The following is a 55,974-nucleotide window of genomic DNA, read 5'->3' as shown; positions in this document are numbered from 1 at the left end:
GGAAGGTCGCAAAGTCGCGGCTGATCCCGCCCTGCTTTTCCCAGGCGTAGCCCGGACCACCCTCGATCACCAGGGTGGCGCGCTCGCTATCGAGGATCCGGTAGCCGAGCAGGATGTTGCCTTCGATCCGTCGGTCGAGCCCGGCGATGTCGTCGCGGCTCCACGATCCGAATCCGCCGACGTGCCAGCGCTCGTTGAGCCGGCGGTTCTGCTGGGCGAAGAACTTGTAGCGGTCGGTGCTCGTGGCGCCTCCGTCCTCGGCATAGAAGTAGTCGGCGCCCAGATAGGTCTCGTTCTTGTCGTCGAGATGCGACGCCAGCACCTGCACCGAGTAGGCCACCGACTCCGAATTGCCATCCGAGTAGGAAAGCCCGGCAGCCCCCGTCATTTCCCAGCCGTGATCCTCCTCAGCGGCCGCGATCGTCGTCGAAATGGCCGCCAGCGCCGCGAATCTCCATCGATTTGCCATGCCCCGGGGCCTGAAGGATGAGGCTCCGGACCGCAAGCCTTTCCCGTCTGGCCCCGCCTTCGGCCCTTGCATCGGCGCCGCCTTCCCCTAGCTTCCGCCTGCTATGAAACTCCACTCCATTCCCGGCGTCCTGGCCCTGAGCCTTGCCGCATCCATCCCGGCATTGGCCCAAAACGAGGACTCCGGGAAGCCGGCAGCGACCGCGACCACGCCGCCCGTCGAGATTCCGACCCAGGGTGGCGCCCCTGCCGCCGAACCGGCTGCCGAGGAAGGCGCAGCCGAAGCTCCGGCAGCACCGCTCGATCCGGCGACCGTGAAGACCGACTCGTCGTACGGCCTTGGCTTCCGCACCGGAGGTGAGTTCGGCCAGCGCTACGGCAACTTCGGCGTGGGGCCCGACGATCTCGACATGGAAAGTTTCATCAAGGGCTTCCTCGCCGGCTTCAAGGGTGACGATCCGGAACTCTCCGAGGAGAAGGTCGGCGCCGCGATGCAGGCGCTCGGCGACATGCTGCAGAAGCGCGAGGAGGAACTCGCGACCAAGAACCTCGAGGAAGGCAAGGCGTTCCTCGAAGCGAACGGCAAGAAGGCAGGCGTCACCACGCTCGACAGCGGTCTGCAGTACCAAGTCATCAACAAGGGTGGCGACAAGGGCTATGTCGCGCCGAAGGAAGGCGAGCCCGACAAGCAGTTCATGGTGAACTACAAGGGCACTCTGATGGACGGCACGGAGTTCGACGCATCGCCCGAAGGCGAGACGGTTCCGATGAGCCTCGAAGTGATCGACGGCTTCAAGGAAGCGCTGCAGAAGATGCCGGTCGGCGCCAAGTGGAAGCTCTTCATCCCGAGCGAACTCGCCTATGCCGACCAGCGCCGCAGCGCCGAGATCGGCCCCAACACCGTGCTCATTTTCGAACTCGAGCTCGTCTCGATCGAGGACGCTCCCGCCCACCCGGGCGGACTGCCTTTCCCGATGCCGGAAATGCCGGAGGGCGAATGACCGATCGCGTCTGAGTGACTTTCACAAAGCCCGGAGCTGCATCGCACTCCGGGCTTTTTCGTCGGTTGCCGCAGCGAGGGTCCTCGTCTATGGGATGATCCCATGAGCCGACTGACCTATTACGGACACGCCTGTTTTTCGATCGAACTCGCCGACGGCACCAAGCTTCTCTTCGACCCCTTCATCACGCCGAATGAGCTGGCGAAGGAGATCGATGTCGATGCGATCGAAGCCGACTACGTGCTGCTCACCCACGGTCATGCCGATCACGTGGCGGATGCGGAAAGCATCCTCAAGCGCACCGGCGCCACGCTGATCTCGAACTTCGAGATCGTTTCGTGGTTCGGCGGCAAGGGCATCGAGAACGCCCACCCGATGAACCATGGCGGCGGCTTCGACTTTCCCTTCGGTCGCGTGACCTACGTCAACGCCGTCCACTCCTCGTCGCTCCCCGATGGCAGCTACGGCGGCAACCCGGGCGGCTTCGTGGTCGAGACGAATGACGGCTCGTTCTATGTGTCGGGCGACACCGCGCTGCACTTCGACCAGAAGATTCTCGGCGAGCGTTTCCAACTCGACTTCGGCGTGCTCTGCATTGGCGACAATTTCACGATGGGCCCAGCCGACGCTGCACTCGCCGCCGAGTGGGCAGGGCTGAAGAAAGCAGTCGGCGTTCACTACGACACCTTCCCGCCGATCAAGATCGATCACGAAGCGGCCAAGGGCGAATTCGCGCAGCGCGGCGTCGAGCTCCTGCTTCCGGGGATCGGAGAAACGGTTGATGTTTGAAGGCTCCGCAACCGCCTGAAGGCGGAACTACCAACCCCAGAAGAGCGCCTGTGGGGTTTGTAGTTCCCCGTTTACGGGGCTGCGGAGCAAGGGCGAGTCAATCGTGACGGCACGCACGGCCAAGAGACCGCCACTCCTACTTCATCAGGATCGCGATCCGCTCAGCGCTTCCTTTCCAACGATCGATCAGAGCCGGACGCTGCTCGACCTGCAACGTGTCGTTGGCCTCCAGCTCAATGTTCTTGTGCGCGAGCTGCTTGAAATCGAGGCAGTACTGTTTGCCACCGCGCATCAGCATGACGTTGCGTCCGGCAAAGGGATCGAGCCCTCCGGCGGCATTCAGTGCCTGCAGCACCGTCAGGCCCTGGCGGAACGCCACCTCTCCATCCGACTTCACGCACCCGCCGACGCTGACGACCGCTCCCACCGCCTCCTTGTCCTTCAGCGCGACCACCTCGATCGCCGGCTGCGTGTAGATTCCGGCCGCCCGGTATGCCGCCTCGGCGCGGCGCGCGAATCCCGCAGGACTCAGCCCGACCGCCGCAACCGGATCATCCAGCAAAGGCAGCCGCACACGGCCGCTGTCGTCGACCGTGTAGTCCCCGGTCACCTGGGACTGCTCCGATGGCGCCACGCCCCGCAAGGTCAACTGGATCGCGTCACCCTTCGCCAACTCCGCCGCGGATACCGGCAGAAGGCCCATCAGACTCAACCAAAAGAAGGCTCTCATCACTCCTCCCTCGTACCGATCCCTTTACTTTGTGTCAAAAAGTAATTTGACCGAACCGCAATCTACCTATTGCCCTGCGGCGATTTCCACGCGAGACTGCCGCTGTGACAGAGGCTTCACCCCCTCGCCCCTCCCGGCTTGCACGCCGGGTGCTGGTCGCCTTGCTGGCCGGACTCACCATGTCCTGCGCGCCGTCGTACACCCTCGTGACAACGGCTCCGGACGAGGACCTCAAGAACGAGACCTTCCAGTATCGCAAGTGGGTCCGTGAGGGCGTCGATCCCGACACCGTGGTGGTCGCGCTGCACGGATTCAGCGGCGCCTCGATCGACTACGAGAATCTGGCGACGCATCTCCTCAAGGAGCAGCCAAGTAGCGCGGTGTATGCCTACGAGGTCCGTGGCCAGGGACGCGACCCGAAGAAGGAACGCCGCGGCGATATTGACGACCCCGAGAACTGGTCGGTCGATCTCCTGACTTTCACCTCGCTGGTTGAGAAGAAGCATCCGAACGCGAAGATCGTCTGGTTCGGTGAGAGCATGGGCGGATTGATCCTTTCCCACACCTACCGCGAACAGATCGAGCAGGGGCTGAAGCCGCCGTGCGATGCGATCGGTATCAGCTCGCCGGTGGTCGCGATCCGCGACGACTTTCCGGCATGGAAGAAGGAACTCGTCCGCGGCCTTTCGAAAGTCGCCCCGAAGAAGCGGATATCGCTTGAGACCCTCGCCGGCGGTCAGGAAGTGCAGATGACCGAAGACAGCTTCCACTCCGAGCAGTCCGAGACGAACTCGTGGCATGTCGAGAGACACACGTTGCGGCTGCTGGTGACACTGGGCGACATGATCGAGGAAATGCCGGAGTGCGCCGAATCCTTCGCCGTGCCGACGCTCGTCCTGCACGGCGGCAAGGACTTCTTCACCGAAGCGGACGACGTGAAGACCTTCGTCGGTCACATCCCGGAAACCACCTACTCCACCCGCAAGTTCTACCCGGAAGGCCACCACCTCCTGATGTATGACACGGGCAAGGAAAAGGTGATTTCGGACATCGCGGGCTGGCTCGGCGAACTTCGGAAGTAGTCCGCTTGCCAGACCATCCGAGGCATTCCATGCTCGGCACCCCGATGAAACCCGCCATCTACCTTCTCCCGCTTCTGTTCGCCGCTTGCGCGCCGAAGGCGATCGTGCTCCGCGAAGCGACCGCGACCGGTCCGGCGGAAAAAGCGGAGCGCTCGGTGGCCGGGAATTCGGTAAACGCCGGAAGCGTGCCTGACGAACGCTTGCCGAGCGATGGCGACGGAGGGCTCGGGCTGCTGGATCCTTCCGGACTCACGAAGATGCCCGAGGACCGGGAAATGAAGCCGACCGTCGACACCGGCGAGGAGCGCCCGGTGATTGCGAATCCGCCGACGCCTAGCGGCGAATGATGATCGAGACCCGCGAGCCGCGGACCGATCCGAAGTAGCTCCCGAAGCCGCCGGACGGCGCGGACACCGAGGGGCGGCAAACACTCCAGCCGGGGGTGTAGTAGTAGCCGGTTCCCGGATAGCCGTACCAGCCGCGATTCCAGCGCGAGCGACTCCAGGAACTGCGCCTGCGCGGGTTCGAGGCGCGTTCACGACGCTCGATCTCGCGCTTTTTCCACTCGGGAACGAACGGCTCGTCCGCAGCTTCGGCAGCCGGTCCCTCGACCAGAACCACCTCGCCATCCGCGTCGTACCACACGGTTCCCTCGATCTCGTCCGCAGCCGCCAAGGGCATCACCAGAGCCAGAAAGAGCGCAGCTTTCATCTGGGCACCCTCGCACCGATCCGCGGCGGCTTCAAGCCACCGTCGCGAGCACTCTTGAATCTTGCCCCGCACCGCCGGAAGCTCCGCGCATGCCGCGCCCGCCGAAGAAGTTCCATCCCTTTCCCTTCGAATACCATCAGGAGCTGGAACTGACCATCGATGCCCTGAGCAACCTTGGCGATGGCATCGCCCGGGTCAGCGTGCCTTCGCCTGAAGACGACGGAGCGGCCGAATCACGCGAAGGATGGGTTGTGTTCGTCCCCTTCACGCTCCCTGGGGAAAAGGTCAGGGCGCGGATTTTCCGCAACGACAAGAACCACTCACGGGCTGACCTGCTCGAAGTCCTCGATCCTTCGACCGACCGGGCCGAGCCCGGTTGCGAGTTGTTCGGGCTGTGTGGCGGTTGCCAGTACCAGCATCTCCGCTACGAGGCCCAGCTCGCGTGGAAAACCCGACAGGTCGAGGAGCTGATGCGGCACATGGCCGACGTAGAGCACCCGGTGCTGCCCTGCCACCCATCGCCGAGGCAGTGGGGCTACCGGTCGAAGATCACGCCCCACTTCGCCAAGCCGCAGAACGGCACGATCCAGGACATCGGCTTCCTTCCCAACGGCCGCCGCTCGGGACTGGTGGACGTGCCGAAGTGCCCGATCGCGATGGATGAGATCAATGCCGCACTTCCGGGCGTCCGTGAAGAAGCCCGGCAGAACGCCAAAAACTACCGCCGCGGCGCGACGCTGCTGCTCCGTGCCAGCGAAGGCCGGGTCGAGACGAACCCGAACGCCGTCGTGACCGAGCATGTCGGCGAACTGTCCCTCGACTTCCTCGCAGGCGACTTTTTCCAGAACAATCCCTTCATCCTCCCCGACTTCACCGGCCATGTCGCCCGCGAAGCCGCGGCAGGCGGAGCGCGATACCTGGTCGATGCCTACTGTGGCTCGGGGTTATTCGCGCTGACCCTTGCCGGACACTTCGAACAGGTGGCAGGCGTCGAAGTCAGCGAGACCTCCGCCGACTGGGCCCGCCGCAATGCGAAGAGCAACAGCATCGAAAACACCACCTTCCTCGCCGCCAGCGCCGAAGCGATCTTCGAGGACATCGCCTTCGACCCCAACCAAACCGCGATCGTCATCGACCCGCCGCGCAAGGGCTGCTCCGAGGAATTCCTCGACCAACTCGTCGCCTTCTCGCCGTCGCGAGTGGTTTACGTTTCCTGCAACCCGGCGACCCAAGTCCGCGACCTCGAAAAGCTGCTCGCCGCCGGCTTCAAGCTCGAGACCGTCCAGCCCTTCGACCTCTTCCCCCACACCCGCCATCTCGAGTGCGTGATGACGCTCTCGAAGTAGCAAGGTAGGGACAAGCGCCCTCGCTTGTCCGCCGATCAAGCCGGGCCGTGTCCGCCGCGTGGCTGAAATCGCTGCCTTGCCCGCACTCCACGGCTGACCGAGGGCGGTCAGCCCTACCTTTTGCGGTCAGCCCCCCGTCACTACTGCCCCTTCCAGACCTTCTTCACGAAGCGCTCCATCTGGTCCATGTTGGCTTCGATCTCCTCGACGAGCTGAAGCTGCGTCCGCGCGCGGTCGAGGTTGTGTCCCGGGCGTTGGGTTTTGAAATACACGTCGCCCTCGATGTGGTCGGTGAGGAAACGGATCCCGATCTCAAGAGTGATCAGCTTCGCCGAGAACGCCAGCAGCGAGACCTCGCTTTCCTTGAGGAACTCCTTCCCCGCTTCGAGGTAGCCTTCGACCAGCGCCTCGAACATCGGCATCCGCAGTTGGACCTTCGACAGGTCCTGCTCGTCTTCCGCCGCCGGGCTCACCGCCGTTCGCACGAGGTCGCCGAAATCGTAAAGCACCGAGCCGGGCATCACCGTGTCGAGGTCGATCACGCAGACCGCCTCGTCGGTCTCACCGTCGATCATCACGTTGTTGATCTTGGTGTCGTTGTGGGTGATCCGCTGCGGAATGTCGCCGGAGCGCAAGCCGTCGAGCACCCGGTCGACCTCGGCCTCGCGCTTGCGGACGAATTCCAGCTCGGCGGAAACCGCGCCCGCCCGACCGTGGAGGTCGGACTCCGCGACTTCCATCAGCCGCTCATAGCGCATCCGGGTGTCATGGAAACGGGGAATCGTTTCCTCCAGTTCATCCGGCGGCAGGTCGCTGACCAGATCCTGGAACGAACCGAAGGCACGCGCCGCCTGGTAGGCCTGACGGGTGTTCTCGACGATGTCGTAGGTGAAGCAGCCCTCGATGCAGTTGTAGCATCGCCAGATGCCGCCATTCGGGCCGGCGACCCAGAACCGACCGCCGCGGCCGGGGTAGAGGTTCAGGGTCTGGCCGCCGAGGTCCTTCTTCACCCGCAGCACCTTCCAGTTGATGTGGCGGGTCACGCACTCGACGTTTCGCATCACCGCCAGCGGGTCCTTGAAGACCTTCTCGTTGATGCGCTGGAGGATGTATCGGTTCAGCGATCCGTCGCCGCTCTCGAAGGTCACCCGGTAGGTCGAATTGATGTGGCCGCTGTGGACTTCCTCCCCCTCGGCGAATTCCCCCTCAATCGCGAACTGGTCGGCGATAAGGGTGATGGCTTTGAGGACGGATTCATCGACTTGGCGGACCGGGGAGGTGGATGGCGGCATGACGAGTCAGGAAGAAGGGCGGGAAGTACCAAACCGCGCCGCCCGAGACAAACTTGAATTCCCCCGCTTCCCGGGCCTTTCTCGGGCCACCTTGCGACCGGCCGTTCCATTCAGCTACCCGGGCATCGATGGCGACATCGACCGCTTCCGCGAGCTCTTCCGTCTCGGGCTGAAGACCGCCGGTTGGGTGCCCCGCCCGTTGCCCGCGATCCTGAACCTCGCCTGCGGGCGGGCCGACGAGACCGGGGTGCTGGTCGAGAGCCTCGCGCCGATCTCCGGGCCGCTTTTCCTGCTCGGGATCGACCTCCGCCCTGCGGAAATCCAGGAGGCCAAGGCCCGCTGGCTGCCGACCCGCGAACCCGACCACCAAATTGAGTTCCGGGCCGGAGATGCCTCGAGGGTCGACAGGATGCGCCAGTTGCCGCCCTTCGATTTCATTTTCATCCGCCACCAGAACTACTGGAGCGAGGTCGAAGTCTGGACCCGCCTGCTTCGCAATGCTCTCGCCGCGCTCAAACCGGACGGCGTGCTCGGCATCACTTCCTACTTCGACCGGGAGCACGAACTGGCATCGGCCTGCCTCGCCCAGCTGGGAGCGACGCGGATCGCCGACTTGCTCCACCCGGCCTCCCGACCTCTCGGCGACGCCCCGGGCAAGTCAGTCGACCGGCGCCTGGCGTTTTTCCGGAGTGGCGGTCTCTGACCGCTCCAGAAAGGACCGCGCGGCTCCGACCGCGCCCCGGAGCCCCGGCGAATCCAATGCGCGGTCGGAGCCGCGCGGTCCGCTCCGCCCCCCAACCCCGTCACCCGTAAAGCGCCTCGATCAACCGAGTGCTGCGCCGTCCGGGCATCACGCTGAGTTCCATCTGGTTCATCGTGTAGGCGAAGCTGATCCCGTTCTCCGGATCTGCGAAGGCGTGGCTTCCTCCCGCCCCCGGATGGCCGAAAGACGAGATCTCCGGCCCATAGAGCTGGCGGAGCTTTCGCCCGGAATCGTCCAGCGGGTCCAGCTGGCAGCCCGCCGAGAAGGCGGTCGGCTGGATCAGCACCCGGTCGTCTCCCTCGCAGCGGCGTTTCGCCAAGGCCCCCAGCACTCCGGCTCCGAAAGGCCCCGGGATCGCTCCCTGCACGACTTGGTAGAACTTCGCCAACGCCGACGCCGTGCCAATCCCGCCCATCGCCGGAAACCCCGCCCGCCAAGCGTCGGGCTCATTCATTTCCTGCACCGACCGCAGGCCGCGGGGCGAGCGGAACGCCCGACTGGTCAGGCTGCCTTCACGCCCGAACTCCCGGTAAAAGCCCTTCTCGAAGTCGCCCGCCTGCGCCTTTCCCGGGTAAAGCCGGGCCACGCGTCCCATCTCCGACTCGGGCAGCCCGATCCAGAAGTCCAAAGCCAGCGGCCGGGCCACCTTCTCGTTCCAAAAGCGTCCGAGCGGCATGCCCGTGAGACGCCGAACCGGTTCATCCACCAGCGCTCCGAAGGTCCTCGGATGATAACCGTGGCCCTCGCCCGGTCTCCACGTCGGCAACTGCGCCTCGATCGCCGCCACGACTTCCTCGTGCTTCCAGATGTTCGCGGCCTCGTCCAAAGCTGCCAAACCGCACTGATGCGAGAGCAGGTCACCGAAACTGGCCGTGGGTAGCGGAAATGCGGGCCAAACTTCTCCCACCGGCGTTTCCGCCCCGAGCCCGTGCTCCTCAAGCGCCAGCAACAACGCGGCCGAGGCCGGGCCTTTGGTCGCCGAATAGACCGGCACCAGCGTGCGGGCCGTCCATGGCTGGCTGGCTTCCTTTTCACACCACCCGCGCCCTTCCGACAGCACTTCGGAGCCGCGCCACCAGACACTGACCGACGCCCCGATCTCGCCGTGACTGCGGAAATTCTCCTCAAACGCACCCAACAGCGCACCCAATCCGGCTGGCGACACCCCCATGCGCGCTACTTCGGAGAATCCACCCGCAAACGCAACGCTTTAGGTCCTCTCACGGAAGATCGCCCAAAACCGTGAGGTCGTCGTCCTCCCGCGCCCGCCGACGCAGCGACGCGTCCATCGAAAACGCCCGCCGCAGGTGCGAGCGAGCCTGCTTCCTTTCCCCGAGGACCGCGTGGTAGCAGGCAATGTTGTAGTGGAACAACGGGTCCTCGATCAGTGCCGACGGCCCGGTCATCAGCCAGTTGCGGGCCGCGACGGTGTCGCCGGTCTCGTGCAGACAGTAGGCGGCATGGATGAAGAAGCGCGGTTCCTTGGGCTCCCGCATGCACAGCAGCCGCCCGGTGTCCGCCCCGGCATTCCAGCGGCCGGCTTTCATCTGGGCGACCAGCTTGAGCTCCAGTGCCTGACGGCGCATGCGATCTCGTGCGGTCAGGCCCTCGAGTTCCTGAAGTGCTTCTTCGGGAAGTCCGAGTTCGAGCCAGCCGAGTGCGGTTCTGAGCACCTCAACGAAACCCATCAATGGAACGCTAGCAGGTTCCATGCGCGTGGCGCAAACTTTCGTTTTTCTCAGCGAATCCGCACCGGAGCCGCCTTCAGCGCCTGCGGACGGCGGGTGAATTCGCCGACCTGCTCCCCGGCGGCTTTCAGCAGGGCGATCAGGTAGGCATTGAGGAAATACTCCTTCAGCAACAGTTCGCGAGACTCTCCGTTCGCGGATCTACGGGCAATTTTCATGGCTTTTCGGGCTTCCGGGCATCCTTGATTGGACACTCCAATACTCCCTCGCCACGGACCGGGGAGAATCAAACGGTTTTCGTGGCAGCCCGGCGCGTTTGGACCTTGGAACTTTCCCCCCGACGCGTACATCGGGGGTCGTGCCGCAGATCCCACGAGAAACCGTCGAGCAGGTGCTGGCCGCCACCGACATCGTGGATCTGATCAGTTCCTACGGCTTCACGGTCAAGCGCGCCGGCTCGCGCTTCGTCACCCTCTGCCCGTTCCACAACGAGAAGTCGCCGTCATTCTCGATCGACCCGGTCCGGCAGTTCTTCCACTGCTTCGGCTGCAAGAAGAGCGGCGACGCGATCCACTTCGTCCGCGAGCACGAGAACCTGACATTCATCGATGCGGTCAAGAAACTCGCCAGCCGGGCCTCGATCCCGATCGTCGAGGAAGCGGTCGACCCGAAGGAAGAGCGCGCCCGCCGCGACCGCGGTCGGCTGCTCGATCTGCATCGAGAGGTTTCGCGCTTCTTCCACTCGCTGCTGCTGAAATCGCCGGATGCCGCCCACGCCCGCGAGTACCTGAAATCGCGCGGATTCGGGAAGGAAATGGCCGAGCGCTGGGAGATCGGCTGGGCGCCGGAGTCGGCCCGCACTTTCCTCGATTGGGCCCGGGAGAAGGGCGTCCGCGGCCGCGACCTCGTCAATTCCGGGCTCGCGATCCAGCGCGACTCCGGCGGGCTCTACATCCGCTTCCGCGACCGGCTGATGTTTCCCATCCGCAATGACCACGGCGACGTGATCGCATTTTCCGGCAGGCAGCTGCGCGAGGACCCACGATCGGGAAAATACATCAACTCGCCCGAGACCACCCTGTTCAAGAAGTCGAACGTGTTGTTCGCCCTCGATCGGTCCCGCAAGGGCATCATGAACGAAAAGGCGGTGCTTCTCTGCGAAGGGCAGATCGACGCGATCGCCTGCCACGAACAAGGCATCGAGAACGCGATCGCTCCGCTCGGCACCGCCTTCACCCCGCAGCACGCGAAGATCCTCAAGCGCTACACCAAGCAGGCGCTGCTCTGCTTCGACGCCGACTCCGCCGGCTACACCGCCGCCGAGCGGGCCTTCCGGGAACTGGCCGGAGAGGACTTTTCCGTCCGGGTGGTGCGGATGCCGCCGGGCGAGGATCCGGACTCCTTCATGCAGAAGAACGGCACGGACGCCTTCCGTGCCCTGCTCGGCGAGGCGCTGAACTTCTTCGATTTCAAAATCGAGCACGCCAAGTCCAACGGCGGGCTGTCCGGACCCCAGGAACGGGCCGCTTTCACCCGCGACTGCGCCGAGCTGCTGTCAGTGGTGAGCGACGCGGTCTCGCGCGACGCGATGATCAACCACGTCGCGACCCGCCTCCGGACCGGCGTGCCCGAGCTCCGGTCGGCCGTCGCCGACGTGGCCCGCAAAGGCGCCACCCGCCGGAAATTCGAACGGCGGCGGGAGGAGGAACCCGAGCCGGCCGCCGTGGTCGAACCGGTCCCGCTCGACCGCCGCATCGGCACCCTGTGCGCGCTGGCCCTCCATTCGACGGAGGCGCGCGACTGGCTGGCCGAGCAGTTCGAGAACATTCACGAGATCGAAAAGCAGCTCGAAGGCGTCGCGATCCTGCGAGCGATCCTGTCGGCCCGCCCCGACCCCACCTCGCCGGCCTCGATCAACAGTTTCCTCAGCGGCCTGCCCGAAGGCCAGCGCCTCGCCCTGCAGCAGGAGCCGTCGTTTTCCGAGAACCTGCCCGACGACCCGGTCACGAGCGCGGAACAGACGCTGGCCGACGCCAGCGCGCTGGCCCTTGAGAAAGAGGACGCCCAGATCAAGGCCGCCCTGAACGACCCGGATCTCGGCATTGAGGAGCAGATCAAACTGCTCCAGAGGGCCAAGGAAATCGCCGAGCTGATCGGAGGCTTGCAGGGTCGGGCGCTCACCACCGACCGGTTCGCTCCGAGCGCCCGCGGCAAAAGAAGCGAAAATCCTTGGAAGAAAGGGGATTTTCGGGACGAAAGAAAACCTTGACCCCGACGGCGGGTCCGGAAATGTTCCGCGCGCGTTCCAGCCACGGCAGGTCCGCCCAGTAATGGGTGAGGTCTACCCTGCCATCTCCATCGTCCCGCAAATGTCCTCGAAGAAAGCCACCACCAAGAAGGCCAAGGCCTCGACCAAGACCGCCCGCAAACCGGCCGCCAAAAAAGCGGCCAAGAAGACGGCGAAAAAAGCACCGGCCAAGAAAGCTGCCAAGAAGGTCGGCAAGAAGACTGCTGCGAAGAAAACGGTGAAGAAGGTCGCGAAGAAAGCGGTGAAGAAGCCCGCCAAGAAGGCTCCGGCCAAGAAGAAGACTCCGGCCAAGAAGGTCGTGAAGAAGGCGGCGAAGAAGACGGTCAAGAAGGCCGCCGCGACGAAGCCGAAGGCGAGCAAGCCGGCCGCCAAACCGAAAGCCAAGGCCGAGCCCGCGGCGAAGGAAGAACCGGCCAAGGCCGAGGCCGCACCGGCGAAGGATGCCAAGGCGACCGACGGCAAGCAGGACGGCAAGCGCCGCATCGACACGCCGGAAATCCAGGAGAAGATCCGCGAGCTCATCAAGCTCGCCAAGGAGCAGGAGTACCTCACCTACGACGACATCAACGAGATCCTGCCGAACGATCTCGTCGAGCCGTCCGACGTCGAGGCGATCATGCAGCAGCTCCGCGACATGGAGTTCGACATCATCGACGCCTCCGAGGTCGACCGCTTCAAGGACAAGAAGCGCGAGTCCGGCGACGACGACGCTCCGGAGCCGAAGGACCAGAAGCTCGATATTCTCGACGACCCGGTCCGGATGTATCTCAAGCAGATGGGCCAGGTGCCGCTGCTCACCCGCGAGCAGGAGGTCGAGATCTCCAAGCGCATCGAGGATGCGGAAATCGAGGTCGCCAAGCAACTCCACCTGTTCGGCTTCGTCGCCGACAGCTACCTCGAGCTCGCCGACAAGCTGACCAAGGGCAAGGAGCGCTTCGACCGCGTGATCCTCGACAAGAAGATCGAGTCGCGCGAGCGCTACATGAAGACGCTGCCGAAGCTGTGCGACCAGCTGCGCCAGCTCCACGAGGAGAACGACACGATTTTCCGCCAGCTCTCGGCCAAGAACCCGCGCGGCAAGAAGAAGCTGCAGGACACCTTCGCCAAGAACCTGCAGACGCTGCACCGCGTCTACTCGCGCTTCTACTTCAAGCAGAAGGTCACCGAGGACTTCTGCGAGCAGGTCGAGGACTACCAGCAGAAGTTCTGGAAGTACGGCCGCAAGCTGCAGACCGATCCGAAGGACAAGGAGTTCCAGACCAAACTGCGCGAGATCCAGCAGCACGCCTGGCACGACTCGGCCGACTTCGACGAGACCAACAAGAACCTCCGCCACTGGCTGCGTGAGGCACTCAAGGCGAAGACCGAGATGGTCGAGGCCAACCTGCGTCTCGTGATTTCGATCGCGAAGAAGTACACCAACCGCGGCCTGTCGTTCCTCGACCTGATCCAGGAAGGCAACATGGGCCTGATGAAGGCGGTGGAGAAATTCGAATACCGCCGCGGTTACAAGTTCTCGACCTACGCGACGTGGTGGATCCGCCAGGCGATCACCCGCTCGATCGCCGACCAGGCCCGGACGATCCGGATCCCGGTCCACATGATCGAGACGATCAACAAGCTGATGCGGGTGCAGAAGCAGCTCGTTCAGGAATACGGTCGCGAACCTTCCCCGGAGGAAATCGCCGAGGAAATCCACCTTCCGGTCGAGCGCGTCCGTGCCGTCCTCAAGATGGCCCAGCAGCCGATCTCGCTGCAGGCGCCGGTCGGCGATTCCGACGACACGTCCTTCGGTGACTTCATCGAGGACAAGGCGGCCGAGAACCCGATGGAGGAAGCCGGCTTCGCGATGCTGAAGGAAAAGATCGGCGACGTCCTCTGCACCCTCACCGAGCGCGAGCGCGAGGTGCTTGAGCAGCGCTTCGGCCTCAAGGACGGCTACAGCCGGACCCTCGAGGAAGTCGGCCGCCAGTTCCAGGTCACCCGCGAACGGATCCGTCAGATCGAAGCCAAGGCGCTGCGCAAGATGCGCCACCCCACCCGGATCCGGAAGCTGGAAGGCTTCATCGAGCTGCCGGGGATGTAAGCGATCCCGTTTTCAAAACGCCGCCCTCCGCCCGCCGGAGCGCGGCGTTTTTGTTGAATGGAAGGAGCGAACGCAATCCAAAGCGAACAGGGGCGAAGCAGATCGGCACATCCAACATTCAACAAGGAATGTTGAGCGTTCCTCATGGGGAAACCGTCAGGACCTCTCGGCAAATCGTTCAGTCGCCCCGAGCCTCGGCCTTCCACCATTGGGAATTGAGCATTCCTTGTTGGATATTGGATATTGCTCCCGATCCGGAGCGGTCGCTTTTCCTTGCCCTTCCCAAGTCTGAACGGATGCTCCCCGCATGCGCTGGCTCGAACGTCTCGAGGACCGACTCCACTGGCTCGCCATCCCGGGGCTTTTCCGGTTTCTGGCCCTCACGGGCGTGGTGACCTTCGCGGCCCAGTGGATCTATCCCGACATCGCCGGCGCGCTGGCGTTCGATTTGCGGAAGATCATGGCCGGAGAGGTCTGGCGGATCGTCACTTTCGTGTTCTCGCCGCAGGGCATCTTCGGCTTCAACGCGATCGGCGCGCTGTTCCTCTACTTCGCGGTCATGATCGCCTTCCTGATCAATGATTCGCTGGAGCAACTGTGGGGATCGACGCGGCTCACGCTTTTCATCCTCACAGGCTGGATCGGCCTGATCATCGGGCAGACCATCCTCGGGCTGTTCCTTCCGATCAGCTTCCCCAACGCCGGACTGTACCTCTACCTCACGACCTTCTTCGCCTTCGCGACGTACTTCCCGAAGGTCGAGTTCTACATCTTCTTCATCATCCCGATCCAGGTCCGATGGCTGGCATGGATCGGCTTCGTGTTCCTCGCCTACACCGCACTGACGTCCTACGTTGCCGCGCTGATGATCGTGCCCGCCCTGATGCCCTACGCGCTGTGGGTGCTGCCGGGCTTCGTGCGGAATCGCAAGAACCTGGCCTACGCCTCATCCCGCCGGAAGAACTTCGAAGCCAAGCAGATTCCCGAAGAGGAGGCATTCCACCGCTGCGCGACCTGCAACCGCACGGAGAATGACAGCCCCGACCTCGAGTTCCGCACCTTCCCCGACGGCACCGAGTACTGCCTCGACCACCTTCCCGCCGACACCGCCCGCCCTTCCTGATCCGATGAGCTTCGATCCGGAAACGATCCGATCCGAGTTCCCGATCCTCGCCGCCGAGGTCAACGGGCGTCCGCTGGTGTACCTCGACAACGCCGCGACCACCCAGAAACCGCGGCAAGTGCTCGATGCATCACGGAACTACTACGAGTCCCTGAATTCGAACATCCACCGTGGCACCCACCATCTCGCCCGCGCCGCTACCGAGGCGCATGAGAAGGCCCGGGAGACGGTGGCCCGACACCTGAACGCGGCTTCGCCCGACGAGATCATTTTCACCTCGGGCACGACCGATGGAGTCAACCTCGTCGCCAACATCCTGACCGCATCCGTTGCCGCCGGAGACGAGATCCTGATCTCGGCGCTTGAGCATCACTCGAACATCGTTCCATGGCAGATGCTTTGCGAACGCACCGGAGCGGTTCTCAAGGTGATCCCCTGCGACGACCACGGCGTCCTTGATCAGAATGCCTTCCGGTCGCTGCTTGGCGAGAGGACGCGCATCCTCGCCATCACCTGGGTCTCCAACGCGTTCGGAACCGTGAATCCGGTGGCCGAGATGACCGCCGCCGCAAAGGCGGCAGACGCCAAGGTGCTGATCGATGCCGCACAGGCGATCCCCCACCTCGCCATCGACGTGCAGGCGCTCGGTGCCGACTTTCTCGTCTTTTCCGGACACAAGGTCTACGCCCCGACCGGCATCGGCGTCCTGTGGGGCAAACGCGAAGTCCTCGACTCGCTTCCGCCGTGGCGTGGCGGCGGCGAGATGATCAAGGAGGTAACTTTCGAGAAGACCACCTACAACGATCTACCGTTCAAGTATGAGGCCGGCACCCCGAACATCGAGGGAGCTATCGGACTGGCGGCGGCGCTCGATTTCGTGAACGGTCTGGGAATCGATGAGATCCACCGGCACGAAGACCACCTCGTCCGACTGGCGGCGGAACTGCTTTCCGAAGTCGAGGGGATCCGGCTCTACGGACCGGACGGCCGGGCCGGAGCGCTTTCCTTTGCACTCGAAGGCGTCCACCACTACGATCTTGGAACCCTCATCGACCAGATGGGGGTCGCGGTTCGTACCGGACACCACTGCTGCCAACCGCTGATGGCCCGCTTCGGCATTACCGGCACCACCCGTGCCTCCTTCGCATGCTACAACACTCCGTCAGAAGTCGAGACACTCGCATCCTCCGTAAGGAAGGCGGCGACCATGCTCCGTTGAATGAATTTCGGCATCGGGGCGTCCAATGGACGATGCATGCCCTGTTCTGTCTCCTGATCGGCCTTACTCCCCTGGCGCGGGCGAGTGGTGCGCTGCCGGAGATCCCGCGGTCCGACAGGGTGCTGTCGCTCGACGAGGTGAAGAACTACTGGATCAACACGCTCTGCCGAGCGCCGCTTCCCGCCAAAGGCAACGGCCTGCACCCGGAGCAGCAGCAACGCCGGGTCGCCGCCGAACAGCAGATCCTCGATCGCATCCGCCAGATCCGCGAAGGCAAGCACGACACCGCAGCCCAGCTCGCCCGTCTCGCCCACAATGCCGACGCCTACGACAAGCTCGGCGACGCGGCCGCCGCCGGTGAGACCGAGGCCCGATTGTTCGCCCTCCGCGAACATCTGGCGAAGCTTGCGAAGTTGGAGGCCGAGCGCGCGCTGGCCGAGAAGCTCGATGAGGAACTCGACCGCATCGACTCCCTCGAGGCCGAAATCTCGAGCCTGAAGTCCCAGATCAATTCGCTCTCCTGCGAGTCCTGACACTTCGATCGGCGTCGCCCTCCAATTTCCGCGTGCAATCCGTCGCTTCCCGCCTACCCATTGCGGCGACGTGACGATTTCCGAAAAGCAACAGGAGGTTCTCGATGAACTCGGTCTCTTCCAGGATTGGCAAGAGCGCTACGAGTACGTGATCGGCCTCGGCAAGAAACTGCCGGCCATGCCCGAGGAGGCGAAGACCGACGACAAGTTGATCAAGGGCTGCCAGTCACAGGTGTGGCTGGATGCGTCCGCCGAGAACGGGAAGGTCCGCTACGTCGCCGACTCCGACTCGGTCATCACGAAAGGCATGATCGCGCTCTTCGTCCGGGTGCTTGATGAACAACCCGCCGATCAGATCCTTACCGCCGACCTTTCCTTCATCGATAAAACCGGTCTCAAGGAGCATCTCGCTCCCACCCGCGCAAACGCGCTCAACCTGATGGCCACCCAGATGAAGCAGCGGGCCCTCGAATTCGCGGGGAACTAGGAGAGCGTCTGTCCTTACCCTCAGTGCCCGGCGCCGAAACGCTTGGCGATCGGATGAACCACTGCCAGCGCCAACGCGCCGGCGGCAATTCCGAAGATCGCGTTGAAGATCGCTTCGACGACCGGCTGGGCGAACGTGATCGAATGGGCGAGGTGCTCGATCCAGTGATGTACCGGTCCGATGCCATGGACCAGCAACTGGCCCCCGACGAGGAACATCGCGGCCGTTCCGACCACCGAAAGCGTCTTCATCAGAAATGGAGCCGCCCACAGGATGCCACGCCCGATCGCCTTCGCCGCGGCGCCCGCCTTCTGGCTGAGAAACAGTCCGAGGTCGTCGAGTTTCACGATGCACGCGACCAACCCGTAAACGCCGATCGTCATCAGCACGGCGATTGCCGAGAGGGTCAGCAGCTGGGTCATGAATGGCTTGGAGGCGACCACGCCCAAGGTGATCACGATGATCTCCGCCGAGAGCACGAAGTCGGTGCGGACCGCACCCTTGATCTTGGCCTTCTCATCAATCCCACCCTCCTTGAGCTTGTTCAGCTCCGCCTCGGCCTCTTCGGGTGACTTCTTTCTCCGATGAGCGAAGTGGTGAACGAGCTTCTCGACTCCCTCGTAGCAAAGGTAGAGGCCTCCCAGCATCAGCAGCGGCATCACCAACCACGGCGCCACCGCATTCAGGCCCAGGGCCGCCGGGACGAGGATCAGCTTGTTCAAAGCCGAGCCTTTCGCCACGGCCCAGACCACCGGGAGCTCGCGCTTGGCGACGACCCCGCTGACCTGCTCCGCATTGAGCGCAAGGTCATCCCCCAGCACCCCGGCCGTCTTGGACGCGGCCGTCTTGGTCATCACCGACACGTCGTCGAGGATCGACGCGATGTCGTCCAACAGCATGAGCAGACTCCCTCCGGCCATGGGCGCAGACTACGGGCGCGGTGTTGCTGCTGAGAAGTTCCAAGTGGGCTCGTTCGGTCCAGTGGACTTTAGATCCCGAAGCGGGCCTTGACCGCCTCGCGCTTGAGTCGCAGCTCCCGCCATTCGTTCACCAAGCGGCTCGGCTCGATGACGCCACAGCCGGCCGGGAGAAACACATCCTTCCCGTTCCACCACACCCCGCGGATCGCCACGATGGCCCGGAAGGCGCCATCGACGACCGCGCCGAAGGGAGCACCGAATTCATCCGGTGCCCCGAGCTTCTCACGCCATGCGATCAAACGGGACATCGTCTCGCCGGTTCGCGGCAGCGGCCCGAGCGCGGGAGTCGGATGCAGCCGGCGAATCAACGCATCCACCGGCTCATCCTGATTCAGTTCCACCTCGATGGGCGTGTGGAAGTGCACGATCGGCCCGAGGTCCATGACGACTCGCGCTCCGCGGCTCAGATTCCCCAGATCCCCGAGCTTGGAGACGAGCGCCTGAGCGACGAACTCGTGCTCGCGGATCTCCTTCTCATCGACAGCAAGCACCTCCCGCTCTTCCGCCCGTGCGGTCCCGGCCAAGGCCATCGTCTTCAGCGTTCGGCCGTCGAGGATCAGCAGGTGTTCCGGCGACATCCCGGCAAAGCCCCTACCGTCGGCTACAATTCCGTACGGCACCAGCGGCTCGGACGCCGACAAGGCACGCGAAACCAAGGCAGCTGCGCCTCCGGCGTCGACTCGTCCCTTCTCGACAACCACCGGCACGGTTTTCTCGAAAATCCCCCAGCGGATCGAGGTCGTGATCTCTTGGAAAACCTCGGCGAAGGGAGACGCCTCAAGGTTGTCCCAGGAAACATCCACTGGCCCTTCGATACCCGCCCACTCCATGGCCTCCTCCTTCGAAAGGAGTGCCGATTCTGAAGGAATCAGCCACGGCTCCGACGAGTCGAGACCGAAGTCATTGCGATAGAACGCCACACCGGTTTCCGGTGGCACGGCACGGGTCTCGAATGGCCCCCGCCCGACCAGCACCCGGCCCTCCGACCAACCGAGAAAGGCGAGACTCATGATTGCCCGGACTCCAACCGCCCTAGCTGATCCTGCTGGGCTCCGATCACCGACTCCAGCTCGCTGATCCGCTCATGCATCCGGCGCACGCTCAACGCGTGGATCGCGAAACCGATGGCAAACAGCAGGGAGCCGAAGGTCGAACAAGCTGACATGATCGGAATCACCGAGCTCCACCACTCCATGCCCAATCCGCCCAATCCCGCCGACGCTCTTCCCGTCATCAGGATCGAGAACGTCAGCATCGCGACCATACCGATGCTCGAAAGGATCGTGCCGGCCAGCATGCACCAGAACGCACCGCCACGGCGGATCTTCCCGACGGCAATTACTCCGATCCATTGAGCCACCAGAATCGGCAGCGCGATCAGCATGCCCGAACCGAAAAACAGGGACCTCACTCCGAGAGAACTATCCGCCGCCCGGCGGCCAGTCAATCCGATCGCCGATGGACTCAGGCTTCCCCTTCCGGCTCTTCCGGAGCTTTCGGCAGCTTGTCGACCTCATCCAGCAGGTTCACGATCTCGACGCCGCGGACCGCGGAACCGTCGTGACGGAAATCCAGCACCGGCGTCGATTTGAGGACAACCCGCTTCATCACCTTCGATTGGATCGCGCCGCGATCGTGGCTGAGCTTGTCGATCACCGCCGACGGGTTGCCCGCCAGCACGCTGATCCAGACCTTCCCTTCCTTCAGGTCCTGGGTCACCTCGACCCCGCTCACCGTCACCAGTGCGCCATCCCATTCGTAGTCACGCTGGATGACCGTGCCGATCTCGCGCTTCAGCAGTTCGTTGATCCGGGTGATGCGAAGGGACATGGCGGTGAATTCCAAATGACCAAATTCCAGTGCCACGACCTTCTGCCACTTGGCATCGGTGCTTTGGCATTTGGAAATTGGATCAGAGCGTTTGCGCGATCTTCTCGAGTTCGTAGCACTCGATGATGTCGCCTTCCTCGTACTCGTTGAACTCGCCGAGGCGGATACCGCATTCGATGCCCACCTTGACCTCCTGGACCTCGTCCTGGAAGCGGCGCAGCGTCGACATCTTGCCGTCGAAGATCGGCACGTCGTCACGGATGACCCGGGCGTGCGCCTTGCGGTGCACCTTGCCGTCCTTGACGTAGCAACCGGCGGCCCTGCCCTTGAGCACCTTGAAGACCTGCTTGACCTCGGCATGGCCGATGATGCGTTCGCGGGTCTCGGGCTCGAGCAGACCGAGCATCGCTTCGCGGACTTGGTCGATCAGCTCGTAAACGACCGAGTAGAGTTTGATCTGAACACCTTCGGACTTCGCCAGTCGCGCGGCCTTGGCCTCAACCTTGATGTTGAAACCGATGACCACGGCGTCGGACGAACTCGCGAGCTGGACATCACCTTCGGTGATCGGTCCGGCGGCGGCGGAAAGGAAATTCACGTCGACCTTGTCGGACTCGATGGCAAGAACGGCGTCACGGATCGCTTCGACCGAACCCTGGACGTCGGTCTTGAGGATCACGCGCAGCTGGGCTTTGGAAGTTCCCTCGGTCGCGTGAGCGAGCAGGTCCTCCATCCGGCTCTTCTGCGGAACCTTGAGGCGTTCGGCGCGCATTTCTCCCTGCCGCTCGGTGGCGAGCTTCTTGGCGCCCCGGTCGTTGTCCATCTCGACCAGTTCGTCGCCCACGCGCGGCAGTTCCTCGAAGCCGATCACCTCGACCGGCGTTCCCGGAGTCGCCTCCTTCACACTCTCACCGAGGTCGTTGATCAGCGCCTTCACCTTGCCGGCGAACGGACCGCAGATGAACGGCTTGCCGACCTTGAGCGTGCCGGTCTCGACGATGACCGAAGCCACCGCGCCGCGGCCTTGCTGGAATTTGGCCTCGATGATCGCGGCACGGGCATTGCCCTTCGGATTGGCCTTCAGTTCGAGAACCTCGGCCTGCAGGGCGAGGAGTTCGAGAAGATCGTCCACTCCCTGACCGGTCAGGGCGGAAATCTCGAGGCACTCGGTGTCGCCACCGAAGTCGACGGTCTGCAGTCCCTGCTCGGCGAGCTGGGTCTTCACGTGCATCGGGTTCGCGCTCTCGAGATCGCACTTGTTGATCGCGACGATGATCGTCTTCTCCGCCTTCTTGGCGTGCTCGATCGCTTCAAGCGTCTGCGGCATCAGGCCGTCATTGGCGGCAACCACCAGCACGACGATGTCGGTGATGTCGGCGCCGCGGGCGCGCATTGATGAGAAGATCGCGTGACCGGGGGTATCGATGAAAGTCACCGGCTTGCCCTCGTGCTCGACCTTGTAAGCGCCCACGTGCTGGGTGATGCCACCCGCCTCGCCGGCGGTGATCCGCGAGTCGCGGATGCGGTCGAGAAGGGTCGTCTTGCCGTGGTCGACGTGACCCATGATCGTGATGATCGGGGGACGAAGCTTGAGCGCCTCCTCGGGCTCCTCCGAGGGCGCCTCCGGCTCGACGATCACTTCCTCCTGCTTGTGGACGCCACCACCCTTCTCGCGCTTCTCACGCTCGAAGACGTAGCCGTGCTGTTCACAAACCTGCGCCGCGATGTCCGGCTCGATCGCCTGGTGCGGTGCTACGAAGACCTGCAGCTTGATCAGGTCGGCCAGCAGTTGGAACGGCTTGAGATCCATCCGCGCCGCGAGATCGCTGACAATGATCGGCGGCTTGATGCTGATGACCTTGTCGTCATCACCCGATCCTCCTTCTTCGCCACCGCCGTCGCCGGAAGGCGTGGCAGGAGGAGGAGTCGGCGGCTTGGACGGCGGGGCCGCCGGAGCGGGCACCATGGCCGGGTCCTCATCCGAGAGCACCTTCGAGATCGTCGGCAGTACCTTTTTCCCCGACTGGTCGGTCTTGCGAACCTTCGGCTTCTTCTCCTCCGCAAAGGGGTCGTAAGCCTCCCGCTTCGCATCCTCGACCGTCTTCTTCTTCGAAGCCTCAATGCGCTGCCGTTCACGGCGCGACGGAGCCTTCGTCTCGTCGATCAGATCGAGAACTTTGCGTTTGGGCGGTTTGCTGTCGCTTTCGTCGGGCATCAGGTCGGCTGGAATCTTTCTCTAGTTTGGCGTTGGGATCAATGCGGCACGAAGGCCGGGGTTTCAGGCGTCGGTTTTTTCGGCAGAAGGTTCCTCTTCGGCTTCCTCCGCAGCAGGAGCTTCCTCCGCAGCAGGCTCTTCCGCTTCCGGAGCGGCTTCCGCAGGAGTTTCCTCTGCGGCCGGAGCCTCAGCCTCGGCGGCCGCGGGTTCCTCCGTGGCGGCTTCACCGGAGAGTTCCGGAGGCAGCGGGCGGCCCACGGTGCCGTGGGCCCGGGTGAGAATGTCACGGGCACGGTCGTCATCCACTCCGAGCACCGAAACGATGTACTCGACCGGCATGTCGACGATCATCTCGGCGGACGTGCCACCTGCGTGGAAGAGCTTGTCGGCCAGTTCGTCATCGATGCCGAGCTGTTCGGCGACGCCATGAGCGGCGTCCGCCACCTTGGCCTGGAACTGCTCGAGCTTGCTCTCGTCCTTGCGGACCTGCACATCCCAGCCCATCAGGCGGGAGGAAAGCCGGGCATTCTGGCCACGGCGACCAATCGCCTTGCTGAGATCCTCCTCGTCCACCGTCACATTGACCACGCGGTTCTCCTCGTCGATCGAGACGCTGCGCAGGATCGCCGGCTTGAGGGCCTCGCGAACGAACTCGTCGGGGTCCTCGCTCCAACGGATGATGTCGACCTTCTCGTTGTTGAGCTCACGGACGATGTTCTTCACCCGTGCGCCCTTGAGACCGACGCAGGCACCGACCGGGTCGACCTTCGAGTCATTGCTCCAGACCGCGACCTTCGTCCGGTAGCCGGCTTCGCGGGCAATGCCGCGGATCTCCACGGTGTGGTCGGAAATCTCGTTCACCTCGGCCTCGAACAGACGACGCACGAAGTTCGGGTGACTCCGGGAAAGGATGATTTCGGGACCGCGGCCTTCGTTCTCGACCGCCACCACGTACGCGCGGATCCGGTCACCGATGTTGTATTCCTCGGTCTGGACACGCTCGCGGGACGGCATCACGCCCTCGAACTTGCCGAGGTCGATCATCACGTCGCTACGGTCGAAGCGTCGCACCGTGCCCGACACCACATCGCCGGCACGGTCCTTGAACTCCTCGTAGATCATCTCCTTCTCCGCCTGGCGGAGCCGCTGCATCATCGTCTGCTTGGCGGTCTGCACGGCGATCCGGCCGAAGTCCTTCGGGGTCACGTCGAACTCCATGTCGCCATCGACCTGTGCTTCGGGGTCACGCTTCTGCGCGAGCTTGAGGGGCACCTCGTTGAACTTGTCGACGTAGTCGTCGTCGGCCACCACCTTGAGCGTGGCGTGGATGCGGGTGTCACCCCGCTTGGTGTTCACATCGGCACGCAGCACCTCGATCGCGTCAGCGCCGGGAACCATTTTGCGATAGGCGGAAATGAAGGCATACTCCAAGGCGGCGACGACCTTGTCCCGGTCGATGCCTTTCTCCTTTTCGTAATAATCGATGAGAGCGACGATGTCGTTGGTCATGGCTGGCGTGTTGCGCGCAGGGGATGTCCAGAGACGCAAAAGAGTGGGTACTTCGACCCACTCCGTGCTTGCGTCGGAAGATTGATCGCGGAGGCCTTAAAACGGACCGATTGGGGTTGCAAGTCCAATCTCCCCTTCAGCCCTAGGGCTGAAGGCCTTCTGACAACGGGCGCCAGCGCATTCCGCGCGCTTCTCCGGTCGTCTGCCAAGTGGCCACTCCGAACGGCAGACATTGCTCGATCGGACCCGACCGGAGCGAGAGTGTCTTGCCCTCGATCGGCACGTCGATAACGCCTTCTCCATCGATCCAGACGCGCAGGTGCTCCGGCGTTACCTCCATCCGGATCTCATACCACCGGTTGACCTCGAAGGGGCGCACGAGCGTGGTTTCGTTCTCCGAGGCATCGAGGCCGTCGATCGACGAGATCCCGACGACTCCGCCACCCCATCCGCCGACAATCAGACTGGCTGCCTCTTCCTCGGTCCGTCCCGGAAAGGTCACACTGAAGAAGAAGTCCGTGCCGTCGATCCGTCGCGCCTCGGCTTCCAGTTCGAAGGGAACCGACGGAACCTCACCCTGCCAGCGAACCGCGGTAAGCGCCTCCCCCCAAGACATCCGTAGGACCCCATCCTTCTCCTCCGCGACTCCTCCCGAAACGCCGAGCCACTCTCCGTGCAGTTCGAACCACGGCTCCTCCAGCACTTCCTGAGGTGCAACTGGCGCTTCCTCACAGCCGCCGATCAGAAAGGCAACGACGGCTGAGGCAAAAAACGCTGAGAGTCTCATGCACCGAGCCTGCCCCCGGCGGGCCCGAGATCAAGCCGGGGATTGCGGGGTCCGGAGCCAACGCCCAACTTGTCCGGGTGATCCAAGCCCTGCTCTTCGATGCCGCCGGCACTCTTATCGATCTGGCCGAACCAGTCGAGCGGACCTACGCGAGGATCCTCGGCGAGCACGGCATCACTGTGGACGAAAGCGAACTCCGCTCCCGCTTCGGCTCGGCGTTCCGCGGCGCGGGTGATCCCGACTTCGGCGCCCATCGCGATGGGGATCGGGCGGAGCGCGAGTGGTGGAGGAAGGTCGTGGAACTCTCCGTCGGCAACCCCGTCTCCGACCAAGCCTTCGACGCCCTGTTCCGTCATTACGACTCCGGGACCGCTTGGCTCGTCAGAAAGGAAGCCGTCTCTGCTCTCGAATTGGCAGCGGACTCGGGCCTGCGCCTTACGGTGGTCTCCAACTTCGACCTCCGGCTGCACAATATCCTTCGGGATCTCAAACTGGCGGGGCACTTCGAAGTCATCGTGACTTCGGCCGACGCCCGGGCCCGGAAGCCCTCGCCACAGATCTTCCGGCAAGCGTTGTCGCGGCTCGGGCTCGATGCCCACCAGGTTCTCCACATTGGCGACTCGCCCGGTGCCGATCTGGAAGGCGCGCGAGCGTCCGGGATCGAAGGGTTCCTGCTCGAGGCCGGGCGCTTCGGGCTGGCCGACTTCGTCAAGACCGCTGTTTCGCGAAACCGAAAATGATCTTGCCAAAGCCACGGTCCGGTCCTACCCCCTCCCCGCCCAACGGCACCCATGCGCGGATAGCTCAGTTGGTAGAGCACTCGGCTTTTAACCGATTGGTCCCGGGTTCGAGTCCCGGTCCGCGTACTCCCCTTTCTTCGGAGTGTCCCTCCGGAATCCACCCTTTCTCCAGAGAGGGCCGGGACGAGAATCCGGAAGGGTTTGAATGCGGAAAGCCGTCCGTGACGGCGGCGTCCTCCCGCGAGCGCAGCGAGCCAACTTGGCATGGACGGAGCGCAGCGGAGTCAATCCCGGTCCGCGTACTTCCCCGTTCTTCGGGATACCCCTCCCGAAAACCACCCTTTCTCCAGAAAGGACCGGGACGAGAACCCGGAAGGGTTTGAATGCGGAAAGCCGTCCCTGACGGCGGCATCCTCCCGCGAGCACAGCGAGCCAATCTGGCATGGACGGAGCGCAGCGGAGTCAATCCCGGTCGTTGGCAGCGGCGGCGCAGCACGTAGTTCGAGACGCAACACCCCACCGGACTTCATCCATCCAGCAGTGCGAGCAACCACGCTTGGGTTCTTCCAGCATCTCTTCGAACTCAGCCTTAGCCCAGCGCACTCCCGACCCCCGCGATCACGGTAGTGCTTATATTCCAGTTATCCTGATCATTAGCGCGCCCGAACCAACCCACCCGTCCCGGGCATCCCCCTCGCTCATGTTCCCCCTGTCCCGCCTCAAAAGGCTTTGGCTGATCGCCCTCCCACTCCTCCTTCCCGCAGCCAGCGGTCAGGATCTCTTGCGCCGCGATCCTTGGATCTTCCGACCCGATCCAAACGCTCTGATTCCTCGAACGGTAGACGCCATCACGGACGAGCTCAACGACCTCGGGGTTCAGGTTTACCTTGAGATCGACCGCGGCACCGACAGCCGTCGGGCGGTGATCGGAAAGGCCAACATTCTCGATGTCGCCTCGGTCCTCTCACTCGGCGGCGTCATCGCCGAACCCGAAGTCCAACTGCGTCCCAACACCGTCGATTCCGATGCCGGCTGGGCCCTTGCCCGTCTTGAGGATGGTTCAAGCACCACGACACCGCCGGACGTGGTCGACTTCGCCTATGCCGAGACCAGCGGCGAGACACGCCTCTACCTGATCGACACCGCGGTCTCGAATCCGAACAACTGGTTCGACGCCAACCCGAAGCTCCTTCTCGAAGCGAACTTCCTGAGCCGCGGCGAAGGCGATCCGACAAGCTCCTCGATCTTCGAACACGGCACGCGAATGCTTTCCGCAATCTCCGGCCCCGAGTGCGGAGCCGCCCGCGGCACGCCTGTGCGGCTGGTCAGCATCGATGTCTACCCGAACGGCCCCGCCACCACCTCGGGCCTGGTCGCCAATGGCATCTACATGGCGATCGACCACCACCTGGAGCAGAACGACGGACTCCCGGCCGTCATGTGCCTCGCGCTGGGCAGTTCGACCGCTTCGGGCAGCTCGCTCTTGGAATACGCGCTGGCAGACGCCGTCGATGCCGGCATCACGGTCGTCGTCTCCGCCGGAAACGAAGGCAGCCTCGCGGAAGACTACGTCCCTTCCGCCTTCGGCACCGAGTCCGGCATCATCTGCGTCGGCGCCAGCGGCTTCGACAATCAACTCACCGCGATTTCCAACCACGGCAGCGCGCTCGATCTCTCCGCACCGGGCGATACCGTGCGCACCCTGCGCTTCGACGACCCGCAGCCGGGCATCTACGATGAAGTGAACGGCACCAGCGTCTCGGCCGCCTTCGCCAGTGCCGCCGCCCTCGTCGAACTGTCGCTCAATGCCGGTCTCAGTCCTACCGATACCGAGAGCCTCCTGATCGCCTCCGCCTATGCTGGCACGATCGTGCAACTGGCCCCCGAAGGATCGGGAAGCGCCGGCGGCTCGGGAACTCCGGCGGACACCGACGGCGACGGGTTCGACGACCTGCTGGAAACCTTTCACGGCACCTCGCCCGCCGACCCGGCAAGCCGGCCGGATCCCGTCATGCTTACGGTGGCAGCCACCTCCATCGATGCCTCGTTCCGGATTTCGGATTCACTCTTCGATCCCGCGAATCCCTACGAACTCATCGACGGCACTCCATGGCGTCTCGCCCGCTCCACCGACCTGACGAATTGGCAGGACGCCTCGGGCACCGTGATCTTCGGACCCGCGGAAAACGGAACGCGGCTGGTTACGATCACCGTCAACCGCAACGCGCCGGCCGTCTTCCTCCGCCTTGAGGTCGGCGCCGGGGAATTCAACTGAGCTGCGTCTCGACCAGCAGCCGGTAGGTGCCGGAGCCTGCCATCAGTTCGTCGTGGGTTCCCGACTCGGCGACCCGTCCGCAGTTGATCACCACGATCCGGTCAGCATCGCGGACGGTCGACAGGCGATGCGCGATCACCAGGCTCGTCCGGTCCTTCATCAGGCGTTCCAGAGCTTCGTTCACCAGTCGCTCGCTCTCGGCATCGAGCGCACTCGTCGCTTCGTCGAGCAGCAGGATCTTCGGATTCGCCAGAATCGCCCGGGCGATCGCGATCCGCTGCCGCTGACCTCCCGAGACCTTCACGCCGCGCGGACCGACCACCGTGTCGTAGCCGTCCGGGAGGTCCTCGATGAAACCGTGGGCATTCGCCTCCTTGGCCGCTGCTTCAATTTCCTCGGGTGTCGCGCCGGGCCGGCCGTACTCGATGTTCTCGCGGATCGTTCCGCCAAAAAGTAGCACCTCCTGCGGAACCATCGCCATGCTGGAGCGCAGCGACTTCAGCGAGAAGTCGGCGGCCGACTTTCCATCGAACCGGACCTCCCCTTCCTCAGGGCGATGGAAGCCGAGCATCAGCGAAAACACCGTCGATTTTCCTGCACCCGACGGTCCGACCAAGGCAACCCGGCTGCCGGGCGCGACATGGAATGACAAGCCGTCCAGCACCACGCGATCGGGCCGCGAAGGATAACGGAAGCTGACCTTGTCGAGTTCGACCCGTCCTTCGAGCCCCTCCGCATCATCACTGCCACCGCTCTCCGGTGTATCGGCGAGGATCTCGCGGATGCGGTCGGTCGCGCCACTCATCGCCTGGAATTGGGAAACGATCTCGGGAAACGATCCGAGTGAGGCCGCCACGAACACGCTGAACAGCAGGAAGGCGACGAAGTCCTCATTGTCGATGCCGCCGGTCACCAGCAGGCGCGCGCCATACCACGCCACGCCCGCGATGGTTCCGAACATCACAAGGATGATGAACGAGAGGAATCCCGCCCGCGCCAAGGCACCCTTCATCGTCACACCGATGAAACGGTCGAGGGCGTGGGAGTAGCGCCGGTTCTCGAAGTCCTCATTTCCGAAGGCCTTCACGTCGCGAATGCTCTGCACGCTCTCCTCGATCACCGTGCCCGCGTCGGCCAGCGCATCCTGCGCTTCGCGCGAACGGCCGCGGACCTTGCGTCCGAAGATCGCCACCGCCAGCACCACCAGTGGCACACTGGCCAGCATCACCAGTGCGAGTCGTGGAGAGAAATAGAACACGGCGATCAGGCCACCGACCAGGATCACCATCTGACGCACTGCCTGCGGAACCGTGCTCATCAGCGTCTCGCGGACGACCGAAAGATCGGCGGCCACACGGGTGCTCAGCGCTCCGGATCGTTGCTCCTCGAAGTACGGCACCGGTAGTCGAAGCAGGTGGCTGAAGAGCTCGCGACGCAATTCGTTCAGCGCCGCCTCACCCGACTTGATGAATCCGAGAACCCGCCAAAAGCCGATGAAGGCCTGCAGACTGAGCGCGGCCAGCATCCACTTGAGGTTGCGGTTGAGGCCGTCCATCACGGCGGACGGATCCACACCGTTGCGCCACGCGTCGGCCGGATCGCCGATCAGGTCCTTCAGCAGCAGGGGGAACACCAAGGCGAGCCCCGCCGTTACGAAGAGGGCCATCAGCGAGGGAATGAAGATCGCGCGATGCGGGCGCAGGTATTTCCACAACCAACCAAGCGCCGCGCCCGGCCTCGCTTTCCCTTCCTTCGACATCCCGGGGATGGGAGACCATCCCCCTGCCCGCGTCAACCGTGGCGGCGGATTGCATCCGCAGCGGCACCCGGAGCGCCGACCGACTCCTCCGCCCGCCCGCGGGCCCAGGCGTCGGCAGCGATCAGGCCCTCAAGCGAACCGGCGTCGCCCTGCTGATGGGCGTCCATCGTCTCTTCAACCACCCGCCAGATGTCCGTGAAGCCGATCCGGCGGTCGACGAACGCGTCCACCGCCACCTCGTTCGCGGCATTGAACACCGCCGGCAGCGTGCCTCCCGCCAGCCCCGCCCGACGCGCCAGCCCCAATGAGGGGAAGGCATCGTGGCGAGGTTCCTCGAAGTCGAGTTTGGCCAGTTCACCGAAGTCCAACGGCTGCAGACCGCCTTTCACCCGCTCCGGCCAGGTCAGCGCGTACTGGATCGGAAAACACATGTCGGTGCGGCTGAGCTGGGCCAGCACCGAGCCATCGACGAACTCGACCATCGAGTGGACGATGCTCTGCGGATGCACGACCACGTCGATGCGCTCCATTCCGATGCCGAAAAGCCAGCGGGCCTCGATCATCTCAAGCCCCTTGTTGAACATCGTCGCCGAGTCGATGGTGATCTTCCGGCCCATCTTCCAAGTCGGATGCTTGAGCGCCTGCTCGACGGTTACCTGTTTCAGCTCCCCGGTCGGCGTCCGGCGGAACGGTCCGCCCGAGGCGGTCAGGATCAGCCGGGACACCTCGCTCTCACCACCGCGGTGGCCGTCGAGGCACTGGAAAATCGCGTTGTGCTCGCTGTCGACGGGAAGCAGTCGCACACCGTGCTTCTCCGCCGCGGCGGTGACCACCTCGCCGGCCATCACCAGGATTTCCTTGGAAGCGACCGCCAGGTCCTTGCCCGCCTCGATCGCCGCCAAGGCAGGTTGCAAGCCCGCCGTGCCAACGATCGCGACCAGCACCATGTCGGCATCCTCCAACGTCGCCAGCTCGGCCATCCCTTCCGGTCCGACGTGGACCTTCACATCTTCCGGCAACAGGGCGCGGAGCTCGGGCTCTTTCGAGGCCTCGGAAATCGCGACCTGCCTGACGCCGGTCTCCCTCACCTGCTCGGCGAGCTTTTCGACACTTGAGTTGGCGGCCAGTCCGACCAGCTCGATCCGGTCCGGCAATTGCCGGGCGACCTCAAGCGTCGAGCACCCGATCGACCCCGTCGACCCGAGCAGCACGACCTTCTTGCGCCTCACCCGATCGTCACCCATTTCAGATAGAAGTAGAGGACCGGCGCGGTGAAGCAGAGCGAGTCGATCAGGTCGAGCGCGCCGCCGATGCCCGGCAGCATGTGGCCGGAGTCCTTGGCGTTGAGGCTCCTCTTGACGACGCTCTCCGCAAGGTCGCCGACAACGGCGAGCAGCGCGATCACGATGCTCAGCACGATCACAGCACCCCAACCGCCCAGCACGTGGAGGCCCGTGGCAAAGCTCGGCATGTCTTCGGAGAACAGGGCGTAGAGACCGCAGCCGGCCAACAGGGCGAAGAAGATCGCGCCACCGAACCCCTGCCAGGTCTTCCCGGGGCTCACGTGGGGGATCATCTTGTGGCGTCCGATCGCCGATCCGACGATGTAGGCGCCCATGTCGGTGAACTTCGTTACCGCGATCAACCAGAGCAGCACCATCGCACCCGGCACTTCTCCCGGGCCCGGCACCGCGAACAGAAGGCGGGCGGCGAAATTGAACAGGAAGGCCAGGTAAACAAACCCGAGCAGGTTGCTGGCCACCGCCTGCATCGCTTCAAGGCCACGGATCGGATAACGCAGCTGGAGGAAGAAGGAGCCCGCGATCATCAGGAAAACCGCCGCGCCATCGAACCAGTCGGGCAGGCTCGACACCGCCGTAATCACGGTCTCCGACGACTGGATCGCCTTATCGGAAACCACCGAGGCCCCGGACATCTCTACCACTTCCGGCGGCCCGCCGTTCACCAGCAACCAGTAGAGTCCGATCGAATAGACGATCGCGAACAGCGTACCGAAACGCGGGAAGCACTTGACCCCGCCTGCCTTCAGCATGCGGAAGTACTCGATCGTCGCCAGCAGCGCGAGCAGGCCGATGACGGTCACGTAGGCCCAGGCCATCCGGCTCCAGAAACCGGCTGCCACCAATCCCCACAACCCGAGCGTGCTCGCGGTCCGGCGGAGGAACACGGCGCGCTTGGAGGTGGATGGTGCTTCGGCGGTCATCGGCAGGGAAACTGCGCGGCATCCAAACGGTCCTCGCCGGAAGTAGCAAATCAAACCGTCGCGCAACCTTTGTCCCGAGCCCGTGTTCCAATTCCCAGACACGGGAGGCCTACCGTTTCCAATCACGCAAACCGCAAATCAATCAACCAACCGAAACCATGAAGACAACAGTCATCTGCAGCACCCTCGCCCTTCTTGTGGCGGGATCCATCACCGCCAGCGCCCAGGACGGCGACAAGCCCAAGGGACCGCGCGGCGACCGCCAGCTGCCGCCCCAGATCCTTGAGAAGTTCGACAAGGACGGCGACGGCAAACTCAACGAGGAAGAGCGCAAGGCCGCCATGGAAGCCCGCAAGGGGCAAGCCGAGGCACGCCGCAAGGAGATGCTCGAGAAGTATGACAAGGACGGCGACGGCAAGCTGAGCGAGGAAGAGCGCGAAGCGGTCAAGGCCGACATGAAGGCCAAGCACGAGGCCCTTCTTGCCAAGTATGACGCCGACAAGGACGGCAAGCTGAGCGCCGAAGAGCGCAAGGCAGCCATCGATGCCGGTGAGAAGCTTCCTCCGATGCGCGGACCGGGTGGCCCCGGCGGCAAGGATCGCCCGGGTGCCAAGAAGCCGGGCAAGGACGGCAAGCCTGGCAAGGACGCCCCGAAAGGACCGCGCAAGCGCCCGGAAGGCGGCGACGCCTGATCCACGGCTCGACCGATCAAATCTCAATCACGGTCCGGGGGAGACTCCGGGCCGTTTTTTGTGGTACTCGCCAAAAGCCGACCAAGAGGAATATCCAATATCCAATGCAGAGGTCCAATCGGGCGGGATCCGAACACTCGACCCGTTGGTCGTTGGGCAATCCTTGTTGAGTGTTCCTTTCTGGAAAGGTGATGGCGCTCTTGTTGCGAACGGTCGGCATCGCCGTGAGTGGCCGCCTCCCATCATTGAAAATTGAGAATTCCTTGTTGGATATTGGATATTCTCACCCCATCTCCTGCTCGATCGACTTGAGCTCGAGATAGAGCCGGTCCCACTGCTCGCTGCGCGGCTTGAGCGTCGCCTGCCGTTCCGCGAGCTGTCGGCGGACGCCGATCAGGCCGTTCGAGTACTCGACGAAAAGTCCGCGAACCGCCTCGGCGTAGTCGCCGCGCATCGCCGACTCGAAACGACCCGACGCATCCCGCAGTCGCTGCCGGGTCTCGCCCGCGATCCGGATCCTGCTGGTCCAAGCCATAAGGATGTAGATCCCCGCCATGCCAGCAGCCCCGAGCAGGAGCCAGTGCGGCCAGTGATCCAACCCCAGCGTGCCGCAAATACCGGCCGCGGCGAGGAGGGCCAAGGTGAGGGCGGCGACAAACTTCAGGCGCCCGTTGCGCGACCGGAGCGGAGCATCCAGCGAGGCCCTCACCCGCAGTTGGCTGAGCACGCCGGTGACCGACTTGCCGACCGTCTCGGTAAATCGCGCGACCACTCCCTCGCGGGCTTCTCCGGAAACCACCGGCTCCCCCGGGTCCAGCCCCATCCGCTCGACCACCCTCGGCCGGACGTCATTCCAGTGGCCTTCGCATTCCTCCAGGAGCCGCTCGGCATCCGCCGCCGCGAAATCCCGGATCGCCTCGCGCAAACCATCCGCCAAGCGGGCCTCCGCCTTCGCCGCGGTCGAGTCACCGAAGAACAACCGCCAGGAGGTCGGCGCGGCGCCGAGCATGCTCCCGAGCCGTCGCGCCAGCTTTCCGACCTCGTTCTCATAGCGCCCCCGCGCACCGGCCAAAGTCTTCGGCGAACTCTCGAGAATCAGGTCGCGCAGCTGGTTCGCCTCGCGCTCGATGCCCGCGAGGAACCAACCGTCGTCATCCATTCCCCGCTTCTGCCGGTCAAGCCCTGCCTCGATCTCACGCAGGTGGTTCGCCGCCTCCTGGCTGGTCCGGTCGAGCAGGTAGCGACGCCGCTCCGACTCACACAGCCGCGAGGTGACGAACTCCTCGAATACCGAAAAGCGGCTCGCCGACCATGACTTGCGCGACGACTCCGGATCGAGCTTCGCCTCCAGCGCCAGTCCCGCCGCCACGGCCAGGATCGGAAGATCACGACCGATCTTCTTTTGGCAAAGCTCGCGCATGTGGCCGTCGATCACCTGCAGATCCTCGGGTCCCTTCAGGTCGGCCTGCTGGACGACCAAAGCCGTCTTGTCCAAAGCCTCCTCGGAAAGCTGCGAGATCAGCTCCCACGTCGCGGCGGTCCAGGTGTTGCCGGAGGGGAAAACAACCAACAGCAAGTCGACCGCCTCATACTTGCCGGAATCAGCAAACACCGAGTCGCGCCAGCCGGAGTTGGTGCCCGGCGTATCGATCAGCTCGAAGTGGCGCAGGAAGTCGAGGTCCCGCCCCACGACCACCCAGCCGTTGTCCCGTTCGACCTCGCGCTCGGTTGACGAATAGCGGTAGTAGCCCGTCCGCTGGGTCGTCGGCAATGGCCCGGCCGGGCAGAGCTCGGCTCCGGCGAGCGCGTTGAGCAGGGTCGACTTGCCGGCATTGACCTCACCCAAGGCGACGATCCGCAGCGGACGCGACAGCTCCCTGCGGGCCTCGTCCCCCGTGTCGCGCGTCTCGATCCCGCTCGCCTCCGCGAGTTCGTCGATTCGCCTGCAGCAGCCTAACAGTCGGTCCCGTGATTGAAAATATCGCTCACCGAGCATGGCGGCGGAAAGTCGTCGCCGATGTCAGGGAGCGGTCGAAGCCGTCGACTCGTCGGGCTTCATCGCCAGAAGCTGCGAGACGGTCACGAACTTGTATCCCTTACGCAGCAGGCCATCGAGGGTCGCCGGCATGGCGGTGACGGTCGGAGCGTGGAGGTCGTGAGCGAGGACGATCGCTCCCGGCGTGGTGCCGGCGAGAATGCGGGAAGTCACCACCGAGGGACCCGGACGTTGCCAGTCGCGCGGGTCGACCGACCACAGGATCGTCGGGTAGTTGTACTCGCTGTGGATCCACTGGCGCTGGGTCTGGAGCAGCGCGCCGTAGGGCGGGCGGAGAGTCCGCGGCTGCACGCCGGTCGCCTTGGCGATCGAGTCGCGGCACTTGTTGAGTTCACCCCGCACCTTGTCGTTGCTCATCTTGGTGAGGTTGCCGTGGGTGTAGGTGTGGTTCCCGATCTCGTGGCCCTCGGCCACGATCCGGCGAGTGAGTGCCGGGTAGAGATCCACGTTGCGGCCGATCACGTAGAAGGTCGCCTTGATGTTGCGCTCGCGCAGCATGTCGAGAAGCCGCGGCGTGTTCTGCGGGTGCGGGCCGTCATCGAAGGTCATCGCGATGTACGGCTGGCCCACCGAAACGCGGGAAACCGTGACGCTGCTTTTGTCGAAGTTCGACGGCAGATTCATGCTCGGATTCCGCGGAACCGGCCCCCGGGTCGTCGGCGCCTCGTAGGCTCCGTTCGGCGCGCTCTTGACCGGCTTGACCTCGTTCGCCGCGGCCTCCGGGTCGGTATTCTTGCAGCTCCCCAGCGAGATGCCGAGAAGGGTGAGGCAGAAAACGTGGAGGGCGGTCTTCATGAGAATCTCCGAAATAGGGCGCGTCATCGTGATTGGATGACTATGCCGCCATCATCGGCAATGTCACGTCCGCATTTGGGCGGGAAACGTCACAAAAAGCGTCCCAGCAAGGGTTTGAGGCGCTCGACGGTGACCTCGGGCCAGTACGAGCGCGGCGTCATGATCGCGCCGTCGAGGGCCTTGTGCTCCGGCCATTCGGGCTGCTCGGGAACCGCCGGGATCGCCCGCGCGAGGATCCGTTTCGCCAAGGCGACGTTGGCCGTCAGGTGGCCGATGACCGCCTCGGCCGTGACCGCCGCCTCCTCGACTTTCCAGCAATCGTAGTCGGTGATCATCGCCAGCGTGGCCGATGCGATCTCCGCCTCGCGCGCCAGCTTCGCCTCGGGGAGGTTGGTCATGCCGATCACGTCGAAGCCGAGCTGGCGGTTCGCCTCGCTCTCGGCGCGGGTCGAGAATGCCGGGCCGTCCATGTTGACGTAGGTGCCGCCATCGTGGACCCGCGCGCCCTCGGCCTTCGCCGCTTCATGAAGCAGGCCGCGCATGCCGGCGCTCACCGGGTCGCCGAACGACACATGCCCCGCGATGCCGTCGCCAAAAAAGGTGTGGTGCTCGCGACGACTGGTGCGGTCGAAATACTGGTCGGGCAGGACCACGTCACGCGGCGCATACTGCTCGCGCAGGCTGCCCACCGCCGTCACGCAGATCAGGAAACGGACGTCGAGACTGCGGAGCGCCCAGAGGTTGGCGCGGTGGTTGATCTCGTGCGGCAGGATCCGGTGGCCGCGACCGTGCCGCGGCAGAAACCACACCTGGCGGCCGGCAAGCATCCCGCCGACCAGCGCATCCGACGGTTCGCCGAAGGGCGTCTCGACCACCCGCTCCTCCGCCTTCTCGAATCCTTCGATTTCGTAGAGCCCGCTCCCTCCGATGATGCCGATCGCCGCTGCCATACCAGCCCCTCGCACGAATTCCTCCCGCCGACCAACCCCAAATGCGGTTTCGCGGGGTTCATGAAGATTCCTGAACCGCCAAGACGCGAAGGCGCCAAGGAAAGAATCATTTCCAAACCCGCGCCGGTCCGGCCTTCGCGCCTTGGCGTCTTTGCGGTTCAATCATCCTATCCGACGATCCGGCCCCTCCCGCCGTCTTCACCCCCGCTTCAAATAGAACTCACCGACCGCGGCGCTAATTCCCTAGCAACCATGCCTCCCGAACCACCAGCCCGCGAACTGCCGTCCCGCCTCCAAGCGCTGGCATTCGGGCTGAAAACCCGGGTGTTCCAAGTCCGTCGGACCGCCCTCGAGTTCAAAACACGGCCACCGAGGCATCCCTACCGCCGGGCTTTGCAGGACGCACCGGTGGCGGGTGAATCCCGCTCGCCGCTGTGGACGCAGACCTCGCCGGCCGAATTCCCGCTGACCGCCGGCAAGATCCAGAACCTCCGGCTCGCGGCGCTGGCTCTCGACGGCCTCGAAATTCCCGCCGGACAGGTGTTCAGCTTCTGGTGTCAACTCGGACGCACGACCCGCTCCAAGGGATTCACCACCGGACGCGAACTGCGCGAAGGCTGCCTCGTTCCGTCGACCGGCGGCGGGTTGTGCCAGCTTTCCGGCCTGCTCTACCAGGCGGCGCTGGAATCGAATCTCGAGGTGGTCGAACGCCACGCCCACTCAAGGACCGTTCCCGGCTCGGACGCCGAACGGGATCGCGACGCCACTGTGTTCTGGAACTACGTTGACCTGCGCTTCCGCGCCGCCTTCGACTGGCGGCTCGAGGTCGAGCTCGACGCCACCCATCTGGTCGTGCGCATCCGTGCCGCGGTCCCGACCGGCACCAAGCAGCCGGCGCTCCGCCCCGCCGATCCACCCCGCCCCGCCGCGACCGGCGACTGCCTTACCTGCGGCCAGACTGAATGCTTCCGCCACCCGGCCGCCACCTCCGCCCATGCCCCGTCGCTCGGCCACTCGGCCTTTCTCCTCGATGCCCGATGGCCCGAGTTCGACCGCTGGTGCTCGGGCCACTCGCGCGAGGGAGACCGTTGGTTCCTGCCGCTCGACGGGCACCGTTGGAAAAAGCCGAACTACGCGTGGTCGCCACCGGGCGGCACCCCGGTCCAACACGCCACCCTGCCCACCCTGACCCGCTCGTTCCGCCAACGCCGGCTCCCCGCCCAGGGCGCCGTCCGCCAGGCGGCGCTGCTCGATGCCGACGCCGCCCTCGCGAAATACTACGCTGATCGTATTTCACCCGAGTGCCGGCACATCGTGGTGTCCCAGAACCTGCTTCCCCACCTCTGGCGGCTCGGCGCGTTCGGCGGGCGAACCTTCGACGTTCTCGTCTCGCGTTGGCCGATCGCCGATCTCCACCGTCATCTCGACACCGCCGCCAAGGCCCAGCCCGGCTCACCAACTTTGGGTGACTTCCGCGCCGACCCCGACCTCGTGCGCGACGAGTCCGTGGCCCTCGACCGCGCCGCCCGCCTGATTACCCCGCACCGCGCCCTTGCCCGGCACTTCGGACACCGGGCATGGCAACTCGAATGGGACATGCCCAAAGCGGAAGGACCGCGCGGCACTGCCACGCCTCCAACGAGCCTTCGCCTCTTCCTCCCCTGCTCCGCGCTCGGCCGCAAGGGCATCCATGAGCTCGCCGTAGCCCTCGAAGGAACCGACCACGAACTCCTGATCCTCGGACGTGCCCGCGAGGATGCGTCGAAGGACCCGCTGGCGGACATCAACTGGCGTCAGACTTCCCTCGATGAGCTGCCAAACGCCGACGCACTCGTCCTTCCAGCCTGGGTCGAGCACCAGCCACGGCTCGCCCTCAGGGCGCTCGCGCTGGGCATCCCGGTCATCGCCACCGAAGCCTGCGGGCTTCCCGACCATCCGCTCCTGCAGACCCTTCCGCGACCCGATGCCGAGGCGCTCGCAGGCGCGATCGGTTCGCTGGCCGCTCCCCGCGAAGTCGCGATCGCATGAAAGTCCTTTTCCTGATCCTCCCGCTCGCGTTCACCTGCTGCCGCAGCCAGGAGGAAACCGACGACGAACTCACCGTGGAAACCCGACCGCCCGAAGCCAGCGAGACCGCTGTCGACTCATCGCTCCCCGGCCCCGAACGCGCCAAGGCCGCCGCCAACCGCGTCCGGCCCGCCCTCACCCGCGATCTCGAAAAGAAAGGCCTGCACTTCGGCGACCCGGTCTTCCTCCGCGCCTTCAAGGAGGAAAATGTCCTCGAAGTCTGGGTTCGCCACCGCGGCAGCGAGAAATACGAGCTCTTTCGTACTTACGACGTCGCCGCAGCTTCAGGCGGACTCGGTTCCAAGCTCGAAGAGGGCGACCGGCAGGTTCCGGAAGGGATGTATTTTTTTCATCGCTCGGGCATGAAGCCCGACTCGACCTTCCACCTTGCCTTCAACATCGGCTACCCGAACGCCTACGACCGGCACCATGAACGCACCGGCACCTTCATCATGGTGCACGGAAACCAGGTCTCGATCGGCTGCCTTGCCATGACCGATACCAAAATCGAGGAGATCTACACGCTCTGTGACGCCGCCCTGAGGAACGGCCAGCGGATCATCCGCATCCACATCTTTCCCTTCCGCATGACCGCCCCCCGCATGGCCAGAGCCGCCGACAGCAAGTGGATCGACTTCTGGCGCAACCTCAAACAGGGCTACGACTGGTTCGAACGGAAACACGTTCCTCCCGACACCAAAGTCAGGAACGGGCGATACGTCTTCGAGTGAAGAGCCACCCGAGCAACAATCGGCCGCGTCACGGGTCGCCAGGTAGTTGAACCGCAAAGACGCCAAGGCGCGAAGAAGAGCAGATTCAGAATTCTCCCGATCCAACCTTCGCGTCTTGGCGTCTTTGCGGTTCCATCATTTGCCACACCGCCAGATCTATCGGGCAACACGCCACCTGACATCGTAGGCTCATCCCTCCTCCCACCAGCCCCGAAGGGGCGACGGCCGTTAGCCACGGGGTTCACCCCGTGGTCAGCTCAATAGAAACATGATCAAGCTCCGAAGGAGCGCAGGCGGACTCGGCGCAACCAACGCGGGATTCAATACGGCTGCCACTTCGTATACTTGCCCTGCAACGATGCGGTCGCCGCGGTGGTCAGGTGCTGGTGATCGAACACGAGGCACTCCCTCAGAAACTCATCCTTGATCTCCGGATCCCAGTCGGCCGCGGCGACCGCGACCCACTTCCGAAACCCCGTCATGTCGCCCGGATACCCCCGCACCTTGAGCGGCACCTGCGGATCCCGCGCCATCGTGATGATTTCAGCCGCCACTTCAGGACTCGGAACCGAGCGGGTCATCGCCATCGCCCAATCCCGAATAAAGAATCGTGGCGGGGTGGTCTTCCCCAGCCATCTCGCGGAGCAGCGGCAGCGCCTGGCGAGCCTCGCAGAACCCGAGCGCCAGGATCATGTGATACTGACTCGACCAGGTCCGACGGTCCTTCCGTTCCTTTTCCAGTGCTGCCTGGAGGAAAGGCCCGGCTTCAGGATTCCCCATCTTTCGCAGCGCTTTCGCGGCCAACTCCCGCTTCTTCGCTTTGGAGTCCTGCAGTTGATCGACCCGCTCTCTCGTCTTCTCGTCCATGATCGCTTCGGTTTCGGAACAGCCCCCGTCTACGAGCCACTGCCCAGCGCGGGACCATCGAACAACTCCTTCACGCTCGGCCGCTGCATCACGAGGATCGTGAAGATCCCCAGTGCCGTCCCCATCGGAACGTTGATGCAGTTGATGCAGGCAATCACGAACACGAAGGTGTAGCGCCTTCGCTCCGACAGGAATTTCCCGGCAAAAAAGACGAGGACGGCGAAAGTCCAACCGACAATGATGACCGAGCCTCCGATGATCACGAAGAACCAGCCCATCCAGCTCGCATCGGGCGGCACAGCTCCTCCCGAAGACGGCGGCGTGCCCGACGACATCGGAATCGCCCCGCTCACCATTGCGAAACCCATCGCCACATGGATGATCGGAATCGACGCTCCCAGCGCGACCAACCCGGCGTAAACGTAATGGAAGATCGCCAGCAACTTGATGTGCTCGGCATCCTGGATCGCCTGGGGGTTCGGCGCGGGGGGCTGGGCGGGCGGCATTTCCACACCATTAGTACAGCAAAGCCCCGATCATTCCTCCAGCCCTGACTATGGGTTTCACTTCCGGGTTCCTCGCTCGGCATCCGATGCCGCTCCTACGGAGCTCGGACATCTCGCGCCCCTCCGATTCTACAAAGATGTCGCTCCTTCGGAGCTAAGACTTCCCACCGCCACATCCGCCATCCGCCATCCGACCACCTGCCATCGACTTCACATCACCAAAGATGCCGGTTTCATAACCGGCGCTCCATTCTGCCCACCTGCCACCTGCCACCTGCCACCTGCCACCTGCCACCTGATCCCTGATCCCTGATCCGATCTCCGCCTCTCAAGGTCCGTTAGGACCGACATCTCTCTAGCCCCCGCCCATCCCCACGATCCAAGCTCCGTAGGAGCGACATCAAATGTCGGCTTCGGCTGCCGCCCGCTCACCCTCAGGCCTTGTCTCCGAGAGCTTCGCAAGGTATCTCCCATCCCCGAAGCGCCCGTAGCTCAGTTGGATAGAGCACCCGCCTTCTAAGCGGATGGTCGCTGGTTCGAATCCAGCCGGGCGCGCCATTTCTACACGCGGGTCGCCGACCCGGGGAGGCACACCTTCAATTGCCTCCTTGACCATGGAACCAGCGGAGCGACATTTATGATTAGCATGCGTCAGGCGATCGCAGTCTTTCTCCTGATCCTCACCGGGATTTCTTCCCCGGCGGTGGGAGGACCTGTGCGTCTCTGCCTGAAGACGATGCTTCCCATGTCGGTCAACGCCTCGGACTGCTGCCATCATTGCTGTGGCGCCACCGACGATGACCGAACGCCATGCTGCGTGGACTTGGAGAAGTTGCCGGATGCCTCGTCACCCACGCCCGCACCCGAGGTCCCCGAAACGCCGGAGAATGATCTCGGCTGGCAGCCTGCGCTGGTCGCACCCCCGGTGCGAAGCTCGGCTAGCCACACCACGTTGGTTCCGTCGATTCGCGGACCGACCCCAAGTTCCTTCCGACGCGCCCTGTTGGCGATCTGGAGACTCTGAAGCGAAGCGCATTCCGCCTCGCTCCGTCGTGCCTTTGTCGCGCGACGCCGTGCATCCCCACGGATGCCTTGTCTCCACCGATCCGCCTTCCATGAAACCTTCTCTCCAATCCCTCAGCCGAAACCCCGACCCGTCCACAGGGCGAACCCGCTTCCCCGCATGGGGAATTCCGGCAACCATCGTACTCGGCTTCGGCCTCCTGTTCCTCACGCTGTTCCGCGACCGTATCCTGCCGGCGAAGCAGGTCGACGTGGCCATCGTTCTCGCCACTCCGGCCGAGTCGACCGCGCCACGCGATGCCGCTGCTGCGGGACTGCTCCGGTCAGATGGACCCACAGCCTTTCAAGCAAGCGGGTGGATCGAACCCGACCCTCTTCCCATCAAGGCGACCGCCCTGGTCAACGGCGTGATCGACGAGGTGCACGTGCTCGAAGGACAGAACGTCGAGCAGGGCCAACCCCTCGCGACCCTTATCCGCGAGGACTTCGAACTCGCCCTCCGATCCGCCGAGCAGATGCTTCGCACGCGGGAGGCGGAGCGCGCGGCTCAGCTCGAGTCGATCGAAGCAGGCCGTCGCAGCGTCATCGCCGCCCGGGCCCAGGCCGAGGCGGCCGCAGCCCAGGTCGAGGAAACCCGCGACCGGGTCGACCGGGTCGAAGGACTTTCCAGCGGCTCGATCTCCGAGGCCGAACTGGTCTCGATCCGGAGCGCCCACCGCCGGGCCAAGGCCGTGGAAGCTGCGGCTTCGGCCGCGGTCGGAAAGGCCGAAGCCGAGGTGAAACAACTCGAGGCAAATGTGTCGGTCCTCGATGCCGCCATCGGGTCGGCCAAGGTTGAAGTCGAGACCGCCCAGCTGGCGCTGTCGCGCACCAAAATCAGCGCCCCGGCGGACGGCCGGGTGCTGCGACTCCTCGGAGCCCCGGGACAGAAGAAGATGCTGGCGATGGATGACCCTGACAGTGCGACCGTGGCGATCCTGTTTGATCCCGAGCACCTCCAGGTCCGGGTCGATGTACCACTCGCGGATGCGGCGGGCCTGCAGATCGGTCAACGAACGAGGATCCGCTGCAGCCTGCTTCCGGATACGGTGTTTCCGGGTGAGGTCACACGTATCACCGGTGAAGCCGATCTCCAGCGCAACACGCTGCAGGCGAAGGTTCGCATCGAGAAGCCCAGCGACCAGCTCCGCCCGGAGATGCTGTGCCGTGTCGAGTTTCTCGAAGCGACGGCGCGCGACACTTCCGCCGCGACGGGCGGGACCGGATCGTTGACGGTTTGGATCCCCGAGGCGGCGCTCGCCGGCGACACGGTCTGGGTTTGCGATCCGGAGAGCAAACGGGTCGAAGCACGGACGGTGCTAAGCGTCGGCCAGCACGAGGACGGCTACCTGCGCATCGATGAAGGACTTCAGCCAGGAGAGTGGGTCGTCGTCGGACCGGGAGATCTGGAGGACGGGCAGCGCGTGAAACCCAACCTGATCCAAAGATGAGCGACCTGATGATCGAATGCCGCGGCGTCTCGAAGAGCTACCGCAAGGGCTCCACCGTGGTGACACCGCTCGAAGCTCTCGACCTCCGGGTTCCGAAGGGTGAATTCCTCGCCCTGATGGGACCATCCGGTTCGGGGAAGACGACGCTTCTCAACCTGCTTTCCGGGATCGACTCCCCGACCCAGGGATCGCTCGTCATCGCCGGGCAGGACATCGCCGAACTCCCGCGCCGACAGCTCACCGCATGGCGGGCCAAGCACGTCGGCTACATCTTCCAGCTCTACCACCTCGTTCCGGTGCTGACAGCCTTCGAAAATGTCGAGCTGCCCCTGCTGCTCTCCGACATGTCGAAGAAAGAGCGCCACGACCGGGTCGCCACGGCGCTCGAACTCGTCGGCCTCGGCGACCGGGTCCATCACACGCCGACGGAACTCTCTGGCGGCCAGGAACAGCGGGTCGCCATCGCCCGCGCGATCGTCGCGGATCCGCCGCTGCTGGTGGCGGACGAACCGACCGGCGACCTCGACCGTGAGTCGGCCACTCGCATCCTCGAACTGCTCCGCGACCTGACGCGGGACTACGGAAAGACGATCGTGATGGTCACCCACGACGCCAAGGCCGCGGCGGCCGCCGACCGCACGCTGCATCTTGAGAAAGGCCAGCTGCTCGAGAACGCATGAACCGGCTTCTCAATCTACTACGTCTCTCGTGGCTCCAGCTTGTCCGGCATCGCGTGCGGTCGCTGCTTACGGTGCTGGGCGTGGCCTCCGGCATGTTCCTCTTCACCGCGGTGGAAACGCTGCAACGCTCGCTGGCCCGCGCCACCGAGGCGACGGCGGCCGATACCACGCTGGTGGTTTACCGGGAGAACCGTTTCTGCCCATCGACCAGCCGTCTGCCCGAGCACTACGCCGAAGAGATCCGCCGCATCAACGGCGTCCGCGAGGTGATCCCGGTGCAGGTTGTGGTGAACAACTGCGGCGCCTCACTCGACGTCGTCACCTTCCGCGGTGTCCCTGCCGATAAGCTCACCCGTTTCGCGCCGGAGATCGAGATCATCGAAGGCAGCGAACAGGAGTGGCTCAAACGTGACGACGGTGCACTGCTTGGTGAGGTCTTCGCCCAGCGACGCCGGCTTTCGCCCGGCGACCGCTTCGACGCCGCTGGGGTCACGGTGACGGTCTCCGGTATCCTGCGATCGCCCAATGCGCAGGACAATAACGTCGCCTACGTCAAGCTACCCTTCCTCCAGCAGGCATCGCGCGCAGGACTCGGCGTGGTCACGCAGTTCAATGTCCGTGTCCGATCGGCCGATGATCTCGGGCGCGTCTCCGAAGCGATCGACGACCAATTCCGTTCCGGCCAGGAACCGACCGACACCCGCCCCGAGAAGGCCTTCTTCGCCGAAACCGCCTCCGAGTTGGTCGAACTGATCGGCTTCACCCGTTGGCTTGGTGTCGGCGCGGTGATCGCGGTTGCGGCTCTCGTCGCCAATGCCCTGCTGCTGGTGGTCCGCGGCCGGGTGAAGGAAAACGCGGTACTTCGCACGCTCGGTTACCCGGGGAAGGCGATCGCCACGCTGGTGGTCGGTGAAGGCGGCATGCTCGGCCTCGCCGGCGGCGCGGTAGGCGTCGGTCTCGCCACGGCTTTCCTGCGCTGGCAGAGCTTCACCATGGGCAACGAAGGCCAGACACTCGCGATCCGGCCGGACCTGACGGTGGTCGGCGTCGGCATTGCCGCCGGGCTCCTGCTCGGAATCTTCGCCTCCCTCTGGCCCGCCTTCCAGGCGATCCGCCAACCGATCGTCCACAGCCTGCGCCACTGACCGATGCTTCCCTTCAGCTACGCCACCCGAAACCTGTTCCGCTCGAAGGCGCGCCTGCTCCAGACGATCGGCGGCAGCGCTCTGGTCGTGCTGTTGGTGATGTCGGCCGTCGCGATCAACCAAGGCATGAACCAAGTCCTCTCGGCATCCGGATCGCCCCACAACGTGATCCTCGTCGGCACCGGATCCGAGGAAAGCGTGCAGCGCAGCGAGGTTCCCGAGCGGGCGGCCGGAATCGCCACCGCCAGTATCCCCGGGATTTCGGAAGCCCTTGGAATACGTGCCGTGTCAGGCGAGATCCACTACATGAACTACCTCGACCTCCCGGGACACGAACGCACGCAGGCCTTGGTCCGGGGCGTCTCGCCGGAAGCGCTGCGGGTGCACTCCGAAGTCCGCATGCTCGAAGGCCGGTTCCCGCGCGCGGGCGAAGTCATGATCGGCCGCCTCGCATGGCGGAAGCTCGGCGTGCCCGAGAACAGCCTGCGGATCGGCCGCAAGGTGAGGCTCAGCGGACAGGAACTGACGATTTCAGGCAGATTCGCCGCCCCGGGAACCGTGCTTGAGTCCGAAGTGTGGGCGACACTCGGCGACATCCGGGTGCTTTCGCAACGCGACACCCTTTCCTGCGTGGTCCTGCGGCTCGACGATCCTGCGGACTTCGCGGAGGCCGACCTGTTCGCCAAGCAGCGGCTCGATCTCGAACTCACCGCCTTGCGCGAAAGCGACTACTACGGCCGCCTTAGTAACTTCTTCGGGCCACTGCGGACGATGATCTGGATCACTGCCGGCCTGATCGGTGCCGGCGCCCTGTTCGGTGGCGTCAACACGCTTTACGCCGCCTTCGCCTCGCGGGTGCGCGAGATGGGAACGCTGCAAGCGATCGGCTTCAGCCGGACCGCATTGGTGCTGAGCCTCGTCCAGGAAAGCACGCTTGCCTGCCTGACCGGCACGCTGGCGGCGTCGGTCATCGCCCTGCTCTTCCTCGACGGACGGACGGTTCCGTTCTCGATCGGAGCCTTCACCGTGGAGATCGGCCCGGGCGTGGCGCTGACCGGAATCGCCACCGGCCTGTTTCTCGGTTTGCTCGGCGCCCTGCCTCCCGCCATCCGCTGCCTCAAGCCGCCCCTTCCCGTCGCTCTACGCATGTCCTGAATCCCGAACACCCGAACCAACAATCATGAAACTGAAACACACCTGCCTCGCCACCGCCGCCGTCGTGCTGCTCGCCCATTGCCAGAAAAACGATCAGGCGGCCGCGCCGCCGGGCGACTCCGCTCCCGCTGCCCCCAGCGCAGCCCTGATGACTGTCATCGACGCGGCGCCCTCGGGGGAACCGAAAGCCATCCACGTGATCCGCGAGACCGCCAAACCCGGAGACGTTATCACGGTCAGCGGCCGGGTGATGGGTAATGTGAGCCCCTTTGTCGAAGGGAGATCGGCCTTCATCCTCGGCGACCCCGAAGTGCTGACCCCGTGCAACGAGAACCCGGACGACGAATGCGAGACGCCTTGGGATGTCTGCTGCGACAGCGCCAAGGACAAGAAGCGCGGCACCGCGACCATCCAGGTGGTCGATGCCGACGGTCGCGTGCTCAAAGAAGGCATCGAAGGCGTCGGCGGCATTGAGAAGCTGGCGACGCTTACCATTGCCGGAACCGTCGCGGAAGGATCGACTCCGGAACTTCTCGTGATCAACGCCACCGCGATCGATGTGGCACCTTGATGAAGTGACCCGCCATCGCCTGATGGCGGACGAAAAGCAAACGTGCCCCGGGGAGCATTCCCCGAGGCACGCAATTGTGATTGGGATGCGGCGGAAAGCCGCGCTACCTCACAGCTTCGGCGTGATCGAGCCGACGAGCTTGGTGCCGTCGGGCTTCTCGACCTCGATCCACCACATGGCTCCCTCGGGAAGCGGATCGGGGGCGGTGGCGTGGATGTCGTAGTCGCCGTGCTCAGCCATGTAGTTCCCCTTGCCCACGGTGGACAGGGTCCGATCCTCGGTGCCGATCCAGGCCCGGACGACCGTCGCGCCGTCGTCCTTGTACGGCAGCTTGATGACGATGATTCCTTCCTTGCCGGCTTCCACCACGTCCACGCCCTGCGTGGCTTCGAGTTCGAGCTCACCGGCCTTGAGGGTTCCAAGCGGGACTTCGGCATGACCGTGGTCGAGACCACCGCCGCTTTCCGGGGTATGCTTGTGGACCTCTTCCGGAGCGCCGGCAGGAGCCGACTCGTTCTTTTCGCATCCGATGAGAACAGCGGACATGGCGAAGACGGGAATGAACAATTTTGGTTTCATGGTGTTGGTTGCTTGGTTGTTGGTTTGGATTGGGGATTCGGTTGATCGGCTGTGACGCGATGCAGGGCGGCGTAGCCCGCAGGGACCACGACAAGATTGAGGAAGGTCGAGGAAAGCAGGCCGCCGAGAATGACGACCGACAGCGGCGCGAGGATTTCGTTGCCCGGCTCCTGACCGCGCAGGACGATCGGCACGACCGCCAGTGCGGCGGTCAATGCGGTCATCAGGATTGGCACCAACCGCTCCGAAGAGCCTTGAATGATCGCTTCGAACATCGTTCGGCCCTCGTGCTCCACCAGGTGCTGGTAGTGATTCACCAGCAGGATGCCGTTGCGCACCGCGATGCCGAACAACGTGATGAAGCCGACCATGCTGGCGATCGAGATGACCGGCGCGGTGTAGTGCCCGCCGAGACCGAAGAGCGCGAGCGTGTTGCTGAAGATCCCGGGTGACTCGGCGATGTAGATCGCGACGATGCCGCCGATCAGCGAGAGTGGCAGGTTGACCAGCACCAGCAGCGCCACCCGGATCGAACCGATGGCGAGTTGAAGCAGGATCAACATGATCAGCACCACCAGTCCGCTGAAGAGCAGAATCGTCCTGCTCGCCGCCTGCTGGGCCTCGAACTGGCCGCCGTAGTTCACAACGTAGCCGTATTCCTGAACGATCGGATCCACGAGCTGGCGCACCTCGGCGACCATGTCACCGAGATTGTAACCTTCGTCGACGTTGAGCGTGACGACCGCCTTCCGCTGCGAGTTCTCGCGGGCGATCAGATTGGAGGTCATTTCAGGACCGATGTCCGCAACTTCGTTCAGACGGACCATCGCCCCGCCCTTACCGCGGAGGATCAGGTTGTCGAGATCACGCACCTCGTCGCGTTCGTCGTCGGCAAGGCGTACCGCCAGCTCGTAGCGTCGAACCCCTTCATTGATCTCGGTCACCGTAACTCCGTAAACCGCATCGCGGACCTGCTGGGCGGCGGATCGTGGAGTCAGCCCGAAAGCCGCGAGATCGGCCGGACGGTATTCGACCGGAAGGGACTGGATCATCACCTCACGGTTGGCCGCGACATCGCGGGCTCCCGGCAAGGGCTTCAGCACGCCTTCGATCCGCTTCGCGATCACGCGCAGCTTCGCGAGATCATCGCCGTAAACATTGATCGCGATCGCCGCCGGCGTGCCTGACAGGATGTGGCTGAGCCGGTGTTCGATCGGTTGACCGATATTGGTCGTGATGCCGGGCACCTTCTCGAGGATCGCGCTGACCTCCCGACGAACTTCCTCCTTCCGGAAGCCCGGCTTGATGGTGATCTCGATTTCCGAGTTGCTGACGGGCTCCGCGTGTTCGTCACGTTCGGCCCGGCCCGTCCGGCGGGTTACGCTTCGGACGCCATCGACTTCGAGCAACTGCTTCTCGAACGCACCCGCCATCCGGTCGCTGGCCTCGAGCGAGGTCCCCGGCGGAGCGAAAAGCATGACCGTAAACGTCCCTTCGTTGAACTCCGGCAGGAATGATCTTCCAAAGGTCGATGCGAGGCCGAGCGCCAGCAGCGTCGCTGCCAGCGCTCCGCCCATGACGGTCTTCCGGTATTTCACAGCGCGCCGGACCGTCGGTTCATAGACGCCCTTCAGCCACCGGACCACCGGAGTGTCCTTCTCCCCGGATTCGCCGGCTTTCTCCTTCATCAGGAACCGGCACATCGCAGGCGTCACGGTCAGCGCGACCAGCAACGACGCCAGGATGGAGATGCCGAAGGCGATCCCGAGCGGCCGGAAGAACCGGCCCTCGATCCCCTCGAGGAACATCAGCGGCAGAAACACCAGTACGATGATCACCGTAGCGAAAACCATCGCCGGGCGGATCTCGTTGCTGGCATCGAGGATGACATCGAGACGGCGGCGGCGCTGCGCCTCGGGCTTCGCGGCATTCTCGTTGAGTCGCCGGAAGACGTTCTCGACGTCGATGATCGCGTCGTCGACCAGGCTCCCGACAGCAATCGCCAGACCTCCGAGGGTCATGACATTGACCGACTGACCGAGCCAGTCGAGAACCAGCAGGCCGGTCGCGAGCGACAGCGGAATCGCGGTGAGCGTGATCACCGTCGTGCGGACGTTCAGCAGGAACAACACGAGGATGACCGCGACGATGATCGCGGCATCGCGCAGCGCGTGGACCACGTTGTTGACCGACAGGTTGATGAAGTCCGACTGGCGGAAGATCTGCCGGTTCACCTTTAGGCCGACCGGAAGCGTCGGCTCGAGGTCGTCGAGCATTGCATCGATCCGCTCGGTAATCGCCAGCGTGTTGGTGCCGGGCGCCTTCTTGACCGTCAGAACCACCGCCGGCGAACCGCCATCGGCGCCTGTGCCTCGCTTGAGAGCCGGACCCATGCGGACTTCGGCGACGTCGCCGATCGTGATCGGGAACTGGTCATGATACTCGATCACCGTGCCCGCGATGTCCTCGACCGAGCGGACGCGGCCGCTCTGGCGGACCGGCAGTTCGAGCGAGTCGACATTCGGCAGATACCCCGCGCTGAGCGTGCTGTGAGCCTCGCCCGCCGCCTCCGCGACGTCCGCGACCGTCAGCCCGTGGAGCCGGAGGTCATCCTGCCGGACCAGCACCTGGTATTCCGGCAACTCGCCGCCGATCACGGCGATCTGCGACACTCCGGGGATGGCGAGCAGCTTGTTGCGCAGGTCGTATTCGGCATACGAACGCAGCTCCATATCGCTCAGCTCACCACCGGGCGAGGAGACCGCCAGCAGCATGATCTCGCCGGTGATCGAGGAAATCGGCGCCATCTCGGCATGGGCGCCTGGAGGCAGGTCTTCCCGGACCGTATCGAGCCGTTCCGACACGAGCTGGCGGGCCGCGAGGATGTCCATTCCCCAGTCGAACTCGACGTAGGCGATCGACAGGCCGATGGCGCTCGACGTACGGACCCGGCGCACGCCCTGCATGCCGTTGACCGCACTCTCGATCGGGAAGGTGACGTACTGCTCGACCTCGTCGGCGGCGAGTCCCGGGGACTCGGTCATGATGACCACAGTCGGAGCATTGAGCTCCGGGAACACATCGACGGGTGTCTTCGACAAACGCAGTGCCACGACCGCCAGCAGCAGCCCGGCAGCGAGCAGCACCAGCGAGGCGTGGGTCAGCGAAAATCGGATGAGTCGCGAGAGCATCAGTGATCGGAGGCGTGAAAGGTTCCGTCGGCGTGGAAGTGTCCGCCCTTCTGGCTCGTCCCGCTTTGCTCGGACGCCAGCTTGAGTTCGTAGGCACCCTCCAACACGACCTCGTCGTTCGGGCCGACCTCGCTCTTCACCTCGACCCAGCGTCCGTCATCGATGCCGAGGTCGGCCTCGACCCGGATCGCCTTGTTCGGGTTGGCGGGGTCGCGCTTGAAGAAGACGTGGGTGATCCCATCCTTCACCACCGCCGAGCGCGGGATCGCCAGCGCCGGCCCGCCGGTCGACTTGGCAACCACTTCGAGGAAAGCTGAAACACCGGGGCGCGCCCATGCGGGATTCTCGGTCGGGTCCGCGAAGAGCGCGATCGTGCGCTGGAGAGGATCCGCATCGAGCCCGAGCACCAGCTTGGCGGGAACGGCGTCGTTGAGATCTTCCCCACCGCCCTGGTGCGGCACGATGCGCGCTTCCGGCGCGGCTTCGAACTTCGCGAGATCACTTTGCAGGCCGAGCGCCCGGAAGCGGATCTGGGTCGGGTCGATCGTCGTCAGCACGAGGGTCGTCTGGTCGACAAAGCTGCCGTCGGTGACCGCCAGCGACTCGACCACGCCCGGCTCGATCGCCTTGGCCTCGATCCAGTGGATGCTCTGGTAGCGGGGCATCGTGCGGCCATCGACATCGACCGGCGTGAGCAGATCGTCGGGGCTCCACGTGTGCTCCTTCGCACCGCCGTGCGGGTTGAGGATGCTGGTGGCGGCGGCGAGGGCGGCATTGAGCTCCGCCTTCTGGCGGGCCAGCTCGGCCTGCAGGCTGGCAGCCTCGAGCTCAAGGTCGGCCCGTTTGAAGTCGGCCTTGGTCAGCGCCTCGATGCGTGCGGCCAGAGTCTCGTATTTCAGCGTCGCCTGCTCGTAGCTCGCCACGGCGAGGTCGATGCGCGACTGGAACTCAAGCCACTGCGGCGACTGGAACCGGTAAAGCACCGTGCCCGGTTCGACCTTCTGGAACTGGTCGACTTCGAAGCTCACCTGGGCCGGCAGGACGAGGCGATACTCGTGTTTGGCACGCGGCTTGAGCTCGAACGAGCCGGGAACGCGGAGCGTGTCGGCGACGTTGCGGCGTTCGACCTTGGCAAAGGTGATGCCGAGGTTGCTGCGCACGGTGGCGGGGATGTCGATGCGGTTGGTGGGAGCCTTGGCTTCCTCCTGCGCATGTTCGTTCTCGGCGTGCTCGCTGTGGTCGCACGACACGGATGCCAGCGTCAGCACGGCGAGCGGGATCCATTGGAATTTGAAAAGGTTCATCGGGTGATCATTTGGTTTTCGCCGTCAGCCGGTCGGGGCCGAGCAGGTGGCGGATATCGTTTCCGGCGACGCTCTCCTCGAGGCGCGCTTCGATGAGATCGAGTTTCGCCTCGTAGGCACGGACCAGGCTTTCGAGCAGCACGAGGCTGCCGCCTTCGCCGATCTCGAGCAGGCTTCGCGCGTCCTCGACCTGGCGATCGACGAGCGGCACGACATTCGAGTCGATCGACTGGCGTCTGGACTGCGCGCCGGAAAGCCGGGCGCGCATCGACGCGAGCCGTCCTTCGGTCCGTTCGAGTTCGGTTTCGAATGCGGCCCGGGCGACTTCGCGTTGCGCCTTGGCGGTGGCGATCCCGCCCTTGTTCGAGTTCAGGATGGGAATCGGAATCCCGCCCGTGATCCCGATCTTCGACTGGCCCTGGTCCTCTTCAAAAGCCGGACCGAGTTGGAGGTCGGGGAACTGCTTGCGGATTTCGCGCACGAGCACCAGCTCTGCCTCGGCATACTCGCCTTGGAGTCGGATGAGTGTCGGGTTGGTGTCCGCGAGCTTGCCACGGTCCTTGCCGCTTCCCGACGCGAGCGTCGGCACCAGCTTTGCCGGAGCACCGGGTGAAATTCCCATGAGCGAGCGGATCTCCTGCTCGCCTTCCTTCACCTTCCCGCGAAGCCGGGCGATGTCCGCCTTGCGGCTTTCCTGCTCGAGCTTGAAGAGCGTCGATTCGGTGCGCGGAAGCTCGCCAGCCTCCGTCAGCTTGCCGGTGGTTTCGACCGCCGAGTCGAGCGAGCCGACGATGCTCTCGGTTTCCTGAAGCCTCAGCCGGTCGGCCGACCACTCCAGCCATGCCTTGCGCAAATCGCGCAGCGTTTCCCACTCCTCCTCGGCCACCCGGGCGAGTTCCGACTGCTCCGCGGCATCGGCACGCGCCTTCTCCACCGCAAGCCGACCGGAGATTGGCAGCGTGACGGACAATGCCGAGCCGACGACCCATGGATTTGGGACGCCTTCGGTCACCTTGAGCACGTCGAAGCTCAGCTCGGGATCGTCCCAGCGACCGGCATGCTCGGCGGTGGCCTTGGCGACACCGGCCTTGAGGCGGGCGACGCGCAGATCGTGGTTGTAAACCAACGCAACGATCTCGCCCTCGGCGAGGGTGAGGCCGTCGGACGGATCGAACGACACCGAGCGCGGTGCGGAGGTTTCGATGCGCCGGGCGAAGTCGCGGACTTTCTCATCGGACGGGCTCCGTCCTTCCCACGCCGCGGCATGGCCGGACGGGTCGAGTGGCATCGCTTCATAGAGCTGGCACCCGGACAGGGTGATCAGGGAAGCGGCAGGGACGATCCAGCGGCGCGCTCGTTTCGACGGGCGGACGGATCGTGATGATGAATGGATGGATAAGGAATGCATGGTGCCTTGAGGGCAACGAAGTGAACAAATGCGGGTGCCGTTCGGATGGATCGCGTCGCAAGAATGCGAGGGTCCGTAGTACGGCGGGTGGGTGCCCGGATCGGGCGTGGCTGACCCAAACGCGGGTCACAGCAACGGCGTGACGGAATGCCCGGAGGCAACGGCTATCGACCAAGATCAGTTGGCCGTCACGCCTTTGGCCTCAACCCAACTGGGGAGGCTTGATCAAATCGAAGCTCGGTCCGTCCGGGGCACTCTCCCCGTCCGGCAAGAAGGACCGGAGAGTCGTCCAGGGTGCCCCCCGGATGAGTCCCGAGGCGGCATTTCCGACAGGCGCATCAAGACCCATCGCGATCACATGAAAATGGTGGTGGTGCTCGCTGCCGTGGCCACCCTCATCGGGCTCGCTGTCTGACGGGGAGTCCGGAGCGTGGTCGTGAGAATGATCGTGATCACCGACGTGCGAATGGCAGTCGTGAACGGGCTCCGTCTGCACTTGGTGGTCGCTGCCGTGGGTGTCGTGGCAGTGCTCCATTCCGACCACGACCCGGGAGCCCGCGGCGTAAGAAAACGCGATCACAAGGGCCAGGAAGCTATGGAGAAGACGACACATGAAGCGGATCATCCGGCAGCGGCGGACTCGTCGGGGCCTGCCCGCGCGCGCCAGAACCCTAGCCACCGATCCCTCTCTCTCAAGGGAAAACCTTCGGTCACCGTGCCAGATGGCGGCCTTAACCTATTTGTCTACGCAACCTTCGACTTCGGATTCCAAACCCCCGGTCGCCCGTCTCTTGCGATGTTGCCACCAAACAAGAAGGCCAGTCAGCAAGATCAGGTAAACCCACAACAACCAGGAAAACCTTACCCAACAGGAGGTCTCCTTGATCTGGTGACCGAGGGCCGGGTTGTAGTTCACCTCAACCGTGTCGATCCCCAACGGATGCTCGGAAATCGGTGCTCCCCAGACGAATGCAGCCCCCCTCGTCCCGGGCCCAATCGGCGCCTTGCTGAACTTGACGTCGGTGTCGGTGAATCGGAAGCCGACAGGCACCATCACACGGATCACCAAAACACCCCTGCCGCTCATTGCCATCAAGGTAACACGTTCGGTGAACACCACGGTGCTCGTCTTGCTTTCACGAGAGGTCTGCCACGCCCAGAGAATGACCATCACAGGGATCATCCCGAGCCAGAGGAGGCGTGATCGGTAAAACGGAGAATGCATGGACGAATCCGCTTAGCAGCAAAGCGGAACCCTCCGCAATTCCGGTTTCCTGAATCGTTGGAAGCGACTTGGATCCGGACTGAGAGAAACGCCTGAATCAGCAGGTATTCAAGCATCGGGCATGACCAGGAATAGCCGCTCCCGACAAATCCCACCTCCAACCACCGAACCATGAAATCCATCCTTACCTCCCTCATTGCCAGCCTTTGCCTCGTCGGCGTCGCCGCCGCAGCGCCGAAGGACAAGCCGCAGCCGAAGAAGGAAGCCGCCGCCAAAGCCGCGGAGAAGAAGGCCGAGCACGCCAAAAAGGCCAGGCCCGAAGCCGAGAAGAAGCAAAAGGATCAGAAGGCCACCGCAAAGCGGGCCGAAGAAGCCGCCGCCAAGAAGAAGGCCGAGGAAGCGAAGCAGGCCGCTGCCAAGAAGAAGGCCGAGGCCGAGAAAAAGGCCGAAGAGGCGAAACAAGCGGCCGCCAAGAAGAAGGCGGAGGATGAAAAGAAGGCCGCCGAGGTCGCCGCCCGCAAGAAGCAGGAAGAGGCCAAGCGTGCCGCCGAGGCTGCTGCCAAAAAGAAAGCCGACGAAGAGAAGAAAGCTGCCGAGGCGATCGCCAAGAAGAAGGCCGAATACGAGAAGCGCGGCAAGGAACTGATCGAGCAGCGCAAGCAACTTCACGGCAAGCGCGACCAAGCCGAAGCCGAGCGCCGCAAGGCCGCCGAGGTCCTCAAGGAGGCCGACCGCAAGGTGAATGACATCGATCAGGAGATGAAGCGGATCGAGATGGAACTCGAAGCGCGTGCCGCCACCGAGCGCCGCAAGGAGCAGTTCGCCAAGGAGCAGCGCAAGCGCGAGGCCGAGATGCGTGAGAAGGCCGCCGTGATCAAGATGCGCAGCGACATCGACGCGATGAACCGGAAGCTCGACGAACTGATCCAGCAGCTCGATGAGTCAAAGCCCGCCGGCCGTTCCAATCAGGTCAAGAACTGACCGGACCCCCTCAAAGCCGGCCGTCTCCAATCGGGACGGCCGGTTTCTTTTCGAAGGACCGCGGGAGCCCACTCCCGCCCCGTCGATCAGGTGCCTGTGCCGCACGGCCTGTTGAATCCATCGACCCGATTTCCGGGAAGCGGATCCCCAAAATCATTCGGTGCGCGAGTGGGCTCGCGCGGTCCGTTTCACGAACGGGATCAGTTCTCCGTCGCGCTCAGTCGGGCGAAGAGCGTGCCCGCGCCGGACTCGAAGGTGTCCGGAATCTTGATCGTGACGGTGTCGGTCGGGCTCCCGTCAACGACGACCACTTCAACACCACTGCCGAGCGTCTGGCTGGCCAGCGGAATCACATCCGTGTTTCCGAAGGAAAGGTCCGGACCGTATTCGACACTCAGCACCGCCGGCGCGATGCCGTCGAGACGTTGGAAGGTCAGCGTTAGGAAGCCAGGCTCGCTGCCCGTTTGCGGAAGCAAGCCGACCGCACTCGCATTCGGATCCGAGGCGCCCAGAATGAACGCCATCCCGTTGTCGACACCGTCGCCATTGTCGTCGTCTTCGAACAACGCGCCGCCCGACCACGTTGCGTAAGGCGTCCCGCCGCCGACAAAGA

The 55,974-nt window shown here is 64.2% G+C and carries 53 protein-coding genes and 2 tRNA genes (2 of these 55 running past the window's edge); 25 read left to right on the top strand and 30 right to left on the bottom strand.

The window, feature by feature from the left end; translation table 11 throughout:
* On the bottom strand, positions 1-469 hold the start of the coding sequence (locus HAHE_RS12030) for a DUF481 domain-containing protein (protein ID WP_338684766.1). It extends 965 nt beyond the left edge of the window; 469 of the gene's 1,434 nt are visible here — the first part of the coding sequence; its start codon is at positions 467-469; the stop codon falls past the left edge of the window.
* Positions 470-572: 103 nt separating this feature from the next.
* On the opposite strand from HAHE_RS12030, the gene HAHE_RS12025 reads away from it, so the two are divergent.
* Positions 573-1,469: an FKBP-type peptidyl-prolyl cis-trans isomerase N-terminal domain-containing protein gene (locus tag HAHE_RS12025; protein WP_338684764.1), complete on the top strand. Its 897-nt coding sequence runs from the start codon at positions 573-575 to the stop codon at positions 1,467-1,469.
* Between the two features lie 102 nt (positions 1,470-1,571).
* Positions 1,572-2,258, top strand: coding sequence for a metal-dependent hydrolase (locus HAHE_RS12020; protein ID WP_338684762.1), 687 nt, complete (start codon positions 1,572-1,574; stop codon positions 2,256-2,258).
* A gap of 136 nt (positions 2,259-2,394) precedes the next feature.
* On the opposite strand, the gene HAHE_RS12015 is transcribed toward HAHE_RS12020, so the two are convergent.
* A complete protein-coding gene (locus HAHE_RS12015) occupies positions 2,395-2,988 on the bottom strand; it encodes a hypothetical protein (RefSeq protein WP_338684760.1) in 594 nt (197 codons plus the stop codon).
* 149 nt (positions 2,989-3,137) lie between these two features.
* Here HAHE_RS12015 and HAHE_RS12010 point away from each other — a divergent pair, with 149 nt between their 5' ends.
* Together HAHE_RS12010 and HAHE_RS12005 are read left to right on the top strand one after the other, a co-directional pair.
* Positions 3,138-4,070: an alpha/beta fold hydrolase gene (locus tag HAHE_RS12010; RefSeq protein ID WP_338684758.1), complete on the top strand. Its 933-nt coding sequence runs from the start codon at positions 3,138-3,140 to the stop codon at positions 4,068-4,070.
* A 44-nt stretch (positions 4,071-4,114) separates the two neighbouring features.
* Entirely contained in the window at positions 4,115-4,417 is a 303-nt protein-coding gene (locus HAHE_RS12005; RefSeq protein ID WP_338684756.1) for a hypothetical protein, read from the top strand.
* Here the strand turns inward: HAHE_RS12005 and HAHE_RS12000 are convergent.
* Complete coding sequence (locus HAHE_RS12000; protein ID WP_338684754.1) at positions 4,404-4,781, bottom strand: hypothetical protein; 378 nt, start codon at positions 4,779-4,781, stop codon at positions 4,404-4,406. The genes HAHE_RS12005 and HAHE_RS12000 overlap by 14 nt on opposite strands.
* Positions 4,782-4,870: 89 nt before the next feature.
* Between HAHE_RS12000 and HAHE_RS11995 the strand changes: the two genes are divergently transcribed.
* Positions 4,871-6,127 (top strand): class I SAM-dependent RNA methyltransferase, encoded by a 1,257-nt coding sequence (locus HAHE_RS11995; protein ID WP_338684752.1) that lies wholly within the window; start codon positions 4,871-4,873, stop codon positions 6,125-6,127.
* Positions 6,128-6,267: 140 nt separating this feature from the next.
* Here the strand turns inward: HAHE_RS11995 and HAHE_RS11990 are convergent, their stop codons facing one another.
* Positions 6,268-7,419 carry an aminoglycoside phosphotransferase family protein gene (locus HAHE_RS11990; RefSeq protein ID WP_338684750.1) on the bottom strand — a complete coding sequence of 384 codons (1,152 nt, stop codon included), beginning with the start codon at positions 7,417-7,419 and terminating at the stop codon, positions 6,268-6,270.
* 91 nt (positions 7,420-7,510) lie between these two features.
* On the opposite strand from HAHE_RS11990, the gene HAHE_RS11985 reads away from it, so the two are divergent.
* On the top strand, positions 7,511-8,122 hold the full coding sequence (locus HAHE_RS11985) for a class I SAM-dependent methyltransferase (protein ID WP_338684748.1): 612 nt from the start codon (positions 7,511-7,513) through the stop codon (positions 8,120-8,122).
* Between the two features lie 100 nt (positions 8,123-8,222).
* Here HAHE_RS11985 and HAHE_RS11980 read toward each other — a convergent pair whose 3' ends face one another.
* Genes HAHE_RS11980 through HAHE_RS11970 form a run of 3 tightly spaced genes read right to left on the bottom strand, consistent with a single transcriptional unit; the run spans position 8,223 to position 10,088 of the window.
* Positions 8,223-9,353, bottom strand: coding sequence for a serine hydrolase domain-containing protein (locus HAHE_RS11980; RefSeq protein WP_338684747.1), 1,131 nt, complete (start codon positions 9,351-9,353; stop codon positions 8,223-8,225).
* Between the two features lie 49 nt (positions 9,354-9,402).
* Positions 9,403-9,870: a tetratricopeptide repeat protein gene (locus HAHE_RS11975; protein WP_338684745.1), complete on the bottom strand. Its 468-nt coding sequence runs from the start codon at positions 9,868-9,870 to the stop codon at positions 9,403-9,405.
* Positions 9,871-9,920: 50 nt separating this feature from the next.
* Positions 9,921-10,088 (bottom strand): hypothetical protein, encoded by a 168-nt coding sequence (locus HAHE_RS11970; protein WP_338684744.1) that lies wholly within the window; start codon positions 10,086-10,088, stop codon positions 9,921-9,923.
* 140 nt (positions 10,089-10,228) lie between these two features.
* On the opposite strand from HAHE_RS11970, the gene dnaG reads away from it, so the two are divergent.
* From dnaG to HAHE_RS11940, 6 genes are all read left to right on the top strand, one after another.
* Positions 10,229-12,139: a DNA primase gene (gene dnaG / locus HAHE_RS11965; RefSeq protein WP_338684743.1), complete on the top strand. Its 1,911-nt coding sequence runs from the start codon at positions 10,229-10,231 to the stop codon at positions 12,137-12,139.
* A 100-nt stretch (positions 12,140-12,239) separates the two neighbouring features.
* Complete coding sequence (gene rpoD / locus HAHE_RS11960; RefSeq protein ID WP_338684742.1) at positions 12,240-14,264, top strand: RNA polymerase sigma factor RpoD; 2,025 nt, start codon at positions 12,240-12,242, stop codon at positions 14,262-14,264.
* Between the two features lie 307 nt (positions 14,265-14,571).
* Positions 14,572-15,387: a hypothetical protein gene (locus HAHE_RS11955; RefSeq protein ID WP_338684741.1), complete on the top strand. Its 816-nt coding sequence runs from the start codon at positions 14,572-14,574 to the stop codon at positions 15,385-15,387.
* A gap of 4 nt (positions 15,388-15,391) precedes the next feature.
* A complete protein-coding gene (locus tag HAHE_RS11950) occupies positions 15,392-16,606 on the top strand; it encodes a cysteine desulfurase (protein ID WP_338684740.1) in 1,215 nt (404 codons plus the stop codon).
* 32 nt (positions 16,607-16,638) lie between these two features.
* The gene (locus HAHE_RS11945; RefSeq protein WP_338684739.1) at positions 16,639-17,139 is read left to right on the top strand and encodes a hypothetical protein; all 501 of its coding nucleotides are present in this window, start codon (positions 16,639-16,641) and stop codon (positions 17,137-17,139) included.
* A 70-nt stretch (positions 17,140-17,209) separates the two neighbouring features.
* Positions 17,210-17,626 (top strand): SufE family protein, encoded by a 417-nt coding sequence (locus HAHE_RS11940; RefSeq protein WP_338684737.1) that lies wholly within the window; start codon positions 17,210-17,212, stop codon positions 17,624-17,626.
* A 20-nt stretch (positions 17,627-17,646) separates the two neighbouring features.
* Here HAHE_RS11940 and HAHE_RS11935 read toward each other — a convergent pair whose 3' ends face one another.
* The 7 genes from HAHE_RS11935 to HAHE_RS11905 all read right to left on the bottom strand — a co-directional run bounded on the left by HAHE_RS11935 (position 17,647) and on the right by HAHE_RS11905 (position 24,947).
* Positions 17,647-18,546 carry a DUF808 domain-containing protein gene (locus HAHE_RS11935; protein WP_338684735.1) on the bottom strand — a complete coding sequence of 300 codons (900 nt, stop codon included), beginning with the start codon at positions 18,544-18,546 and terminating at the stop codon, positions 17,647-17,649.
* A 68-nt stretch (positions 18,547-18,614) separates the two neighbouring features.
* A complete protein-coding gene (locus tag HAHE_RS11930) occupies positions 18,615-19,616 on the bottom strand; it encodes a chorismate-binding protein (RefSeq protein WP_338684733.1) in 1,002 nt (333 codons plus the stop codon).
* Positions 19,613-20,017 carry a hypothetical protein gene (locus HAHE_RS11925; protein ID WP_338684731.1) on the bottom strand — a complete coding sequence of 135 codons (405 nt, stop codon included), beginning with the start codon at positions 20,015-20,017 and terminating at the stop codon, positions 19,613-19,615. Before HAHE_RS11925 ends, HAHE_RS11930 begins: the two co-directional genes overlap by 4 nt.
* A gap of 53 nt (positions 20,018-20,070) precedes the next feature.
* A complete protein-coding gene (gene rbfA / locus HAHE_RS11920; protein WP_338684730.1) occupies positions 20,071-20,436 on the bottom strand; it encodes a 30S ribosome-binding factor RbfA in 366 nt (121 codons plus the stop codon).
* Positions 20,437-20,518: 82 nt separating this feature from the next.
* Positions 20,519-22,651 carry a translation initiation factor IF-2 gene (gene infB, locus HAHE_RS11915; RefSeq protein WP_338684728.1) on the bottom strand — a complete coding sequence of 711 codons (2,133 nt, stop codon included), beginning with the start codon at positions 22,649-22,651 and terminating at the stop codon, positions 20,519-20,521.
* 63 nt (positions 22,652-22,714) lie between these two features.
* Complete coding sequence (gene nusA / locus HAHE_RS11910) at positions 22,715-24,160, bottom strand: transcription termination factor NusA (protein WP_338684726.1); 1,446 nt, start codon at positions 24,158-24,160, stop codon at positions 22,715-22,717.
* A gap of 142 nt (positions 24,161-24,302) precedes the next feature.
* Entirely contained in the window at positions 24,303-24,947 is a 645-nt protein-coding gene (locus tag HAHE_RS11905) for a hypothetical protein (RefSeq protein ID WP_338684724.1), read from the bottom strand.
* A gap of 77 nt (positions 24,948-25,024) precedes the next feature.
* Between HAHE_RS11905 and HAHE_RS11900 the strand changes: the two genes are divergently transcribed.
* From HAHE_RS11900 to HAHE_RS11890, 3 genes are all read left to right on the top strand, one after another.
* Positions 25,025-25,687, top strand: a complete 663-nt coding sequence (locus HAHE_RS11900) for an HAD-IA family hydrolase (RefSeq protein WP_338684722.1) — start codon at positions 25,025-25,027, stop codon at positions 25,685-25,687.
* Positions 25,688-25,740: 53 nt separating this feature from the next.
* Positions 25,741-25,813 (top strand) — tRNA-Lys (locus HAHE_RS11895).
* 574 nt (positions 25,814-26,387) lie between these two features.
* A complete protein-coding gene (locus tag HAHE_RS11890; RefSeq protein WP_338684721.1) occupies positions 26,388-27,962 on the top strand; it encodes a S8 family peptidase in 1,575 nt (524 codons plus the stop codon).
* Here HAHE_RS11890 and HAHE_RS11885 read toward each other — a convergent pair.
* From HAHE_RS11885 to HAHE_RS11875, 3 genes are all read right to left on the bottom strand, one after another.
* Complete coding sequence (locus HAHE_RS11885) at positions 27,955-29,628, bottom strand: ABC transporter ATP-binding protein (protein WP_338684719.1); 1,674 nt, start codon at positions 29,626-29,628, stop codon at positions 27,955-27,957. The two genes, HAHE_RS11890 and HAHE_RS11885, sit on opposite strands and share 8 nt — an antisense overlap.
* Before the next feature lie 125 nt (positions 29,629-29,753).
* Positions 29,754-30,965 carry a 1-deoxy-D-xylulose-5-phosphate reductoisomerase gene (locus HAHE_RS11880; protein WP_338684717.1) on the bottom strand — a complete coding sequence of 404 codons (1,212 nt, stop codon included), beginning with the start codon at positions 30,963-30,965 and terminating at the stop codon, positions 29,754-29,756.
* Positions 30,947-31,945 carry a phosphatidate cytidylyltransferase gene (locus tag HAHE_RS11875; protein WP_338684715.1) on the bottom strand — a complete coding sequence of 333 codons (999 nt, stop codon included), beginning with the start codon at positions 31,943-31,945 and terminating at the stop codon, positions 30,947-30,949. The genes HAHE_RS11880 and HAHE_RS11875 overlap by 19 nt, the downstream gene beginning before the upstream one ends.
* 158 nt (positions 31,946-32,103) lie before the next feature.
* Here HAHE_RS11875 and HAHE_RS11870 point away from each other — a divergent pair, with 158 nt between their 5' ends.
* Positions 32,104-32,637, top strand: coding sequence for an EF-hand domain-containing protein (locus tag HAHE_RS11870; RefSeq protein WP_338684714.1), 534 nt, complete (start codon positions 32,104-32,106; stop codon positions 32,635-32,637).
* Positions 32,638-32,920: 283 nt separating this feature from the next.
* On the opposite strand, the gene HAHE_RS11865 is transcribed toward HAHE_RS11870, so the two are convergent.
* The 3 genes from HAHE_RS11865 to mtnP all read right to left on the bottom strand — a co-directional run bounded on the left by HAHE_RS11865 (position 32,921) and on the right by mtnP (position 36,438).
* On the bottom strand, positions 32,921-34,633 hold the full coding sequence (locus HAHE_RS11865) for a dynamin family protein (protein WP_338684712.1): 1,713 nt from the start codon (positions 34,631-34,633) through the stop codon (positions 32,921-32,923).
* A gap of 24 nt (positions 34,634-34,657) precedes the next feature.
* Entirely contained in the window at positions 34,658-35,488 is an 831-nt protein-coding gene (locus HAHE_RS11860; RefSeq protein ID WP_338684710.1) for a polysaccharide deacetylase family protein, read from the bottom strand.
* 89 nt (positions 35,489-35,577) lie between these two features.
* Positions 35,578-36,438: an S-methyl-5'-thioadenosine phosphorylase gene (mtnP, locus tag HAHE_RS11855; RefSeq protein WP_338684708.1), complete on the bottom strand. Its 861-nt coding sequence runs from the start codon at positions 36,436-36,438 to the stop codon at positions 35,578-35,580.
* A gap of 252 nt (positions 36,439-36,690) precedes the next feature.
* Between mtnP and HAHE_RS11850 the strand changes: the two genes are divergently transcribed.
* Both HAHE_RS11850 and HAHE_RS11845 read left to right on the top strand, forming a co-directional pair.
* Complete coding sequence (locus HAHE_RS11850) at positions 36,691-38,466, top strand: VanW family protein (protein ID WP_338684706.1); 1,776 nt, start codon at positions 36,691-36,693, stop codon at positions 38,464-38,466.
* Entirely contained in the window at positions 38,463-39,236 is a 774-nt protein-coding gene (locus HAHE_RS11845) for a murein L,D-transpeptidase family protein (RefSeq protein ID WP_338684705.1), read from the top strand. The genes HAHE_RS11850 and HAHE_RS11845 overlap by 4 nt, the downstream gene beginning before the upstream one ends.
* A gap of 320 nt (positions 39,237-39,556) precedes the next feature.
* Here the strand turns inward: HAHE_RS11845 and HAHE_RS11840 are convergent, their stop codons facing one another.
* The 3 genes from HAHE_RS11840 to HAHE_RS11830 are packed head-to-tail and all read right to left on the bottom strand — an operon-like array spanning position 39,557 to position 40,609.
* On the bottom strand, positions 39,557-39,790 hold the full coding sequence (locus HAHE_RS11840) for a hypothetical protein (RefSeq protein WP_338684704.1): 234 nt from the start codon (positions 39,788-39,790) through the stop codon (positions 39,557-39,559).
* A 1-nt stretch (position 39,791) separates the two neighbouring features.
* Entirely contained in the window at positions 39,792-40,103 is a 312-nt protein-coding gene (locus tag HAHE_RS11835) for a HEAT repeat domain-containing protein (RefSeq protein WP_338684703.1), read from the bottom strand.
* A 29-nt stretch (positions 40,104-40,132) separates the two neighbouring features.
* Positions 40,133-40,609, bottom strand: a complete 477-nt coding sequence (locus tag HAHE_RS11830; protein WP_338684702.1) for a hypothetical protein — start codon at positions 40,607-40,609, stop codon at positions 40,133-40,135.
* A 481-nt stretch (positions 40,610-41,090) separates the two neighbouring features.
* Here HAHE_RS11830 and HAHE_RS11825 point away from each other — a divergent pair.
* The 6 genes from HAHE_RS11825 (at position 41,091) to HAHE_RS11800 (ending at position 46,673) form a co-directional block, all read left to right on the top strand.
* Positions 41,091-41,167: transfer RNA gene (locus HAHE_RS11825), tRNA-Arg, on the top strand.
* Between the two features lie 557 nt (positions 41,168-41,724).
* On the top strand, positions 41,725-43,122 hold the full coding sequence (locus HAHE_RS11820) for an efflux RND transporter periplasmic adaptor subunit (protein ID WP_338684701.1): 1,398 nt from the start codon (positions 41,725-41,727) through the stop codon (positions 43,120-43,122).
* Positions 43,119-43,802 carry an ABC transporter ATP-binding protein gene (locus tag HAHE_RS11815; RefSeq protein ID WP_338684700.1) on the top strand — a complete coding sequence of 228 codons (684 nt, stop codon included), beginning with the start codon at positions 43,119-43,121 and terminating at the stop codon, positions 43,800-43,802. The genes HAHE_RS11820 and HAHE_RS11815 overlap by 4 nt, the downstream gene beginning before the upstream one ends.
* Positions 43,799-44,947: an ABC transporter permease gene (locus tag HAHE_RS11810; RefSeq protein WP_338684699.1), complete on the top strand. Its 1,149-nt coding sequence runs from the start codon at positions 43,799-43,801 to the stop codon at positions 44,945-44,947. Before HAHE_RS11815 ends, HAHE_RS11810 begins: the two co-directional genes overlap by 4 nt.
* A 3-nt stretch (positions 44,948-44,950) precedes the next feature.
* Complete coding sequence (locus tag HAHE_RS11805; RefSeq protein WP_338684698.1) at positions 44,951-46,102, top strand: ABC transporter permease; 1,152 nt, start codon at positions 44,951-44,953, stop codon at positions 46,100-46,102.
* 25 nt (positions 46,103-46,127) lie between these two features.
* Positions 46,128-46,673 carry a hypothetical protein gene (locus HAHE_RS11800; RefSeq protein ID WP_338684697.1) on the top strand — a complete coding sequence of 182 codons (546 nt, stop codon included), beginning with the start codon at positions 46,128-46,130 and terminating at the stop codon, positions 46,671-46,673.
* A gap of 108 nt (positions 46,674-46,781) precedes the next feature.
* Here the strand turns inward: HAHE_RS11800 and HAHE_RS11795 are convergent, their stop codons facing one another.
* The 6 genes from HAHE_RS11795 to HAHE_RS11770 form a co-directional block, all read right to left on the bottom strand.
* The gene (locus HAHE_RS11795) at positions 46,782-47,252 is read right to left on the bottom strand and encodes a hypothetical protein (protein WP_338684696.1); all 471 of its coding nucleotides are present in this window, start codon (positions 47,250-47,252) and stop codon (positions 46,782-46,784) included.
* Complete coding sequence (locus HAHE_RS11790) at positions 47,249-50,443, bottom strand: efflux RND transporter permease subunit (protein ID WP_338684695.1); 3,195 nt, start codon at positions 50,441-50,443, stop codon at positions 47,249-47,251. Before HAHE_RS11790 ends, HAHE_RS11795 begins: the two co-directional genes overlap by 4 nt.
* Positions 50,443-51,747 carry a hypothetical protein gene (locus tag HAHE_RS11785; RefSeq protein ID WP_338684694.1) on the bottom strand — a complete coding sequence of 435 codons (1,305 nt, stop codon included), beginning with the start codon at positions 51,745-51,747 and terminating at the stop codon, positions 50,443-50,445. The genes HAHE_RS11790 and HAHE_RS11785 overlap by 1 nt, the downstream gene beginning before the upstream one ends.
* A 7-nt stretch (positions 51,748-51,754) precedes the next feature.
* Entirely contained in the window at positions 51,755-53,035 is a 1,281-nt protein-coding gene (locus HAHE_RS11780) for a TolC family protein (protein WP_338684692.1), read from the bottom strand.
* Positions 53,036-53,357: 322 nt separating this feature from the next.
* Complete coding sequence (locus HAHE_RS11775; RefSeq protein ID WP_338684690.1) at positions 53,358-53,780, bottom strand: hypothetical protein; 423 nt, start codon at positions 53,778-53,780, stop codon at positions 53,358-53,360.
* A 111-nt stretch (positions 53,781-53,891) separates the two neighbouring features.
* Entirely contained in the window at positions 53,892-54,326 is a 435-nt protein-coding gene (locus HAHE_RS11770; RefSeq protein WP_338684688.1) for a hypothetical protein, read from the bottom strand.
* A 225-nt stretch (positions 54,327-54,551) separates the two neighbouring features.
* On the opposite strand from HAHE_RS11770, the gene HAHE_RS11765 reads away from it, so the two are divergent.
* Complete coding sequence (locus HAHE_RS11765) at positions 54,552-55,361, top strand: hypothetical protein (RefSeq protein ID WP_338684686.1); 810 nt, start codon at positions 54,552-54,554, stop codon at positions 55,359-55,361.
* Between the two features lie 200 nt (positions 55,362-55,561).
* On the opposite strand, the gene HAHE_RS11760 is transcribed toward HAHE_RS11765, so the two are convergent.
* A protein-coding gene (locus HAHE_RS11760) for a sialate O-acetylesterase (protein ID WP_338684683.1) crosses the window boundary here: on the bottom strand, positions 55,562-55,974 show its final stretch. It continues 4,309 nt past the right edge of the window; only the last 413 of its 4,722 coding nucleotides appear in the window; the start codon falls outside the window, past its right edge; it ends in the stop codon at positions 55,562-55,564.

Source organism: Haloferula helveola (genome assembly GCF_037076345.1).
GTDB classification, from domain to species: domain Bacteria; phylum Verrucomicrobiota; class Verrucomicrobiia; order Verrucomicrobiales; family Akkermansiaceae; genus Haloferula; species Haloferula helveola.
Note: the sequence above shows the minus strand (reverse complement) of the source record. Positions and strands in the feature narration are given on the sequence as shown.

Excerpts from the sequence above, each read along its gene's own strand:
- HAHE_RS12025 (WP_338684764.1), top strand. The coding sequence starts at position 573 with ATGAAACTCCACTCCATTCCCGGCGTCCTGGCCCTGAGCCTTGCCGCA.
- HAHE_RS12020 (WP_338684762.1), top strand. The coding sequence starts at position 1,572 with ATGAGCCGACTGACCTATTACGGACACGCCTGTTTTTCGATCGAACTC.
- HAHE_RS12015 (WP_338684760.1), bottom strand. The coding sequence starts at position 2,988 with ATGAGAGCCTTCTTTTGGTTGAGTCTGATGGGCCTTCTGCCGGTATCC.
- HAHE_RS12005 (WP_338684756.1), top strand. The coding sequence starts at position 4,115 with ATGAAACCCGCCATCTACCTTCTCCCGCTTCTGTTCGCCGCTTGCGCG.
- HAHE_RS12000 (WP_338684754.1), bottom strand. The coding sequence starts at position 4,781 with ATGAAAGCTGCGCTCTTTCTGGCTCTGGTGATGCCCTTGGCGGCTGCG.
- HAHE_RS11995 (WP_338684752.1), top strand. The coding sequence starts at position 4,871 with ATGCCGCGCCCGCCGAAGAAGTTCCATCCCTTTCCCTTCGAATACCAT.
- HAHE_RS11990 (WP_338684750.1), bottom strand. The coding sequence starts at position 7,419 with ATGCCGCCATCCACCTCCCCGGTCCGCCAAGTCGATGAATCCGTCCTC.
- HAHE_RS11980 (WP_338684747.1), bottom strand. The coding sequence starts at position 9,353 with ATGGGGGTGTCGCCAGCCGGATTGGGTGCGCTGTTGGGTGCGTTTGAG.
- HAHE_RS11975 (WP_338684745.1), bottom strand. The coding sequence starts at position 9,870 with ATGGGTTTCGTTGAGGTGCTCAGAACCGCACTCGGCTGGCTCGAACTC.
- HAHE_RS11970 (WP_338684744.1), bottom strand. The coding sequence starts at position 10,088 with ATGAAAATTGCCCGTAGATCCGCGAACGGAGAGTCTCGCGAACTGTTG.
- rpoD (WP_338684742.1), top strand. The coding sequence starts at position 12,240 with ATGTCCTCGAAGAAAGCCACCACCAAGAAGGCCAAGGCCTCGACCAAG.
- HAHE_RS11955 (WP_338684741.1), top strand. The coding sequence starts at position 14,572 with ATGCGCTGGCTCGAACGTCTCGAGGACCGACTCCACTGGCTCGCCATC.
- HAHE_RS11950 (WP_338684740.1), top strand. The coding sequence starts at position 15,392 with ATGAGCTTCGATCCGGAAACGATCCGATCCGAGTTCCCGATCCTCGCC.
- HAHE_RS11945 (WP_338684739.1), top strand. The coding sequence starts at position 16,639 with ATGCATGCCCTGTTCTGTCTCCTGATCGGCCTTACTCCCCTGGCGCGG.
- HAHE_RS11935 (WP_338684735.1), bottom strand. The coding sequence starts at position 18,546 with ATGGCCGGAGGGAGTCTGCTCATGCTGTTGGACGACATCGCGTCGATC.
- HAHE_RS11930 (WP_338684733.1), bottom strand. The coding sequence starts at position 19,616 with ATGAGTCTCGCCTTTCTCGGTTGGTCGGAGGGCCGGGTGCTGGTCGGG.
- rbfA (WP_338684730.1), bottom strand. The coding sequence starts at position 20,436 with ATGTCCCTTCGCATCACCCGGATCAACGAACTGCTGAAGCGCGAGATC.
- infB (WP_338684728.1), bottom strand. The coding sequence starts at position 22,651 with ATGCCCGACGAAAGCGACAGCAAACCGCCCAAACGCAAAGTTCTCGAT.
- nusA (WP_338684726.1), bottom strand. The coding sequence starts at position 24,160 with ATGACCAACGACATCGTCGCTCTCATCGATTATTACGAAAAGGAGAAA.
- HAHE_RS11905 (WP_338684724.1), bottom strand. The coding sequence starts at position 24,947 with ATGAGACTCTCAGCGTTTTTTGCCTCAGCCGTCGTTGCCTTTCTGATC.
- HAHE_RS11890 (WP_338684721.1), top strand. The coding sequence starts at position 26,388 with ATGTTCCCCCTGTCCCGCCTCAAAAGGCTTTGGCTGATCGCCCTCCCA.
- HAHE_RS11885 (WP_338684719.1), bottom strand. The coding sequence starts at position 29,628 with ATGGCCCTCTTCGTAACGGCGGGGCTCGCCTTGGTGTTCCCCCTGCTG.
- HAHE_RS11880 (WP_338684717.1), bottom strand. The coding sequence starts at position 30,965 with ATGGGTGACGATCGGGTGAGGCGCAAGAAGGTCGTGCTGCTCGGGTCG.
- HAHE_RS11875 (WP_338684715.1), bottom strand. The coding sequence starts at position 31,945 with ATGACCGCCGAAGCACCATCCACCTCCAAGCGCGCCGTGTTCCTCCGC.
- HAHE_RS11870 (WP_338684714.1), top strand. The coding sequence starts at position 32,104 with ATGAAGACAACAGTCATCTGCAGCACCCTCGCCCTTCTTGTGGCGGGA.
- HAHE_RS11865 (WP_338684712.1), bottom strand. The coding sequence starts at position 34,633 with ATGCTCGGTGAGCGATATTTTCAATCACGGGACCGACTGTTAGGCTGC.
- HAHE_RS11860 (WP_338684710.1), bottom strand. The coding sequence starts at position 35,488 with ATGAAGACCGCCCTCCACGTTTTCTGCCTCACCCTTCTCGGCATCTCG.
- mtnP (WP_338684708.1), bottom strand. The coding sequence starts at position 36,438 with ATGGCAGCGGCGATCGGCATCATCGGAGGGAGCGGGCTCTACGAAATC.
- HAHE_RS11850 (WP_338684706.1), top strand. The coding sequence starts at position 36,691 with ATGCCTCCCGAACCACCAGCCCGCGAACTGCCGTCCCGCCTCCAAGCG.
- HAHE_RS11845 (WP_338684705.1), top strand. The coding sequence starts at position 38,463 with ATGAAAGTCCTTTTCCTGATCCTCCCGCTCGCGTTCACCTGCTGCCGC.
- HAHE_RS11835 (WP_338684703.1), bottom strand. The coding sequence starts at position 40,103 with ATGGACGAGAAGACGAGAGAGCGGGTCGATCAACTGCAGGACTCCAAA.
- HAHE_RS11830 (WP_338684702.1), bottom strand. The coding sequence starts at position 40,609 with ATGCCGCCCGCCCAGCCCCCCGCGCCGAACCCCCAGGCGATCCAGGAT.
- HAHE_RS11820 (WP_338684701.1), top strand. The coding sequence starts at position 41,725 with ATGAAACCTTCTCTCCAATCCCTCAGCCGAAACCCCGACCCGTCCACA.
- HAHE_RS11815 (WP_338684700.1), top strand. The coding sequence starts at position 43,119 with ATGAGCGACCTGATGATCGAATGCCGCGGCGTCTCGAAGAGCTACCGC.
- HAHE_RS11810 (WP_338684699.1), top strand. The coding sequence starts at position 43,799 with ATGAACCGGCTTCTCAATCTACTACGTCTCTCGTGGCTCCAGCTTGTC.
- HAHE_RS11805 (WP_338684698.1), top strand. The coding sequence starts at position 44,951 with ATGCTTCCCTTCAGCTACGCCACCCGAAACCTGTTCCGCTCGAAGGCG.
- HAHE_RS11800 (WP_338684697.1), top strand. The coding sequence starts at position 46,128 with ATGAAACTGAAACACACCTGCCTCGCCACCGCCGCCGTCGTGCTGCTC.
- HAHE_RS11795 (WP_338684696.1), bottom strand. The coding sequence starts at position 47,252 with ATGAAACCAAAATTGTTCATTCCCGTCTTCGCCATGTCCGCTGTTCTC.
- HAHE_RS11790 (WP_338684695.1), bottom strand. The coding sequence starts at position 50,443 with ATGCTCTCGCGACTCATCCGATTTTCGCTGACCCACGCCTCGCTGGTG.
- HAHE_RS11785 (WP_338684694.1), bottom strand. The coding sequence starts at position 51,747 with ATGAACCTTTTCAAATTCCAATGGATCCCGCTCGCCGTGCTGACGCTG.
- HAHE_RS11780 (WP_338684692.1), bottom strand. The coding sequence starts at position 53,035 with ATGCCACTCGACCCGTCCGGCCATGCCGCGGCGTGGGAAGGACGGAGC.
- HAHE_RS11775 (WP_338684690.1), bottom strand. The coding sequence starts at position 53,780 with ATGATCCGCTTCATGTGTCGTCTTCTCCATAGCTTCCTGGCCCTTGTG.
- HAHE_RS11770 (WP_338684688.1), bottom strand. The coding sequence starts at position 54,326 with ATGGTCATTCTCTGGGCGTGGCAGACCTCTCGTGAAAGCAAGACGAGC.
- HAHE_RS11765 (WP_338684686.1), top strand. The coding sequence starts at position 54,552 with ATGAAATCCATCCTTACCTCCCTCATTGCCAGCCTTTGCCTCGTCGGC.